At 36.1% G+C, this 44,153-nt stretch carries 54 protein-coding genes and 1 tRNA gene; 44 read left to right on the forward strand and 11 right to left on the reverse strand.

Annotation, left to right across the window (positions count from 1 at the left end):
- Window positions 1–163: 163 nt before the first annotated feature.
- From QWT87_RS17515 to QWT87_RS17530, 4 genes are read right to left on the reverse strand one after another with little or no spacing between them, the layout of a single operon-like run.
- The gene (locus QWT87_RS17515) at window positions 164–802 is read right to left on the reverse strand and encodes a response regulator transcription factor (protein WP_288460277.1); all 639 of its coding nucleotides are present in this window, start codon (window positions 800–802) and stop codon (window positions 164–166) included.
- Window positions 799–1,584, reverse strand: a complete 786-nt coding sequence (locus QWT87_RS17520; RefSeq protein WP_302717615.1) for a sensor histidine kinase — start codon at window positions 1,582–1,584, stop codon at window positions 799–801. Before QWT87_RS17520 ends, QWT87_RS17515 begins: the two co-directional genes overlap by 4 nt.
- Window positions 1,563–2,210 (reverse strand): hypothetical protein, encoded by a 648-nt coding sequence (locus tag QWT87_RS17525; RefSeq protein WP_076395134.1) that lies wholly within the window; start codon window positions 2,208–2,210, stop codon window positions 1,563–1,565. Before QWT87_RS17525 ends, QWT87_RS17520 begins: the two co-directional genes overlap by 22 nt.
- Before the next feature lie 30 nt (window positions 2,211–2,240).
- Window positions 2,241–2,795 carry a hypothetical protein gene (locus QWT87_RS17530; protein WP_302717617.1) on the reverse strand — a complete coding sequence of 185 codons (555 nt, stop codon included), beginning with the start codon at window positions 2,793–2,795 and terminating at the stop codon, window positions 2,241–2,243.
- 192 nt (window positions 2,796–2,987) lie between these two features.
- Between QWT87_RS17530 and QWT87_RS17535 the strand changes: the two genes are divergently transcribed.
- Complete coding sequence (locus QWT87_RS17535; RefSeq protein ID WP_302717619.1) at window positions 2,988–3,689, forward strand: FKBP-type peptidyl-prolyl cis-trans isomerase; 702 nt, start codon at window positions 2,988–2,990, stop codon at window positions 3,687–3,689.
- A 121-nt stretch (window positions 3,690–3,810) separates the two neighbouring features.
- On the opposite strand, the gene clpB is transcribed toward QWT87_RS17535, so the two are convergent.
- Window positions 3,811–6,417, reverse strand: coding sequence for an ATP-dependent chaperone ClpB (gene clpB / locus QWT87_RS17540; protein ID WP_302717621.1), 2,607 nt, complete (start codon window positions 6,415–6,417; stop codon window positions 3,811–3,813).
- Window positions 6,418–7,013: 596 nt separating this feature from the next.
- Here clpB and QWT87_RS17545 point away from each other — a divergent pair.
- The 22 genes from QWT87_RS17545 (at window position 7,014) to QWT87_RS17650 (ending at window position 24,783) form a co-directional block, all read left to right on the forward strand.
- Window positions 7,014–7,592 (forward strand): TetR/AcrR family transcriptional regulator, encoded by a 579-nt coding sequence (locus tag QWT87_RS17545; RefSeq protein WP_235132944.1) that lies wholly within the window; start codon window positions 7,014–7,016, stop codon window positions 7,590–7,592.
- A gap of 423 nt (window positions 7,593–8,015) precedes the next feature.
- A complete protein-coding gene (locus QWT87_RS17550) occupies window positions 8,016–9,332 on the forward strand; it encodes a phenylacetate--CoA ligase family protein (RefSeq protein ID WP_302717624.1) in 1,317 nt (438 codons plus the stop codon).
- Entirely contained in the window at window positions 9,333–10,418 is a 1,086-nt protein-coding gene (locus QWT87_RS17555; RefSeq protein ID WP_116095969.1) for a 2Fe-2S iron-sulfur cluster-binding protein, read from the forward strand. It begins immediately after the preceding gene.
- A gap of 114 nt (window positions 10,419–10,532) precedes the next feature.
- Window positions 10,533–11,471 carry a 1,2-phenylacetyl-CoA epoxidase subunit PaaA gene (gene paaA, locus QWT87_RS17560; protein WP_108409168.1) on the forward strand — a complete coding sequence of 313 codons (939 nt, stop codon included), beginning with the start codon at window positions 10,533–10,535 and terminating at the stop codon, window positions 11,469–11,471.
- Between the two features lie 123 nt (window positions 11,472–11,594).
- Window positions 11,595–11,876 (forward strand): 1,2-phenylacetyl-CoA epoxidase subunit PaaB, encoded by a 282-nt coding sequence (gene paaB, locus QWT87_RS17565; protein ID WP_002981782.1) that lies wholly within the window; start codon window positions 11,595–11,597, stop codon window positions 11,874–11,876.
- Between the two features lie 30 nt (window positions 11,877–11,906).
- On the forward strand, window positions 11,907–12,695 hold the full coding sequence (gene paaC, locus QWT87_RS17570) for a 1,2-phenylacetyl-CoA epoxidase subunit PaaC (protein WP_302717644.1): 789 nt from the start codon (window positions 11,907–11,909) through the stop codon (window positions 12,693–12,695).
- A gap of 175 nt (window positions 12,696–12,870) precedes the next feature.
- Window positions 12,871–13,116, forward strand: coding sequence for a hypothetical protein (locus tag QWT87_RS17575; protein WP_302717646.1), 246 nt, complete (start codon window positions 12,871–12,873; stop codon window positions 13,114–13,116).
- A 190-nt stretch (window positions 13,117–13,306) separates the two neighbouring features.
- Window positions 13,307–13,744 carry a 1,2-phenylacetyl-CoA epoxidase subunit PaaD gene (gene paaD / locus QWT87_RS17580; protein ID WP_076395266.1) on the forward strand — a complete coding sequence of 146 codons (438 nt, stop codon included), beginning with the start codon at window positions 13,307–13,309 and terminating at the stop codon, window positions 13,742–13,744.
- Window positions 13,745–13,838: 94 nt separating this feature from the next.
- On the forward strand, window positions 13,839–14,639 hold the full coding sequence (locus QWT87_RS17585) for an enoyl-CoA hydratase-related protein (RefSeq protein ID WP_108410385.1): 801 nt from the start codon (window positions 13,839–13,841) through the stop codon (window positions 14,637–14,639).
- Window positions 14,640–14,674: 35 nt separating this feature from the next.
- Complete coding sequence (locus QWT87_RS17590; RefSeq protein WP_087707816.1) at window positions 14,675–15,028, forward strand: four helix bundle protein; 354 nt, start codon at window positions 14,675–14,677, stop codon at window positions 15,026–15,028.
- A 40-nt stretch (window positions 15,029–15,068) separates the two neighbouring features.
- On the forward strand, window positions 15,069–16,199 hold the full coding sequence (locus tag QWT87_RS17595; protein WP_302717653.1) for a 3-hydroxyacyl-CoA dehydrogenase NAD-binding domain-containing protein: 1,131 nt from the start codon (window positions 15,069–15,071) through the stop codon (window positions 16,197–16,199).
- Between the two features lies 1 nt (window position 16,200).
- On the forward strand, window positions 16,201–16,665 hold the full coding sequence (locus tag QWT87_RS17600) for a hypothetical protein (RefSeq protein ID WP_302717655.1): 465 nt from the start codon (window positions 16,201–16,203) through the stop codon (window positions 16,663–16,665).
- A gap of 11 nt (window positions 16,666–16,676) precedes the next feature.
- Window positions 16,677–16,904, forward strand: a complete 228-nt coding sequence (locus QWT87_RS17605) for a hypothetical protein (RefSeq protein WP_235132936.1) — start codon at window positions 16,677–16,679, stop codon at window positions 16,902–16,904.
- Between the two features lie 12 nt (window positions 16,905–16,916).
- Window positions 16,917–17,225, forward strand: a complete 309-nt coding sequence (locus tag QWT87_RS17610) for a hypothetical protein (protein ID WP_302717657.1) — start codon at window positions 16,917–16,919, stop codon at window positions 17,223–17,225.
- 260 nt (window positions 17,226–17,485) lie between these two features.
- A complete protein-coding gene (locus QWT87_RS17615; RefSeq protein ID WP_302717659.1) occupies window positions 17,486–17,899 on the forward strand; it encodes a PaaI family thioesterase in 414 nt (137 codons plus the stop codon).
- Window positions 17,900–17,906: 7 nt separating this feature from the next.
- Complete coding sequence (locus QWT87_RS17620; protein ID WP_302717660.1) at window positions 17,907–18,215, forward strand: hypothetical protein; 309 nt, start codon at window positions 17,907–17,909, stop codon at window positions 18,213–18,215.
- Between the two features lie 106 nt (window positions 18,216–18,321).
- Window positions 18,322–19,527 carry a 3-oxoadipyl-CoA thiolase gene (gene pcaF / locus QWT87_RS17625; protein WP_302717662.1) on the forward strand — a complete coding sequence of 402 codons (1,206 nt, stop codon included), beginning with the start codon at window positions 18,322–18,324 and terminating at the stop codon, window positions 19,525–19,527.
- Window positions 19,528–19,635: 108 nt separating this feature from the next.
- Window positions 19,636–20,229 carry an acyltransferase gene (locus QWT87_RS17630; RefSeq protein ID WP_302717664.1) on the forward strand — a complete coding sequence of 198 codons (594 nt, stop codon included), beginning with the start codon at window positions 19,636–19,638 and terminating at the stop codon, window positions 20,227–20,229.
- A 95-nt stretch (window positions 20,230–20,324) separates the two neighbouring features.
- Complete coding sequence (gene paaZ, locus QWT87_RS17635; RefSeq protein ID WP_302717666.1) at window positions 20,325–22,820, forward strand: phenylacetic acid degradation bifunctional protein PaaZ; 2,496 nt, start codon at window positions 20,325–20,327, stop codon at window positions 22,818–22,820.
- 159 nt (window positions 22,821–22,979) lie between these two features.
- Entirely contained in the window at window positions 22,980–23,141 is a 162-nt protein-coding gene (locus tag QWT87_RS17640) for a bacteriocin-like protein (protein ID WP_302717668.1), read from the forward strand.
- Between the two features lie 181 nt (window positions 23,142–23,322).
- Complete coding sequence (locus QWT87_RS17645) at window positions 23,323–24,057, forward strand: DUF4241 domain-containing protein (protein WP_302717670.1); 735 nt, start codon at window positions 23,323–23,325, stop codon at window positions 24,055–24,057.
- A gap of 39 nt (window positions 24,058–24,096) precedes the next feature.
- Window positions 24,097–24,783, forward strand: a complete 687-nt coding sequence (locus tag QWT87_RS17650) for an SMUG2 DNA glycosylase family protein (RefSeq protein ID WP_302717671.1) — start codon at window positions 24,097–24,099, stop codon at window positions 24,781–24,783.
- 191 nt (window positions 24,784–24,974) lie between these two features.
- Here the strand turns inward: QWT87_RS17650 and QWT87_RS17655 are convergent, their stop codons facing one another.
- From QWT87_RS17655 to QWT87_RS17665, 3 genes are read right to left on the reverse strand one after another with little or no spacing between them, the layout of a single operon-like run.
- Window positions 24,975–25,802, reverse strand: coding sequence for a T9SS type A sorting domain-containing protein (locus QWT87_RS17655; protein ID WP_302717673.1), 828 nt, complete (start codon window positions 25,800–25,802; stop codon window positions 24,975–24,977).
- Between the two features lie 24 nt (window positions 25,803–25,826).
- Entirely contained in the window at window positions 25,827–26,372 is a 546-nt protein-coding gene (locus QWT87_RS17660; protein ID WP_288460250.1) for a phage tail protein, read from the reverse strand.
- A gap of 37 nt (window positions 26,373–26,409) precedes the next feature.
- Window positions 26,410–26,955, reverse strand: coding sequence for a phage tail protein (locus QWT87_RS17665; RefSeq protein ID WP_087707788.1), 546 nt, complete (start codon window positions 26,953–26,955; stop codon window positions 26,410–26,412).
- 269 nt (window positions 26,956–27,224) lie between these two features.
- Here QWT87_RS17665 and QWT87_RS17670 point away from each other — a divergent pair, with 269 nt between their 5' ends.
- The 14 genes from QWT87_RS17670 (at window position 27,225) to QWT87_RS17735 (ending at window position 36,268) form a co-directional block, all read left to right on the forward strand.
- Window positions 27,225–27,989: an enoyl-CoA hydratase/isomerase family protein gene (locus tag QWT87_RS17670; RefSeq protein ID WP_302717674.1), complete on the forward strand. Its 765-nt coding sequence runs from the start codon at window positions 27,225–27,227 to the stop codon at window positions 27,987–27,989.
- A 168-nt stretch (window positions 27,990–28,157) separates the two neighbouring features.
- Complete coding sequence (locus QWT87_RS17675; protein ID WP_302717676.1) at window positions 28,158–29,396, forward strand: cation:proton antiporter; 1,239 nt, start codon at window positions 28,158–28,160, stop codon at window positions 29,394–29,396.
- Between the two features lie 66 nt (window positions 29,397–29,462).
- Entirely contained in the window at window positions 29,463–30,080 is a 618-nt protein-coding gene (locus QWT87_RS17680) for a hypothetical protein (RefSeq protein WP_302717677.1), read from the forward strand.
- Between the two features lie 172 nt (window positions 30,081–30,252).
- Window positions 30,253–30,621 (forward strand): hypothetical protein, encoded by a 369-nt coding sequence (locus QWT87_RS17685; protein ID WP_302717679.1) that lies wholly within the window; start codon window positions 30,253–30,255, stop codon window positions 30,619–30,621.
- Window positions 30,618–30,908, forward strand: coding sequence for a winged helix-turn-helix domain-containing protein (locus tag QWT87_RS17690; protein WP_076395182.1), 291 nt, complete (start codon window positions 30,618–30,620; stop codon window positions 30,906–30,908). The genes QWT87_RS17685 and QWT87_RS17690 overlap by 4 nt, the downstream gene beginning before the upstream one ends.
- Before the next feature lie 66 nt (window positions 30,909–30,974).
- Entirely contained in the window at window positions 30,975–31,265 is a 291-nt protein-coding gene (locus tag QWT87_RS17695; RefSeq protein ID WP_302717682.1) for a hypothetical protein, read from the forward strand.
- A gap of 23 nt (window positions 31,266–31,288) precedes the next feature.
- Window positions 31,289–32,128: a metallophosphoesterase gene (locus tag QWT87_RS17700; RefSeq protein WP_302717684.1), complete on the forward strand. Its 840-nt coding sequence runs from the start codon at window positions 31,289–31,291 to the stop codon at window positions 32,126–32,128.
- Window positions 32,129–32,503: a hypothetical protein gene (locus tag QWT87_RS17705; RefSeq protein ID WP_116095993.1), complete on the forward strand. Its 375-nt coding sequence runs from the start codon at window positions 32,129–32,131 to the stop codon at window positions 32,501–32,503. It abuts the gene before it with no gap.
- Window positions 32,504–32,514: 11 nt separating this feature from the next.
- A complete protein-coding gene (locus QWT87_RS17710; RefSeq protein ID WP_302717686.1) occupies window positions 32,515–32,829 on the forward strand; it encodes a hypothetical protein in 315 nt (104 codons plus the stop codon).
- Window positions 32,830–32,832: 3 nt separating this feature from the next.
- A complete protein-coding gene (locus QWT87_RS17715) occupies window positions 32,833–33,318 on the forward strand; it encodes a Coq4 family protein (protein ID WP_302717688.1) in 486 nt (161 codons plus the stop codon).
- A gap of 2 nt (window positions 33,319–33,320) precedes the next feature.
- Window positions 33,321–33,611, forward strand: a complete 291-nt coding sequence (locus tag QWT87_RS17720; RefSeq protein WP_302717690.1) for a hypothetical protein — start codon at window positions 33,321–33,323, stop codon at window positions 33,609–33,611.
- Window positions 33,612–33,619: 8 nt separating this feature from the next.
- A complete protein-coding gene (locus tag QWT87_RS17725; protein ID WP_302717692.1) occupies window positions 33,620–34,996 on the forward strand; it encodes a DUF4153 domain-containing protein in 1,377 nt (458 codons plus the stop codon).
- Between the two features lie 167 nt (window positions 34,997–35,163).
- Window positions 35,164–35,703 (forward strand): hypothetical protein, encoded by a 540-nt coding sequence (locus QWT87_RS17730; protein WP_302717695.1) that lies wholly within the window; start codon window positions 35,164–35,166, stop codon window positions 35,701–35,703.
- A 52-nt stretch (window positions 35,704–35,755) separates the two neighbouring features.
- Window positions 35,756–36,268: a hypothetical protein gene (locus QWT87_RS17735; protein WP_302717696.1), complete on the forward strand. Its 513-nt coding sequence runs from the start codon at window positions 35,756–35,758 to the stop codon at window positions 36,266–36,268.
- A gap of 78 nt (window positions 36,269–36,346) precedes the next feature.
- Here the strand turns inward: QWT87_RS17735 and QWT87_RS17740 are convergent, their stop codons facing one another.
- The 3 genes from QWT87_RS17740 to QWT87_RS17750 are packed head-to-tail and all read right to left on the reverse strand — an operon-like array spanning window position 36,347 to window position 37,965.
- On the reverse strand, window positions 36,347–37,030 hold the full coding sequence (locus QWT87_RS17740; protein WP_273074768.1) for an FKBP-type peptidyl-prolyl cis-trans isomerase: 684 nt from the start codon (window positions 37,028–37,030) through the stop codon (window positions 36,347–36,349).
- Window positions 37,031–37,059: 29 nt separating this feature from the next.
- Window positions 37,060–37,509, reverse strand: a complete 450-nt coding sequence (dtd, locus tag QWT87_RS17745; RefSeq protein WP_108410163.1) for a D-aminoacyl-tRNA deacylase — start codon at window positions 37,507–37,509, stop codon at window positions 37,060–37,062.
- A 3-nt stretch (window positions 37,510–37,512) separates the two neighbouring features.
- The gene (locus tag QWT87_RS17750) at window positions 37,513–37,965 is read right to left on the reverse strand and encodes a hypothetical protein (protein WP_268052679.1); all 453 of its coding nucleotides are present in this window, start codon (window positions 37,963–37,965) and stop codon (window positions 37,513–37,515) included.
- 109 nt (window positions 37,966–38,074) lie between these two features.
- Here QWT87_RS17750 and greA point away from each other — a divergent pair, with 109 nt between their 5' ends.
- From greA to QWT87_RS17785, 7 genes are all read left to right on the forward strand, one after another.
- A complete protein-coding gene (gene greA, locus QWT87_RS17755; RefSeq protein WP_076395207.1) occupies window positions 38,075–38,545 on the forward strand; it encodes a transcription elongation factor GreA in 471 nt (156 codons plus the stop codon).
- A 54-nt stretch (window positions 38,546–38,599) separates the two neighbouring features.
- Window positions 38,600–38,989: an HIT family protein gene (locus QWT87_RS17760; protein WP_302717702.1), complete on the forward strand. Its 390-nt coding sequence runs from the start codon at window positions 38,600–38,602 to the stop codon at window positions 38,987–38,989.
- A gap of 73 nt (window positions 38,990–39,062) precedes the next feature.
- Complete coding sequence (gene clpX, locus QWT87_RS17765) at window positions 39,063–40,250, forward strand: ATP-dependent Clp protease ATP-binding subunit ClpX (protein ID WP_302717704.1); 1,188 nt, start codon at window positions 39,063–39,065, stop codon at window positions 40,248–40,250.
- Between the two features lie 77 nt (window positions 40,251–40,327).
- Window positions 40,328–42,355, forward strand: a complete 2,028-nt coding sequence (locus QWT87_RS17770; protein ID WP_302717706.1) for a T9SS type A sorting domain-containing protein — start codon at window positions 40,328–40,330, stop codon at window positions 42,353–42,355.
- A gap of 6 nt (window positions 42,356–42,361) precedes the next feature.
- Window positions 42,362–42,583: a signal peptidase gene (locus QWT87_RS17775; protein ID WP_302717708.1), complete on the forward strand. Its 222-nt coding sequence runs from the start codon at window positions 42,362–42,364 to the stop codon at window positions 42,581–42,583.
- Between the two features lie 61 nt (window positions 42,584–42,644).
- The gene (locus QWT87_RS17780; protein WP_302717710.1) at window positions 42,645–43,931 is read left to right on the forward strand and encodes a peroxiredoxin family protein; all 1,287 of its coding nucleotides are present in this window, start codon (window positions 42,645–42,647) and stop codon (window positions 43,929–43,931) included.
- Between the two features lie 44 nt (window positions 43,932–43,975).
- Window positions 43,976–44,049: transfer RNA gene (locus QWT87_RS17785), tRNA-Met, on the forward strand.
- Window positions 44,050–44,153: the final 104 nt, after the last annotated feature.

Here is a 44,153-nt window from a genome sequence, read left to right on the forward strand (position 1 = left end):
AATTATACTATTTGAAGTAATTATGCAAGTATTTCACCGTATAGTTGAATTATTTTATTATTCAATAAATAGTAATTTTCAATATATATTGCTGTATTTTTATTTAAACGGTGTTTTTGTTGATTATTTAAAACTATTATTGAGTAATGCTTGAATGTTGATTTTACCCCGCGAAACCATTTTTAATGGCGAAAACGGCAAGACCAACCCGCGTTTTAAGATCTAGTTTATCACAAAGTTGATCTCTGTAGCTTTCTACCGTTCTCGGGCTGCAGCACATTTTATCCGCAATTTCTTTATAGCTGAGTTCTGTAACGGTGTATTTTAGAAACTCTTTCTCGCGGTCGGAAATTTTCACATTATTGGCTGCATCTTCATTATTCATATTGGAAAAAATGATCTTGGAAGCCCATTCCGGATAAAAAAAACCGTCACTGTTGAGTTTCGTCAATGCATTCTCCAGTTCCTTTGGATGTGTATTTTTCAGTAAGTACCCTTTGGCGCCGTTCCGGATCATTTTAATAACGCTTTTATCGTCGCCCTGCATGCTTAAAGCCATTACTTTAATGTTCGGATGATGTTCCTTAAGCCAGAGTACCGTTTCAAAACCATCCATAATCGGCATGCTAATGTCAAGTAGGATGATATCCGGAATTTTGCTGTTATTTTCGAATTTCTGGATGAGGTCTTTTCCGTTTTCGGCAACGTAGATTACTTCAAACTCAGGAAAATTATCAATAATTCCTTCTAAAGCTTTTGCGATAAGTACATGATCGTCTACAATTACTATCGTTTTTTTCATGGCTGTCTTTTTAAAATAATGTTGAGCGTAGTTCCCAAATTTTTCTGACTTTCGAGGCAAAAATCTGCCCCGATAATTTCGGCTCTGTTTTTCATATTGGTGAGCCCGATTCCGTTGGATTTGATGCTGGACTGATCGAAACCAACCCCGTCATCTTTAATATTCAGTTCCCAAAGCAGTTCCTGAGACGTGTTCAGATTGATGAAAATATTTTTACAACCCGAATGTTTGATGCTGTTCTGAATAAATTCCTGAGTAATTCTCAATAATACGTTTTTATGCACAAAGCTGAGATCCAGCTGATTAAAATTATGCTGAAAATCGACATGGCATTTTTTAAACGCATTGGTGTTGTCTACTTCTTCCTGAATTAAAGTTACGATTTCCTTTTGATTAATATTGTCGTCCGTTAATGTTTTTGAAAGGCTCCTGAGATCGTGAAGCGACTGATTAATGATCTGCGAAACCTGCTCAATTCTTTCGCTTACCTCCGGAACTTTATTCTCATACAAAAGCTGCTGTGTGTAAAGGCTCACTAACGTTAATTTCTGCCCGATATTATCATGAAGTTCGCGCCCGATCTGCTGCATCGTTGCCTGCTGAATTTCTAGCTGCGTCGCTAACAATTCTTTCTGGTGAATTTCGTTTTTTATTTCAATCTCATTCAGGTATTCTTTCTTGCGCTGTTTGTATTTGCGGATATAAACCATCACTGCAGCCACAAACAATACAAAGAATATATTGAAAAGGATGATTGTTATTATGAGCTCTGTTTTCCCCATATGAATGAAATTGAGAATAATAAATACATGATGATTCCGGAAACTAAGAAATAATTAAAATACATATTCCATAATTCTGGATACTTGTTTAATAAACTGAAGAACGTCCAAAAAGGTAAAGTTCCGATATAAAATAAAGTGACCCCGAGATTAATGTAAAACATTTTGTTTTTACTGAAATGCAAAATATCCGAAGAGTTAATTTGCCTATAATATTCCATTATCACAAGAACCATCAGGATAAGGCAGCCAAACGTATAATTGAATGAAAAAATTATTTTTCCTGCTTTAAAAAAATATTCATTGGGAAGAAAGGAAAGCAGATAAATAACAGATAGCGTATAGAATAGTTTTGGTCTTTTTAATGATTTTGCTGCGTAAAGCCAATAGAAAAATAAAAACTCAACAGGAATAACAAAATAATTAAAAAACTTTGGCTTATTATATTCCATTAAATATCCGCCCCATTTCCCAAAAACTTCACATAAAAACATGAGTATTAAATAAATGGAAAAGTACTTCCAGTATTTATCTTTAGCATTCCTATAAAATATAATAGAAATAAGAGCAGCCAGCCCTTCCATCCAGATTAAAGATTCTTGTAGTACTTTTTGAAATTCACTCATTGTGCTTATTCGTGTAAATATAATTTTTTATTAAAAAGATTCGGTTACTTGTGTTGAAGGAGGGGACAGGGTACCATGATTCTGACATACCACCTCTCCCTCCAAACCGGAATTTCTTGCTGAAGCCATCGCCAAAAACTCTCCGCTTCCGCTTGCGCTTAAAGGATTGAAATCATAGCAGAGTTTATCTCCGTTTTCGTCTTCCTGTTTCATCGTAGGAACCAAAACTAAAGTGTGTCTCTGCGCATATTCTGTTCCGATCGGAGTTCCCGACATGATGTTCCAGTCCTGCTCTTTAGGATAAGCCGCATAATAAAAACGTATTCCCAAATCCTTATCTGTAACGCGGGAATCGTTTTTCAATGCTTCATTTTCAATATCCGAAATAAATTTTTTCAGCGTTGCCAAATCAAAATGAATGGAATGCGCATCGTCGAACCCTAAATTTTGGTTTACACACGCCAACTGATTTTTTCTGTAGTTCTCCACAAGAGTTCTTATTAAATCACAATGAAGCGTGTTGGGATTAGAAATTGATTCGGCTGATTCAAATTCTAAGTTGTCTAAATTTGGTCTTGTTTCCATAAAGCTAGTTTTAAAAGGTGAAAGGTTAGTTGGTATTGCAAATCTCGTAAAATTTTAAAGTAATACGACACGGTTTTTTCCTGATTATTTATGGGGTTTTTACGGATTGCAATTTTTAATTAAAATTATAAAGATTTTGGATAGATTTGCAGCGATTATTAAATTCATTAATCGTAAACAATAAATTATCAAATGAAAAGACAGACTATCGCATTACTTTGCATAGCAATATTTAGTGTTTCATGCGCTAAGAAAGATGGAAATGCAGCGGATGGCAAATACACGGATGATCAGAAAGCTTCTTATTACATAGGTCTGAGTATTGCCCAAAACATGAAACAGGAAGGCTTCAAAGTAGATGCCGATCTTTTGGCTCAGGCTATTAAAGAAGAAATGAATGGAGGAAAAAAGCTGATGCCGGCTGAAGAAATGGAAGCTTTTATGCAGGAGTTTATGCAGAAGCAACATGAAAAAAAGCAGGCTGCAGCAGGCGTACAGGCAGATGAAAATAAGAAAAAAGGTCTGGATTTTCTTGCCAAAAATAAAAGCAATCCTAAAGTGAAGACCACGGCTTCAGGTTTACAGTATGAGGTCTTGCAGGAAGGTGATGGTAAAACAAAACCAAAAGCCTCAGATGTTGTACAGGTAAAATATACCGGAAAGCTTCTGGATGGAACTGTTTTCGACTCTACAGACAAAAACGGAGGCGCACCAATGGACATTAATCTGGGCGCAGTAATCAAAGGATGGACAGAAGGTATCCAGTTGATGAGCAAAGGATCGAAATACAGATTTTACATTCCTTCAGAGCTGGCTTACGGAGATAATGGTGCCGGACCAATTCCTGCGGGAGCGACGATTATTTTTGATGTAGAATTGGTGGATATAAAATAGATTGTAACTTCGGCAACAATGGAATTTGCCTATTTCACATCTGATATATTACAAATAAAATTTCCGCAGATTTTTTGGTCTGCGGAAATTCTTCAAAAATAATATATATGAAAAAAACTACTTATAAATCGGTCGGTCTGAAAACCAAACCTGTCTCTTCAAAATAATCTAAAGTGATTCTGTCTCCATCATTTACCGTTCCAGCAAGAATCTCTCTTGATAATTTGTTTAATACTTCCTGCTGAATCACTCTTTTCAGCGGTCTTGCTCCGAATGCAGGATCATATCCTTTATTCATCAGATAATCTACTGCATCCTGAGTTGCCGTCATGATGATATTACGTTTCGAAAGCATTTCATTAAATCCTCTCAATTGATAGGTAACGATTTTTCCGATTTCCTTTTTTCTCAAAGGCTGGAACAATACAACCTCATCAATTCTGTTTAAAAATTCCGGACGTAACGTCTGTTTCAATAAATCAAAGACCTCATCTTTTGCCTCTTCCAGTGTTTCCGGACTAATGTTATCATCCTTGTCACGCAGAGCGGAGTCGAAGCGTTCCTGAATTAAATGCGAACCTAAATTCGAAGTCATAATAATGATCGAATTTTTAAAATTCACCACTCTTCCTTTGTTATCTGTTAACCTTCCGTCGTCTAAAACCTGTAACAACGTGTTGAAAACATCAGGATGCGCTTTTTCAATTTCATCTAAAAGCACTACTGAATAAGGTCTTCTTCGAACCGCTTCCGTCAATTGTCCACCTTCATCATAACCAACATATCCTGGAGGGGCACCAACCAATCTGGAAACCGAATGACGTTCCTGATATTCACTCATATCGATTCTCGTCATATTGTTTTCATCATCAAATAAAAACTCTGCTAAAGCTTTTGCCAGCTCAGTTTTTCCGACTCCGGTGGTTCCCAGGAATAAGAATGACCCGATTGGTTTTTTATCATCACTCAATCCCGCTCTGTTTCTTCGGATCGCATCTGCAACGGCGGTAATGGCTTCGTCCTGTCCAACCACTCTGTGATGAAGTTCGGTTTCCAGATTCAATAACTTTTCTCTTTCAGACTGAATCAGTTTCGTTACAGGAATTCCGGTCCATTTGGCAATCACTTCAGAGATATTTTCAGAAGTTACTTCTTCTTTAATTAACTCATTCTGATGATTTTGCATTTCGATTTCAAGCTTTTTCAGCTCTTCCTCTTTTTCACGCAGTTTTCCGTATTGGATTTCCGCTACTTTGGCGTAATCTCCAGCTCTCGAAGCTCTTTCTGCTTCCAGTTTCAGAGATTCTATATCTTTTTTAATCTGCGTTAAATCTTCAGATTTTTGCTTTTCCTTCAGCCATTTGGCGTTAATTTCATTTCTCTGTTCAGAAATCTTCGCAATATCTTCTTTTAAATGATCGATTTTCGTCTGGTTTCCTTCTCTTGAAATCGCAGCCAGTTCAATTTCCAGCTGCATTAATTTTCTGTCGAGAACATCCAGCTCTTCAGGTTTTGAATTGATTTCCATTCTCAATTTTGCAGAGGCTTCATCAATCAGATCAATCGCCTTATCCGGTAAAAACCGGTCTGAAATATATCGTTGGGACATTTCCACCGCCGCAATAATCGCTTCGTCTTTGATTCTTACTTTGTGGTGCGCTTCATATTTATCTTTAATTCCACGAAGAATAGAAATTGCCGATTCTGTATCCGGCTCTTCCACCATTACCTTCTGGAAACGTCTTTCTAAGGCTTTATCTTTTTCAAAATATTTTTGATATTCATTCAAAGTGGTTGCACCGATCGCTCTCAATTCTCCTCTTGCTAAAGCTGGTTTCAGAATATTGGCAGCATCCATTGCGCCTTCACCACCTCCGGCTCCGACCAAAGTGTGGATCTCGTCGATGAAAAGAATAATCTGTCCTTCAGATTTAATCACTTCATTCACTACAGATTTCAGACGCTCTTCAAACTCACCTTTGTATTTGGCACCCGCAATCAAGGCGCCCATATCCAATGAATACAATGTTTTATCCATCAGGTTTTCAGGAACATCACCGCTGATAATTCTGTGGGCGATTCCTTCTGCAATGGCGGTTTTACCAACTCCGGGTTCACCAATAAGGATCGGGTTGTTTTTGGTTCTTCTGGAAAGGATCTGCAACACTCTTCGGATTTCTTCATCACGACCGATTACGGGATCCAGTTTTCCTTCTGCCGCTAATTCGTTGAAGTTTTTAGCGTATTTATTTAAGGACTGATACGTTTCTTCTGAACTTGCAGAAGTGGCTTTCGAGCCTTTTCTTAATGCTTTAATTCCCCCTTCCAGAAGACTCTTGGTAACGCCCATATCTTTCAGCATTTTCGAAACTTCAGAATTAGTTTCCAGTAATGAAAGCCATAAATGCTCAATGGTTACATATTCGTCGCCCATTTTTTTAGCAATGTTGGGCGCATCAAGCAAAACTTTATTTGCCGATTGTGAAAGGTAAATATTGCCTCCCTGAACTTTAGGGAGCTTCTCTAAATTTTCGCGGTTTCGCTCTCTTACCAAAGTTGCATCTGCTTCAGATTTTTTTAGTAAGAAAGGCGATATATTTTCATCTATCTGAAAAATTCCTTCCAGTAAATGTTGAGGTTCGATCTGTTGGTTGCCAAATTCCATTGCCACCTGTTGTGCAGCCTGAATCGCTTCCTGAGATTTTACGGTATATTGATTTAAATTCATATTTTGTATATTTTTGATTCTTTAATTTTTAGTTTCCAATTTTAGATTTTAGACATCAGATTTCAGACCATAAGAGTCAAATAAATGTTAATTTTTTAATCAGATTTTCTAATTTCTGATGCCCTTAATCTTTATTTAATCATTTAATTCGGGTACATTATCGCAAAAAGTATTCTATTGTTGAATTTTTAAAAATATTGGACAAAATTTCCGAAATATTTATTTTTAATCTGTTTTGAAAAGACAAAATTTCCGATTCTAAGAGTTTAAGTAAAAATTATCGGAAGAACCGTCAGATTGGGTTGAATCTCAAAATACGTCTAACCTTATTTTTTGATTGAACCATTAAGATTTTAATTAAGAAGTTTAGAATATTTAAGAGCTGCTTCGCTTTCCAAAATAATGCTTATTAAAAATCTATTGATTTTTTCTTAATTAAACTTAACATCTTAAATCTTTTTAATGGTTTAAATAATTTTTCATTTCATCATTTTGAAAAAGTATTATGCAGTGTTTGGCTTTTAATTTTTAGTTTAAAAATCATCTTCTCAAAATCAAATATTAAAATCAAAATAATTACTTTTGCTTTTTTACAAATGGAGCTTAAAGAAAAACAGAAGAAAATTTTAGATGTTGCCGTGGAACTTTTCAAGGAGAAAGGCTACATGGGAAGCTCTGTGCGTGATTTGGCAACCAGGCTGAATATCAAAGCAGCTTCTTTATATGCGCATATCCGCTCAAAGGAAGAAATTCTGGAATGGATCTGTTTCGGCATTGCGCAGGAGTTTTTTGATGAACTTCAGCAAGTAAAAAATACCAATATTCCACCAAAGGAAAAGCTCAATCTTTTCATTGAAAAACATTTGTCGGTTGTTCTGAAAAACCGTGATGTCACGCATATCTATTCCAATGAATGGAAACATCTGGAAGAGAGATTACCAGAATTTATCGAATTAAGAAAAAATTATCAGCAGGAAGTTGAACAGTTGATTTCTGAAATTTATACCGCTGAAAACTGGGAATTGAGATCACCGGCTTTTACCACGAGATTTATTCTCCATACTTTAAACAACTCCTATTTTTGGTTTAAAAGAAATATAGAATCCGGTTCGGATATCACCGATGAAATAAGGGATAAAATTCTTTTCGGTTTACTGGGAAATCAAAAGAAATAAACCGTTTAACTGTCATTCTGACGAAGGAAGAATCTCAACAATTATTTTAAGATTATTTAAAATTGTTATTGTCATTCCGTAGAAATTTCGACAGCTACAACGAAAACTTCGCTTATATTCCACACTTTACTTTGTTCCGTTCTGAATAATAACAAACTTTTATACAGTAAGCTGTCATTTCGACGAAGGAGAAATCTATTAAACATTAAGTAAAAACAGATTTCTTCACTTCACTTCCGAACTGTGTTCATAGACTTTTTATCTATGTTTTAAATGACAAAACCCTTATTAAAATCATGCTTAAACTAAACCTCAATCTTTGCCTTAATTATTTAGAATCATTAAAAATCTGACGAAAATCATAAAAATTTTGTCACGTTCCAAAATCTTTTTAAATTTACACCTAACAAATGTTAGTTAGTTATGGATTTTGGTGTTGAATATCTTAAGCCCGATCAGTTGAGACAGCTTCAGTCTGAGCGGTTGGCGAAATTGGTAGACTATCTTGGAGAGAAGTCGGAGTTTTATAAAAGAAAATTTAAAGAATCAGGAATATCTCCACAGGAAATAAGGTCAATCGAAGATATTACCAAACTTCCGATAACCTACAAACAGGATTTGAGAGACAACTATCCGTTTGGTTTATTTACTGTTCCGAAGAATGAACTGCAGAGAATTCACTGTTCAAGCGGAACAACGGGAAAACCGACGGTAGTGGGATATACAAAAGAAGATGTTGATTTATTCAGTGAAGTCGTGGCGAGATCTTTGAACGCAGCAGGCGCGAAACCGGGAATGCAGTTGCATAATGCATATGGTTACGGAATTTTCACGGGCGGACTGGGACTGCATTACGGAGCGGAAAAACTGGGAATGAGCGTTCTTCCGATTTCGGGAGGAATGACGGCGAGACAGGTTGATCTGATTATGGATTTTCAACCCGAAGTAATCTGCTGTTCGCCATCTTACGCTTTAACCATTGCTGATGAATTTGCCAAAAGAGGAATCCCCGCAGAAGAAATCAGTTTAAAATATGCCGTTTTAGGCTCAGAGCCTTGGACGGAATTAATCAGACAGCATATTGAAGAAAGATTAGGCGTTCATGCAACCAATATTTACGGATTAAGCGAAATTATCGGACCCGGAGTTTCGATGGAAGATTTTGAGGAAAAAGGAGGTTCTTACATTTGGGAAGACCATTTTTACCCCGAAATTCTCGATCCGGTTACAAAGGAACCCGTTCCTTTCGGAGAAGAAGGCGTTTTGGTGATTACGACTTTAACGAAGAAAGCAATGCCGCTTTTGCGTTACTGGACAAATGATATCACAAGTCTTTACTATGACGAAAATGGTAAAAGAACGATGGTGAAAATGCGCCCGATTTTGGGAAGAGCCGATGATATGCTTATTATAAGAGGAGTAAATGTTTATCCAAGTCAGATTGAAGAAGCATTTTCTCATGTGGAAGGCGTAGTTCCGAACTATTATTTAACTCCTGTTGAGAAGGAGCAAATGTGCGTTGCACTGGATATTGATGTTGAGATTGGTGATGAATTGATCGCCTCGAAAAATTTAAGTCAAAATACCGACGATTATGCTATTTTTGTCGGAAGCTTTGGAAAAAGTATAGAAAACGAAATAAAAAAAAGGGTAGGAATTACCACAAAAGTGAAAATTCATGCTCAGGACAGTCTTCCGAAATGCGAAGGTGGAAAAATTAACAGAATACTTAAAAAATAAATGAATTCATTTTATAAACTTAAAACGGTAAAAGTTCAGAAAGATACCAACGATGCAGTAAATGTAGCGGTTGAAATCCCTGAAGAACTGAAAGATAAATTCAGATTCAAACAGGGGCAGTATCTTAATTTCCGAATGATGATCAACGGAAATGAAGAAAGACGTTCTTACTCTATCTGCAATGCGCCGAGTGAAAAAAGCAACACGCTGGAAGTTTTAGTGAAATTATTGGAAGGCGGAAAAGTTTCCGGTTATTTCAACGAGCATCTTCACATGGATGAAATTCTTGAGGTAATGCCTCCCATGGGCGGTTTTAACACGTCTTATCATCCGACAAACGTAAAAACATACATTGGTTTGGCGGCAGGAAGCGGAATTTCTCCGGTTTTATCAAATATTAAAGAAAGTCTTTATCAGGAGCCGAATTCCAACGCGTACCTGTTCTACAGCAATAGAAGCATGAATCACGTGATGAAAAAGGCTGAGATCGATAAATTGACAGAGCAGTTTAACGGAAGATTGAAAGTAGTTTATCTCGTAAGCCGTGAAAAGCATGAAGACCCGATTTTTGAAGGAAGAATTTCCCCTGAAAAACTGGAACATTTATTTGAAAGATATGCAGATATTGATGTAAAAGAAGCCACGTATTTCATTTGCGGACCTTCGGAAATGATCAAAGGAATTGCAGATTATTTAAAGAAAGATAAAAAAGTACCGGCAATTCAGGTTCTATTTGAATATTTCACCGCTCCTGACGAAGAAAATACGGAGGAAATGAGCGACGAATTCAAAGCCATTGCCAACATCGAAAGTATGGTGACGGTAATTATTGACGATGATGAATATTCTTTCCATTTGAATTCAAAAAAAGAGAGTATCTTAGATAAAGCATTGAAAGACAATCTTCCCGTGCCTTTTGCGTGTAAAGGAGGAGTTTGTTGTACGTGTAAAGCCGAAGTTTTGGAAGGCGAAGTCTTCATGGAAAAAAACTACGCGCTTACCGAAGAAGAAGTAGCCCGAGGTTACGTTCTTACCTGCCAGTGTCACCCGACAACCAATGTGGTGATGCTTAATTATGATGTTTAAGACAATTTGAAAAATGAGCCAATGTGCCAATTTGAAAATGCTATGATTGTGTTTTAATTTCAAATTGCCTAATTCTCAAATTTTCAGATTAATTAATTTTCAAATTAAAAAATTATGGATTTAGAAAAATTTGTACAGTACGTACACGACGAAAATAAAGTAGAACCAAAAGATGTAATGCCCGATGATTACAGAAAATTATTGGTTCGTCAGATTTCACAGCACGCCCATTCTGAAATCGTAGGAATGTTGCCGGAAGCCAACTGGATTTCCAGAGCACCTTCTTTGAGAAGAAAAATGGCACTTCTGGCGAAAGTTCAGGACGAAGCAGGTCACGGTTTATACCTTTATTCTGCGACAGAAACTTTAGGTGATGGAACCATCAGAGCCGACAGAGACGCAACGTATGAAGATATGCTTTCAGGAAAAGCGAAATATTCAAGTATCTTCAACTATCCGACTTTAAGCTGGGCAGATATCGGTGCCATCGGTTGGTTGGTTGATGGTGCAGCAATCATGAATCAGGTCATGTTGATGGGGAATTCTTATGGTCCTTACTCAAGAGCGATGGTGAAAATCTGTAAAGAAGAATCTTTTCATCAAAGACAGGGTTATGAAATTTTAATGGCTCTTTGCCGTGGTACAAAACAGCAAAAAGAAATGGCTCAGGCTTCATTAAACCGTTTCTGGTGGCCGGCTTTAATGATGTTTGGTCCAAATGATGACAGTTCGCCAAACTCTAAAATCTCGATGAATTACAGAGTGAAAAGAGAAAGCAACGACAGTCTTCGTCAGAGATTCATTGATGTTACTGTTGCTCAGGCTGAATTCTTAGGACTAACCATTCCGGATAAAGATCTGAAATGGAATGAAGAAAGACAGCACTACGATTTCGGAGAGCTTCCATGGGATGAATTTATGGAAATCTTAAAAGGAAATGGTCCTGCCAACAAAAAGCGTATCGAAACGAAGAGAAAAGCGCAAAGAGAAAATTCCTGGGTAAAAGAAGCGGCAGCAGCTTTTGCAGAAAAACAACAAAAAGAGGTAATATAATTTGAAAATGTGCTAATTTGAGAATTTGAAAATGACCTTAGCGGTTTTATTTATGATCAAATTTTCAATTACGACACTTAATCAATTTTCAAATTAACGAATTTTCAAATTTTCAAATTAATTATGGCAAATTTAGATATGTGGGAAGTGTTTATTCAGACTAAACCGGGATTGTCCCACAAACACGTTGGAATTGTACAGGCTCCAACAGCAGAAATGGCTTTGCAGAACGCAAGAGACGTTTATACAAGAAGAAAAGAAGGAACTTCTGTTTGGGTAGTTCCAAGTAAATACATCGTAACTTCGGAAGGAGTGGATAAAGAAGCATTCTTCGATCCGGCTGATGACAAATTATACCGTCACCCAACCTTCTACGAGATCCCGAACGATGTAAAAAATATGTAAAACAGCAATTGGCTGTTAGCTGCTTGCAATTTGCCAAAAGCTAGACGCCAAAAGCCAAAAGCTAAAACAATGAACCCATTATATAATTATTTATTAAAATTGGCAGACGACAGTTTCATTATGGGACAGCGTTTGTCTGCGTGGTGCGGTGAAGGTCCTTATCTGGAGGAAGATATTGCATTAACGAATATTGCGCTGGATGAACTTGGTCAGGCGAACAACTTTTACGTTTACGCTTCAAGACTTTTAGACGACGGAAAATCTGAAGATGATATCGCCTTTTTAAGATATGAACACGAATATGTGAATGCACACTGGACAGAACTTCCGAACGAAGATTATGCCCAGACCATTTTAAAAGTGTATGTTTTTGCAGTATATCAGAAACTGATGTATGAAGCATTGTCCAATTCAGCAAATGAAGAATTGGCGGCAATTGCTCAAAAATCTTTGAAAGAAGTAAAATACCATTACACGCACGCTGCTTCCTGGATGAAAATTTTCGCTCAGGGAACAGAAGAAAGTAAGAGCCGTCTGGTAAAAGCCATTGAAAATATCTGGGAATACACCAAAGGTTTATTTGCAAAAACAGAAGGAGAAGATGATTTGGTAGCTTTAAATATTGCTCCGAATACAGATGCTCTTTATGAAGAATTTGTAATGATCACCCAAAAAGATTTTGCAGATTTTCAGTTAGAATATCCTACAAATCCTTTCATGCAGCCAAAATCCAGAACAGGGTATCACACAGAATATTTTGGATATATCCTTTGTGAATTGCAGTATATGCAGAGAGCATATCCGGGTTGTACGTGGTAAAAATACAAACCTCACAGGTTTTTAAAACCTGTGAGGTTTAAAAATAACAAACGACCATAACAATTTTGCAGTTTACTTATTATTTATAGCATTTGCAGAGAGAAAAACCTTTCCAAGCTTAAAAACCGTAATTGGTTAAAAAATCATAACGTAGTTGCGCTAAAAATTTTCAAAATTGAAAGGTAAATATTTTAATAAATTAATTTTAGGATTAATTATTTTAATTCCAATATTTTGTTTAGGAATTTTTAATTCAAATGTCAATATGCAATATGAAACAAATAATCCCGGTGATTGCATTTCACAAATTTCAGGGAAAAATTTATGTCAGGATATAGAACAGGGAAAAATATTAATTATAATTGATATAATCATCCTTATTCTTTTAATGATGTTTAGAAAGAAAATAATTAAAGCTTGAAAATCTTTTAGGCATGTTAGAGTTGATTAAAGTAAGATTTAAGCTGCTGTTGAAATTACCCTTTTTGGGTTTGCTGAGAGAGGAGCTTTTCGAACTTAAAAGCATTTAGTATTTTAAAAAAAACTAACGCGCTTTGCGCTAAAAATTTAAGATAAAAAGAAGATTGAAAAATCCTTTAGAAATATTAGAAATGGTTCCCGATCCGGAAATTCCGGTAATTAATATCGTGGAATTGGGTATTGTAAGAGAGGCGAAAATTACTGGCGAAAATTCCTGCGAAGTAACGATTACGCCTACTTATTCTGCCTGTCCCGCCATGTTTACCATTGAGGAAGACATCATCAAAATAATGAAGGAAAACGGATGGGAAGCGAAAGTGGTGACCAAAATGTTTCCGATCTGGACGACAGATTGGTTAACGGATGAAGCGAGAGAAAAACTTCGGGTGTACGGAATTACCCCTCCCGAAAAAGGAGCCGACGAGCATCACATCGGGAAACCGAAAAAATGTCCGCGTTGTGGTTCCATGAACTCAAAACAGATCAGCAGATTCGGATCTACCTTATGTAAGGCTTCGTATCAGTGTTTAGACTGTTTAGAACCTTTTGATTATTTTAAATGTCACTAAACAATTTGAAAATGTGCTAATTTGAAAATGAGTAAATTAGTGGTGAACTAAAATTTTCAAATTGTCTAATTTTCAAATTAAAAAATTATAAACTATGTATACACAACTCGATATTGAGTCGCATTTCGACGGAAAACTTAAAATTGCTTATCTTAATCAGCCGGATACCATGAACGCGCTTACAAAGCCGTCTTTATCAGATCTGAAAGATTTTGTAAAAGAATGCAGTGAAGATCCTGCAGTAAGATGCGTGGCAATTTCCGGAAGAGGAAGAGCTTTTTGTTCCGGTCAGAATCTTGATGATGCTTTTGTTCAGGGCAATGAACATCATGACAACGATATCATCAGAAAAATTGTAACAGATTATTACAATCCTTTGGTAATGGAAATTACCCACTGCAAAAAACCGGTTGTAGCGTTGGTAAATGGTCCTGCAGTTGGAGCCGGAGCGATGTTGGCGTTGATCTGCGATTTTGTTCTGGCAAATGAAAAAGCTTACTTTGCTCAGGCTTTCTCCAATATCGGATTGATTCCAGATACGGGTGGAACTTATTTTCTTCCAAAATTATTGGGAAGACAATTGGCTAATTATTTAGCATTTACCGGAAAAAAATTATCAGCGGAAGAATCTAAATCATACGGTTTGGTTGCTGAAGTTTTCACTGAAGAAGAATTCAGTTCAAAATCACTGGAAATTTTAGAAAGAGTATCCAATATGCCTACAGTTGGCTTGAAATTGACCAAAAAAGCATTTGCACATTCTTATGACAATACGCTGAAGCAGCAGTTGGAATTAGAAGGCGATCTTCAACAGAAAGCCGCAGAAACAGAAGACTTTAAAGAAGGAGTAAGTGCCTTTTTACAGAAAAGAAAACCTGAGTATAAAGGAAAATAATTAATTTGAAAATGAGTTAATCTGAGAATTTGAAAATGAGAAATGATAAAGAGAATATTATTGTAAATAAGACTTTTGATTTTGCTTTAGACATCATTGAATTTTCAGAAGGTTTGTACGAAACTAAAAGATTTCCATTAGCAAATCAGATTTTCAAATCTGGAACTTCGATTGGGGCTAATGTTAGAGAAGCTCAGAATGCAGAAAGCAAAGCAGATTTTATCCATAAATTGAAAATTGCCGCTAAAGAAGCTGATGAAACAGAATATTGGCTTTTACTGTGTTTAAAGTCTCCACATTTGCAATCGCCCAATGAAAAATTAATTTCAGATTTAAAAGAAATTTTATTAATTCTATCTAAAATTATTTCAAGTTCGAAGCTTAAATAATTTTCAAATTAACTCATTTCCAAATTTTCAAAATAAAAATATGAATGTAGGAATTATCGGTGCCGGAACCATGGGAATCGGCATTGCACAGGTAGCCGCAACGAACGGATGCAAAGTCTGGATTTATGACGCCAACGCAAAACAAGTAGAAACGGCAACCGTAGGTTTGGAAAAAACACTGACTAAACTGGTTGATAAACAGAAAATTTCATCAGAGAAAATGACTGAAATTTTAGCCAATATTTCCATTGCTACAGAATTAAAAGACTTCAAAGATTGTGAATTGATCATTGAAGCCATCATCGAAAATAAAGAAATAAAAACCAAAGTTTTCACAGAATTAGAGAAATACGTTTCAGAAAGCTGTGTGATTGGTTCCAATACATCTTCCATTTCCATCACCTCTCTTGGTGCGGAACTACAGAAACCGGAGCGTTTCATCGGAATTCACTTCTTCAATCCGGCTCCTTTGATGCCTTTAGTTGAGGTTATTCCATCCTTGTTAACCGAAAAATCTTTAGCGGAAAAAATCTACAGTCTGATGAAAGATTGGGGAAAAACTCCGGTTATTGCCAAAGATATTCCCGGATTTATCGTCAACAGAATTGCCCGTCCTTACTATGGAGAAGGGTTGAGAATCGTTGAGGAAAACATCGCGACGGTAGAACAGGTTGATGATGCTATGAAGACTTTAGGTAACTTTAAAATGGGACCTTTCGAGTTAATGGATTTAATTGGAGTTGACGTAAATTTCTCGGTAACCAAAACCGTTTATAACGAATATTTCTACGATCCGAAATACAAACCGTCTCTTCTACAGCAAAGAATGTCGGAAGCCAAACTTCACGGCAGAAAAACGGGAAAAGGGTTTTACGATTATTCGGAAGGAGCCGTTAAACCGGAACCTGTGAAAGATGATGTACTTTATCAGCAAATATTCATGAGAATTATTTCCATGCTGATTAACGAAGCCGTAGAAGCAAAAAGATTAGGCGTGGCGAATGGCGAAGATATCGAACTCGCAATGCAGAAAGGCGTTAATTATCCCAAAGGTTTATTGGCATGGGGAAAAGAAATAGGATATGCTGAAATCTCCGAAACTTTGCAGAATCTTTACGAAGAATATCAGGAAGAAAGATACAGACAAAGTCCGTTGCTGAGAAAATTATAAGATGAAGTTTTTTCCGGAAAAATCTGAAGAATTAAAATCTTCAAAAATAATTGAAGAAGTGTTATTGAATATCAAAAATAATACTGAGATCAGTTCTTTGACAATGAGAAGGTCTGATAAATATTTCAAGGGAAATATAGATAAGAATTATTTCAAAATCATCAGTTCAGAAAAGCCCTTAGGAATTTTCTGTGTTTTTGATGGAAGATTGGTTCGGAAAGAAAGTGAAACAATAATAATATTGGATGCAAAATTTCATAATACATTTAAAATATTGATTTGTATATGGAGTTTGGTTCCCTTTTTTCTGATTATTATAAATTTTTTAGAACTTGGAGTAAAGGCTTTTTCCCTATTTATACCACTTTTGATGACATTTGGATTTTTATATTTTATAATTAATTTTCTCTTTAAAAAATCTTATGAAAATGGGATTAAAGATTTGAAAAGAATAATCAATCAATAAAATTGATTTTTATGAGTAGGTCAAAAAGAAAAACTCCGATTATTGGAATAACAACTGCTGAAACAGAAAAGGAAAATAAACTAGAAGCCAATAGAAAGCTTAGAAGATTGAATAGAATGAAAATTCATAAGGGAGATTTTGAATTTTTTCAGCTAAGAGAAATATCAGATGTCTGGTGTTTTGATAAAGATGGTAAACAATATTTAAAAAATCCTGACAGAAAGGATTTGATGAAATAAGTAATATTTAGGATGGATATAGAATCATTCAGAGCTGAACTTGAAACAAGGCTTATCATTGAAAAAGAATACATCATTCAGGAACTTTCCTCGATACATGATTATCAGGAAAAGCTCGGATTATTGGGGAAATTCAATGAAAAATATAAAGAACTGATTAAAAGATTAGCAAATGAATTTGGAATTGATTTAAATGAACATTTTCAAGCAGAAGATCCATCAATTTTAGAAAATCTTTCATACAGTCAAATCATTCTTGGAAAAACCATGGCGGTTTACGACAAGCTAGCTGATGAATTATATGAAGAAATAACACATTAATCTGAAATTTAAGCCATGTTTAAAAGAATTTTTACAAAAAAGAACTTTTTACGCTCATTCATGAATGCAATTATTTTTGTGGTTGGCTTTTCTCTCATCAAATTTCTTTTTTATTATTTGGGATGGGACGATGAAAAAAGCATCAATATATATGGTTTTATAGTTTATTTCATTTTTATGTTTTTAGCTTTTTTCATTTTGGACGGCAGAGAATACACATGGAAAGATGTGATTAGATTTAAAAATTTAAATAAGAGTAAATGAATCCGAGACAGGTTGCAGAATATATGTTCGATCAGGATTATTTTTCCCAATGGATGAATATCAAACTGATTGAAGTCAAAGAAAATTATTGTTTAATAGAAATGCCCATTAAAAAAGAAATGATTAACGGGCTGAAAACGGTTCACGGAGGCGTTACATTCGCTTTTGCAGATTCTGCACTGGCTTTTTCGTCCAACAATTCCGGTGATGCTGCTGTTGCATTGAATTGCATCATCACTTTTACCAAAGCCGGAAAAGAAGGGGATACTTTCAGAGCAGAAAGTATTTTGGTCAATGAAACAAGAAAAACCGCTGTTTACGATATTAAAATTACCAATCAAAACGAAGAATTGGTGGCGAAATTTGTCGGAACAGTGTATAAAATCGGAAAAAAGGTTATTGACCTTTAAAAAGAAATTGGATAAAAATATAATTTTAGAAAAGTTTTCAAGTACTTTTTTCATTGAAGGAGAAAAGATGAAAAACTATTTTATAATCAATAATCTTGAAAATTTCGATGAAGTTTTAACAGAATTTGAAGACATGCGCAAAAAAGCTTTCGATATTATTTGGGAAAAATCAGAGCATACAAAACTTACAAGTAAAGAAGTTGAAAACTTATCTGAAAAATATTTAAAAGAAAACTATCCTTGGATTAATATCAAGGGAATAAAAGCCGTAAATAATTATTTGATATGGTTAAGTTGGCACGAAGGAATTATATAAATCAACTCAGAAAAAATAAACTTGATGTTTGAAGGTGGAATATTAAAACTTTCATAGTTTTTCCATTTTCAAATTCTCAAATTAACACATTTTCAAATTAAATAAAATGAACAACGTATACATCATAGATTACATCAGAACACCCATTTCAAAATTAAGTGGTGGTCTTTCAGAAGTAAGAGCCGACGATTTGGCTGCCATTGTTATTAAAGAAATTGTAGCAAGAAACCCTGAAATTCCTGTTGAGGAAATTGAGGACGTTATTTTCGGATGCGCCAATCAGGCAGGAGAAGATAATAGAAACGTTGCCAGAATGGGACTTTTATTGGCAGGACTTCCGTATAAAATCGGAGGGGAAACGGTGAATAGATTGTGTGCTTCAGGAATGTCTGCGGTGGCAAATGCTTTCCGTTCAATTGCTGCAGGAGAAGGTGAAATTTATATCGCAGGTGGAGTAGAGCATATGACACGTTCTCCTTATGTAATGTCGAAGCCAAGCACAGCTTTCGGTAGAGACAGCCAGATGTTTGACACCACTTTCGGATGGAGATTTGTAAATCCGAAAATGAAAGAAATGTACGGGATTGATGCAATGGGTGAAACGGCTGAAAATTTAGCGGATATGCATAACATCAGCCGTGAAGATCAGGACAAATTTGCCCTTTGGTCACAGCAGAAAGCTACCAAAGCTCAGGAAAGCGGAAGACTGGCGGAAGAAATCGTAAAAGTTGAAATTCCACAGAAAAAAGGTGAATCGAAAATCTTTGATACAGACGAATTTATTAAGCCGACTTCTTCAATAGAAGGATTAGGAAAACTTCGTCCGGCTTTCAGAAAAGAAGGAACGGTAACCGCAGGAAATGCATCCGGAATGAATGACGGAGCAGCAGCTTTAATCTTAGCAAGCGAAGAAGCTGTAAAAAAATATGGGTTGAAACCAAAAGCGAAAATCTTAGGATCTTCCGTTGCCGGAGTTGAGCCAAGAATTATGGGAATCGGACCTGTAGAAGCCACTCAAAAACTATTAAAAAGACTGAATCTTTCATTAGATGATATGGATATCATCGAATTGAATGAAGCATTCGCCGCTCAGGCTTTAGCCGTAACAAGAACCTTAGGTTTAAAAGATGACGATTCAAGAGTAAATCCAAACGGAGGCGCCATAGCAATCGGTCATCCACTTGGAGTTTCCGGAGCAAGAATCGTTGGTTCTGCAGCTATGGAACTTCAAAAGCAGAATAAAAAATATGCTTTGTGTACCCTTTGTATCGGTGTCGGACAAGGTTATGCGATGGTCATTGAACGGGTTTAATTTGAAAATGAGCTAATTTGAGAATTTGAAAATACTATTCACAGCGTTTTAATTTTCAAATTGGCACATTGTCAAATTTCCAAATTGATTTATTTTCAAATTAAATTTATGAATATCTACTCATATCACGGAATTCGGCCGATAATAAAACCCTCCGCGTACGTTCATCCGCAAGCGGTGATCATCGGAAATGTAGAAATCGGCGAAGAAGTTTATGTTGGTCCCAATGCAGTGATTCGTGGCGACTGGGGTAAAATTATTGTGAAAGACGGTGCCAATGTTCAGGAAAACTGTACCCTTCACGTTTTTCCGGGAATTGAAACCATACTTGAAGAGTCTGCACACATTGGTCATGGAGCAATTATTCACTCCGGACATATCGGAAAAAATTGTCTGGTCGGAATGAATTCAGTCGTGATGGACAAAGCGGTCATAGGAGATGAATGTATCATCGGTGCTTTAGCTTTTGTTCCGGCAAACTTCAGATGTGAACCTAGAAAATTAATTGTCGGAAGTCCCGCAAAAATCATCCGCGATGTTTCCGATGAAATGATCAAATGGAAAACAGAAGGAACAAAATTATATCAGGAATTGGCAAGAGAAGGAAAAGATGCGATTCTGCCTTGCGAACCTTTTACAGAATATGTTCAGCAGATTCCTACGAAGGTTGTTGATTACAGCATTTGGGATGATGTGAAGTAAAATTAAATAATTTGAAAATGTGCTAATTTGAAAATTTTATCATAGGAAACTAATTTTCAAATTGACTCATTCTCAAATTTTCAAATTAGATAAATATGGAAAAATTAAAAAACTATATCTACGGCGAGTGGATCGAAGGAAACGGAAACGGAATTCCTTTATATAACGCTGTTAATGGAGAGCAGGTTGCTGTTTCCGACACAGAAGGTCTGAATTTTGAGCAGGCTTTGGATTACGGAAGAACAGTAGGCTACAAAAACCTTTCATCCATGACGTTCTACGATCGTGGTGAAATGTTGAAAAAAGTAGCGCTTTACCTTTTAGAAAGAAAGAAAAAATATTACGAATTATCATATAAGACAGGAGCAACTCATGTAGATTCATGGGTAGATATTGAAGGAGGCTTCGGTACATTCTTTACGTATTCAGGATTGGCAAAAAGAATGCTTCCGAACACCCCGTTTTGGGTAGATGGAGATACTCAGAAAATTTCAGCAAACGGAACTTTTTTGGGAACTCACATTTTAACGCCGAGTGAAGGGGTTTCAGTACAAATTAATGCTTACAACTTTCCGGTTTGGGGAATGCTGGAAAAGTTATCCACATCTTTATTGGCAGGTGTTCCGTCAATAGTAAAACCGTCTCCGTTTGGTTCTTATTTAACGAATGCTGTTTTTCAGGATATGATTGAAAGCGGAATCCTTCCTGAAGGAGCGGTTCAGCTGGTTTGTGGCGATCCGGGAAATATTCTGGATTATGTTCAGGATGGAGATTCTGTGCTGTTTACAGGTTCTGCAACGACAGGGAGAAAATTAAAATCTCTGCCTTCGATTGCAGGAAATGCCGTTCGTTTCAATATGGAAGCAGATTCTCTGAACTGTTCAATTCTTGGATTGGATGCAAAACCGGAAACTCCGGAGTTTGATTTATTCATCAAAGAAGTTCGTAACGAAATGACGACGAAAGCCGGACAAAAATGTACAGCAATCCGTAGAATTATTGTTCCCGAAAACTTAATTGGTGACGTTCAGAATGCTTTGTCTAAAGCTTTAGATCAGACAAAAATCGGAAATCCGTTGAGCAGGGAAACCAGAATGGGATCTTTGGTCGGAAAACAACAGTATGATGAGGTTTTAAGAAAAGTTGATTTGCTTAAAGCTGAAACCGAGTTAATTTACGACGGAAAGCACGAATTGGTAGATGCCGATTATGAAAACGGAGCTTTCATGAGTCCGAAATTGTTCTTAAATGATAAACCATTCGAAAAAAATATTTCTCACGATGTCGAAGCTTTTGGTCCGGTTTCTACAATAATGCCTTACAAAGATGCGGAGGAAGCGGCGGCATTGGCAAAAAGAGGAAAAGGAAGTTTGGTGGGCTCCATCGTTTCTCATGATAATAATTTTGTTGCCGAAACGTCCTGGAAAATGGCCTCACAGCACGGAAGAATTTTTGTGTTGAACAGAGACAGTGCGAAAGAAAGTACAGGTCACGGTTCTCCGCTTCCGACTTTGATGCATGGCGGTCCCGGAAGAGCAGGAGGCGGTGAAGAAATGGGCGGACTGAACGGTCTTCATTTTTTCCTTCAGAAAACGGCAATTCAGGGTTCTCCGGATGTTTTAACCGCAATTACCAAAATTTATCAGCAAGGAGCCGAGAAAAAATATTCAGACAAACATCCGTTCCAGAAATATTTTGAAGAAGTTGAGGTGGGAGATTCTCTGGAAACGGCAGGAAGAACGGTTACCGATGCAGATATCGTAAATTTCTCTAATGTTTCTTGGGATCATTTCTACGCACACACGGATGCAACGAGCTTAACAGGAACTATATTTGATAAAACCGTTGCTCATGGCTATTTCATTCTTTCAGCAGCGGCAGGATTATTTGTTTCAGGGAAAAAAGGACCGGTGATTGCGAATTACGGACTTGAAAACTGTTCGTTCTTTAAACCTGTTTATGCAGGAGATACGATTACGGTGTATTTAACGGCGAAAGAAAAAATCAACAGAGGGGTAAAAGGAAGAAATATTCCTTCCGGCGTTGTGAAATGGTTAGTTGAGGTCGTAAATCAGAGAGATGAAATCGTTTGTGTGGCAACTATTTTAACGTTGGTGGCAAAACAGTCTCCTTTTATCGATTTAAACTTAAAAAATATTCAGAAAATGCTGAATGGATTAACAGATTCTACTCAACCAAGCTGGGGTAAAATGTCTCCTCAGCAAATGATTGAACATTTGGAGCACGGGGTTTTGGTAAGTCTTGGCGAACCGGAAGCTGATAAGTGCTTCACTCCTGAAGAACAGTTGGAAAAATGGCAGGATTCTTTGTATAACCACAGAAAAATGCCGAAGGATTTCCCTGCGCCGTTTTTAGCGGATGATGAAAAACTATTGGAGTTAAGACATAAAAATCTTGAAGCAGCAAAACAGTCTTTCATTGATAATTTAAAAAGATTTGTGATCTATTACAAAGAAAATCCACAGGCAGAACACCTGAATTTTGTCTTTGGAAAATTAAATAAAGAAATGTGGGAACTGATGCACAAAAAACATTTTACGCATCATTTTGAACAGTTTGGATTGATTTAAATTCAGAAGATAATATAAAGCAGCATTCTTTAATGAATTGCTGCTTTTTAATTGTATAACTATTTGATTAAATTGTTTTTAAATGATTTTATTGCTAACTTTAGGATGCGAAATCCGAAAAGCATAAAGAGTAGGAACAATCATTAAAACTAAATCATTATGAAAAACTTAAAAAAACTCTCAAGACCAGAGTTGAGAGCCATTGAAGGATCTGGTCCTAACTGGTCTTGTACACCAACTTCGTGTCCTAAAGGAAGCTGCTGTATTCCCGGAATCTGGCCGACTACTCCAAGAGCGTGCGTTATTTGTGCAGATTCTTAGTCGTACAAATAAATTTCATGTATCATTTTAATTAGCCTGTTTCGGTTAAAATAATTCTAAACTCCCTTTCAACTTATGTTGAAAGGGTTTTTTATAATCTTATGTTAAAAACTTCATGATATTTGATACCCTTATTTTTATTCCTTATTTTCAGGCTTAATTATATCATAAAACAAAAGAAATGAACGAAAACTGGCTACAGAAATATGAAGAAGTAAAAGATGTTCTCATATGCCCGACGGATTTGGAAACCTATTTTACGTCTGATGAAATTGCAGGACAGCCATTGGAAACGATGGAGATCGGAAATGTTTCTCTTCCTTCCGGTAAAATAGTGGTGAGAGATCCTCTTGTTGATCTGAACGGAAATCAATCTCCGTATTTTATTCAGGCTCCGAAAGGTGATTTTCCTGTAACCATTGCCGTGGTAAAGTCAGAAGACTGGGGTGACAGATATGCTGTTGTTAAAGTGGAATTTACTAAAGAAAAACCCATTGTTTACAGGGAAGCCTTGGTTGGAATTGAAGAATTGGAAGGCGTTACTGAAGATGATTATTTCGGTTTTGGCGTGGATGCGGGTTTAGGCTGTATTACGGATAAAGAAGTGCTTCCTTTTGTGGATAAATTTGTGGACGAAACTGATCTTGACAATTTTTACGATGATTATTTCGCCGCACTTTTCGAGCAAAGCTATAAAGACCATCCGAAAAATCAAAGAGATGCCGGAGACTGGATCAACTGGAAAGTTCCGGATACCAATTATCATATTCCTATGTTTGCAAGTGGTTTTGGAGACGGTACTTATCCTGTATATTTTGCTTATGATAACAATAACAGTATTTGCGGATTATACATCCAGTTTATAGATATTGAATTAGCCTTAAGCGAAGATGGAGATGAGGATGATGTAGATTAAAAAAGATCAGCCGGATAATTTTTTTCTGAAAAACTAAATATGACGAAAACTTTTGCTGAGGAAGTAGTAGAATTTAATCGAAACTTAAAATATTACGGAAATCTTCCCGATGATTTTCAGGTGTTAAATCCTTATCTCGACAATCCCGAAACCATAATTGTCATGGAAAGGTTTTATAAGAAATATTACAATGATTCCAACAAAAGAAAATTTCTGATAGGGATTAATCCCAGTCGTCACGGAGCAGGCGTTACAGGAGTTCCTTTTACAGATACCAAACGTCTGGAAAGCGTGTGCGGAATTAAAATGGAATCTGCTCATACGCATGAAGTTTCCTCAGTATTTATGTATGATGTGATTGAACAGTATGGCGGAGCAGAAAATTTTTATCAGGATGTTTATATTAATTCTCCGTTTCCTTTAGCAATCGTCAGGAAATCGAAAGGTAGCTGGATCAACGCCAATTATTATGATGATAAAGAACTTTTTAAAGATGTAAAAGATTTTATGATTGATTGTTTAAAGAAACATATCACCCTGAATCTCGACATTTCGGAAGTCTTTGTTTTGGGTAAAAAAAATGCAGATTTTATTTCAAAATTAAATAAAGAAGCCAATTTATTCGAAAAAATGACGGTTTTGGAACATCCGAGATACATTCAGCAGTATAAATCCAAAGAGAAACAATTGTATATCGATAAATATATTCTCACACTGAAAAATTAAAACTCTCTGAATTTTTCAGAGAGTTTTTAGAACGGTGATATTAAATATCGCCAGAACGAGGGAAAACATGATAATCCCCCCGATTGCTCAGGGGACATCATCACAATATTATGCTTTAAAATCTTTCACGGTACAATCACCTATCTTAATGAATTTCATGGTTATTAGTTTTTACCTTAACGATAAGCGTATTATTTTTTGATAATTTTATAAGACTCTTTAGAAGACTTTATCATGTAAACACCTTTTGGAAGATCAGAAATATCAGATTCGTTTGTTCCTTTTTGTGTTTCAATTGTTTTTACCAATTGTCCGCTTTGGCTGTACACCTCAAACTTACTGTTTTCCTCAGTTTTAATGGTAAGTGGACCGCTTGTTGGATTAGGAAAAATCCCTGAATCTTTTTTCGATGATCTTACTTCATTGGCAGCTAATACAAGTCCGGTATCTTTTACCCATGTAAATGCATCTAATCCCATATACTGATAACCACCTCCTGCGGTAATTTGTAGCTGATCGATAACGATATTGCTATAATTCTGTCCGTTAAGATTAGTCATGTCTATTAAAGTATATCCATTCGTTGTAGCAATAGAGTTAACAAACCCTGTAGTTTTTGTCTGAGTAAATTTTGTAACTCCGGATAATTTACCTGTAATAGTTAATGTCCCAGTTACATTCTGTGCAGTATTTGCTGCGCCTAAATAAACCCAGAATCTGTTTACTTTAAATAAATTAGATGTTGTCTTAATACTAAAAGAAGTTCCGGCAGATTGGTTACCCGCTCCGGAGTTATCTATATATCTGTTGTCAATTGCGGTACCACTCCATCCAGTCCCCGGATAAGAAGCCTGAATATCGTAGGTATTTACATGCGACAGAATATTGAATATTACTCCATTATCAGTAAAGCTTGCGCTTGCATTAGATTCTGTCTCAAATTGTTCCGTACTGGTCTGTCCAAAAGAAAAGACCGAAATAAAAAGAACAGATAAGGTAAAAAGTATAGTACTTTTCATGATTTTAAATTTTTAGGTTGTTAATTATTGTCTTGATGGATATATACCATTTACGCAGATAATATAATTAAGACCAAGGTAAGGTGGCATATTGTTAACAGGCACATTTTGCCCTGTAAACGTTACTGAAGCTCCATTAATTTGTGTATTAGGAGCCGCATCTGTAAAACTTGGAACAGGTTGAAAATCTCTTCCTGCATATGTTCCTGAAACAGCAATCGAAGAATTACCCGAAGGAGTTGCCGTTGTTGCATTCGAAGAAGAAACTCTTAGCTGGCTGATCATTGATGGAAGATTTGAGCTAAGAAGAGTATTAGTTGGTGTTCCTGCTGCTTCTCCCAAAGCAATATTTTTTCCTGTGTTTGAAGTTCCAGCCCCAATAGGTGTTCTTCCGTTAAGGTTAGGCAAAGCGAATGTTGTTCTTCCGTCTCCGCCATAAGTTGTTCCCAGGATAGAGAAAAGTGCCTGATTTTGGCTGATACTTAGTATTGCACCGTTGCATAGCATATATCCTCTTGGTGCAAAATCACCTGCAAATAATTTGATGGTTCCTATTAATTCTTCGTCCATGATTATTGTATTAATTTGTTAGTACTTAAAAAAAAAATTAAGGTCTTGAAGGATAAATTCCCTCTACACAAATGATGTAGTTAATTCCTAAATATGGAGGCATATTATTAACCGGTAGATTCTGTCCTGTAAAAACAACAGATTGTGGATATAATACCGTGTTTGGTGCTGCATCTACAAAGCTTGGAACAGCCGTAAAATCTCTTCCTGCCTGTATACCGCTTACTGCGATCGATGTATTTGCAGTAGGCACAGAAGTTGTCGCATTAGATGATGAAACCTTTAGCTGGCTCGCAAAACTCGGTAAATTAGAAGAAAGTAAAGTATTTTGTATTGTTCCTCCTACCTCTCCTAGAGTATAAGATCTTCCGGTATTTGAATTCCCCTGACCGATCGGAGTACGTCCGTTAAGATTTGGCAGGGCAAAAGTTCTGATACCATCACCACCGTAAGTTGTTCCTAAAAGTGAGAATAAAGCACTGTACTGTGCAATGCTTAGTAAAGCACCGTTGCAGAACATATAGCCTCTAGGTGCAAAATTGCCTGCGAATACTTTAACTACGCCCATTAATTCGTCGTCCATGATAATATAATTTTCAGTTTTTTTAATTCCTACTCTGTTTATGGCTTTTCGGATGCCGCCAGAAAATCTTTAAAAACTTATGTCGTATTGATATGTCAAAGTAACGGCAATAGCATGATGCATGGTAGAGTAGAAAATACCAAATTGAAGATTCCGTATTTCTACGTAATGAGAATTGTAATGAACACCGGGAGTATAAAAACTTAAATAAAATCTTCCTCAAAATCCCTGTATTTAGTATTTTTGTGTAAATCCAATTAAAACTAAAAATGAACGAATTTGTAGTATCAGAACTGAAGAACAATATTGCCGAAATTACATTCGGAACTCCGAAAAGCAACTCGCTTCCAGGAGCTATTCTTGAAAAACTGGCACAGACCATTCTTGATGAAGGTGCAAAAGAAGAAGTAAAAGCCATTCTTGTAAAAAGTGAAGGTGAAAAAGCTTTCTGTGCGGGAGCAAGTTTCGATGAACTTCTGGAAATTGAAGAGCTGGAAAAATCAACAAAATTTTTCGGAGGCTTTGCCAAAGTGCTGAATGCGATGAGAAACTGCGGAAAAATAGTCGTGGTAAGAGTTCAGGGGAAAACAACCGGCGGTGGAGTGGGAATTGCCTGTGGAGCAGATTATTGTTTCGCTACCAAAGATTCAGCTTTGGCATTAACGGAAATAAATTTAGGAATAGGACCATTTGTAATAGGACCTTATGTAGAAAGAAAAATCGGAAAATCCCAGTTTTCAGCCATGGCAATTGATGCAGACTTCAGATCGGCAGAATGGGCAGAACAGCACAATATTTATCATTCGGTTTCAGAAACCATTGAAGATATGGATGTCAAGCTTGAAAAATTCCTTCAGACACTGGCTTCAAGAAGCAGCGATGCTTTAGCTTTAATTAAAAAGGTTTCGTGGGAAGGAACAGATCATTTTAACGAACTGATGCCTGCAAGAATTCATATGAGTGCAAGTCTGATTCTGGAAGATTCTGCGAAGAAAAATATCGAAGCCATCAAAGAAAGATTAAGAGCGAAGTAACTGCTGTTATTTTTATGATACAACCGTCAATTTTTGGCGGTTTTTTTTATTTTAATCTGATTTAAAAAAATAAAATTTATTATCTTGTAGATTCAAAATGGTTATAAATATATCATGATAGCTTAAGTCTAAAAATAGCAGATATCATGATGATCAAAAACTAATACAATGGGATCTTACGAAATCTTTATTTTGCTGATTTGTCTTTCAGCAGCATTTGCTTTTATTAATCAGAAATTTTTAAGACTGCCTTTTGTCATTGGTTTGTTTTTTCTTTCTACTGTGCTTTCCGTAGTTGTACTAAGCTCACAGTTATGGATGGATATAGATGTTCAGAAAATTAAACATTATCTAGAGAATTCAGGGCTGGATAAGCTTATTATAGATGTTTTTCTGGGCTTTTTGCTTTTTGCTGGAGCATTGCATACCAACTGGGGAAACCTGCGTTCGCAGATCAAATCCATTACAAGTTTTGCTTTGGGAGGAGTTATTATTTCCACAGGAATTATAGCTGTTGTGTTTTACTTTGCTGCAGGACTTTTAGGATTAGAAATAGATCTGGTATATTGTCTTCTATTTGGTGCATTGATCTCTCCTACCGATCCTATAGCCGTACTTGGTATTTTGAAACAGGCAGGAGTTCCCAAAAAGACAGAATCTGTAATTGTTGGAGAAAGTTTATTTAATGATGGAGTAGGTGTGGTTCTTTTTATTGCTTTACTGGATACTTTGCGGGTAGGAAGTTTCAGCTTTGGTCATTTTGGAGTGCTTTTTATTCAGGAAGCTGTTGGAGGAATATTGGTAGGATTGGTTTATGGTTACTTTCTGCATTTGCTTTTAAAAGCAGTAGATCATTATGAAACCGAAATATTAATCACACTGGCATTTGTGATGGGTGGTTATTATATTGCAAATTATTTTCATATTTCGGGTGCCTTATCTATGGTTGTAATGGGATTAATGGTAGGGAATTTCCGTACCAGTGTTTCTATGAGCGATACAACACAGGAATACGTAAATAAATTCTGGGAACTGGTAGACGTGGTTTTAAATGCTTTATTATTCATCATTATAGCTTTTGTATTAATTGAAGTAGACTTTAAGACAGAATATGTAATTCTCGGTTTGTTATCTGTTATTATTGTACTTTTTACGAGAGCATTTCTGGTATATCTTCCGCTGAGTATTTTTCCTAAATTTTTTAATCTCAACAGAAGCGATGCCCGTATTATTTCATGGGGAGGATTACGTGGCGGACTTTCACTTGCTCTGGTAATCTCTCTTCCCGGTAGTTCTGCAAAAGAAGTATTGCTTGTAGCAACTTACTTTACCGTATTATTCAGTATCCTCATTCAGGGCTTAACGATAGGTAAGGTGGCTGCGTGGAGCAAAAAATCTGATAATTAAAATTTCCCAAAAAAATATTTTGCAGATTCAAAATAAATAATAACTTTGTAATTCAAAGTTCTTTTTATGGAATCAAAAAACTATCACGAAGACTTATCACACATTCGCTCCATGATGGAGCGTTCTTCCAGATTTATTTCTTTGAGCGGGTTGTCCGGAGTTGTTGCGGGATTAGCGGCAATTATAGGAGCAGTGTATGTCTATTTTGTTTTTCAGAGAGAGGGAATTGATTATTTTGATGGGGAAAGAAATATTTTTGGACCATCATTAGTGAAAGAACTTGTCATCATCGGCATTGTTATTTTAGGGGTTGCATTGCTCAGTGGTTATATTTTCACAGCCAATAAAAGCAAAAAGAAAGGTTTGAAGATCTGGGACGCAACAACTAAAAGACTTTTGGTTACCTTTGCAGTTCCTTTGATGACGGGAGGCTTCTTTTGTCTGGCACTTCTTTATCATCATCTTTTTGTATTTATTGCTCCGGCAACACTGCTGTTCTACGGACTGGCTCTGGTAAGTGCGGAACGATATACCTTAACGGATATAAAATATTTAGGCTATTGTCAGATTGTTTTAGGATTAATTTCCTTATTCTTTTTAGGATGGGGACTGGTTTTCTGGACAATAGGATTTGGTGCTTTGCATATCGTCTATGGATTGATAATGCATAAGAAATACAAATAGAATTGTGAAAAAATGGGGGATATTTTTAATCATTATTTTTGCAGTTGTGTTCTGCAAAGCTTATTTATTCCGGATATTTTTTTCATATGACATAATTAAAGAAAGAACGGTTTTAGATATTGCCAACGAGAAACTGAAAAATCGGTTAAAGGAAACTGAAAAAATTACAACTATGGAAGATCTTCTTCAGAATTCTTTGAAAGAAACAGCTTCTACCCTGAATTTTTCATTTGATAAATGTGATCATGAAACAGATAAATTAGTAGAAACCAAAAAAGCAAACTGTATCGGTTATTCGGCATTTTTAGCTTCTGTTATTCAATTCAAATTGAAACAGAGCGGACTGCAAAATGATTGGAAGGTTCATCATAACGTCGGAGAAATTTATTTAATGAATGAAAATATCAACAGACATTTTAATTCTGAATTTTTCAGAGATCATGATTTTGTAACCGTTGAAAATGTAAAGACAAAGGAAACAATCGGTGTTGATGCAACAGTGTATGATTATTTCAGAATAGAAAGGATAAAATTAAAATGATAAATATAAATCAACTCAACAAAGAATTCGAAAGCCGTGTAAGATTGGGCATTATGTCCGTTCTCATGGTAAACGACTGGGTTGATTTCTCAGAAATGAAAAGCCTGCTGGAAATTACGGACGGAAATCTTGCCAGTCACAGCAACGCGCTGGAAAAAGCAGCATATATAGAAGTGAAGAAAGAATTTGTAGGCAAGAAACCCAAAACATCATATCGGGTAACCCAAAGTGGAAGAGAAGCCTTTACAGAACATCTTAATGCTTTGGAAAAATTACTCGGAAAATAAGAGTTAAATTTTTTTATTTTAAAACTTTGAAACACAAAGTACTTTTAATATTTTAAAATGTAAATTATGACTTTAGAAAAACAAAAAACAATCATCATTTTCGCAGTTTCTGCATTATTGATGCTTACGGCATTTTTTGCCAATCTTTTTGCAGAAGGCTGGAACTGGTCTCCTGCTGATTTTATTATTGCCGGAACTTTACTTTTCGGAACTGCATTTTTCATCAATCTTGTCATCCGTTCGAAAAAATCTTTACGGTATAAACTGCTGATCTGCTTTGCGATTTTATTAGCTCTGGCTTTAGTCTGGATCGAATTGGCAGTCGGGCTTTTCGAAACTCCTTTCGCGGGAAGCTAACATTGTAAAAAACTAAAACATAAATGAACAGGAAAACATTTTTAAAAAAGATCTTTCAGCTTTCTGTAGTAGGAGCATTTCCTCTTCTCTATTCATGGCAGATCGAACCGTTTTGGCTTGAGTTTGTAGAACGGAAACTTCCGGTTAAAAATTTACCCAAAAATCTTGAAGGAAAAATCCTGATGCAGATTTCTGATCTCCATGTTGGAACCCGCTTCGACTGGAATTTCATTATCGATTCTTTTCAGAAAGCTAAAAAATACAATCCCGACTTCGTGGTGTACACAGGAGATTTTGTTAATCATGGAGGAGCTAAAGAAACGGAAGACCTTAAAAAAGTGATGGAACATGTTGTGTTGGGAAATCTGGCAACATTTGGAATTCTGGGAAATCACGATTACGGAAAAGACTGGCAGGATCTTCAGTCGTCCGACAATATCTGCAATATTCTGCAAGGCTTCGGAATCACAATGCTGAATAATGCGCAACAGGAAAGCAACGGACTGAATTTTATCGGTTTTGAAGATTTATGGTCGCCCAATTTTGCACCGCAGAAAGTGATGAAAGATTATGATCCTTCCAAAGCGAATATTATTCTCTGTCACAATCCCGATGCCTGTGATAAAGATATCTGGAATGGTTATCAGGGTTGGATTCTGAGCGGACATACGCATGGAGGACAATGCAGAATTCCCGGAGTCATTACGCCTCTGCTTCCCGTGAAAAACAGAAAGTATATTTCCGGAGAAGTTGATCTTGAAGATGGAAGAATGCTTTATATCAACCGTGCTTTGGGACATTCTTTTCAGGTTCGCTTTATGGTGCGTCCGGAAATTACGGTTTTTACTTTAAGACAAGGATAAATGACAAAACTGGGACTAAAAATTTTTGTATTGGGAATATTGGTGATCATAATTTTCACCATAGATTATCCTTTAAGAGAAAAAACACTGTATGGTAAATACGTCAATACAAATTACGAAAATCCGATTTGCTGTGTTGAAGCTCCTCATGAACCGGATACTTTGATCTTATTCCGTGACGGACATTTTGAAAGCGGATTTTATGGGAAAGGTCGGTTTGAGGTTAGTAACGGGCTTGTTTCCAGAATTATATTGCATTATATAAGTGATGGAGAACCGGCATTAGGTAATACTTATTTTTCGAATAAACTTTTTGAAAAGCCAAAAATTATTCTGAATGCAGACATGAATCATGTCTATACTAAAATCGATTAAAATTATAAACTATGAATGAAAAAACAATCATAACAATCGGAAAAACTCTGTTTTGGCTTTCATTTATTTTAGGAAGCATCTCTTTGTTCGGGTATGCTCTTACTAAAAATGATTTACTTGCTGAAGGTGGAATTTTGGTTTTGGAATATGGATTTGTAGTTAATATGATTGTTCTTGTTACTCTATTAATCTACGGAATTGTTCATAAGAGTAAACTCAATGCCTGTCTTAAATCTTCAGGAATTATGCTGATTAATATTCCCATAGCAATAATTTATATCATTATTGGAGTTCAGCTTGTTTCAATTAATTTTTTAAACTCATAAACTATGAAAAAAATACGCGTCAAATTTCTTCTATTCGTCTATAATAAAACCCAGAAACTGTACAGAACCTATTTCAAGAAAAAGAAAAGGCAGTGGCAGTTTACAGAAAAACAACTGCTGGAGTTTCAGGAAGCTTCTCTGGGCAGAAAACTGGGAGAATTTTATAAAAAACATGGTTTCACGATGATTCCCAAAATGGAAAATCACGATGTTCATCATCTTATTACAGGATGCGGAACCAATTTTGAGGACGAAATCGCCATGCAGTTTCTCCTGTTAGGAAACGGAAAACTCAACGCCCATCTTTTGGCAGCGATTGTTTTGGGAAGCCTCATTTTACCGGAATATTACAAACTCTACATCAATGCCTACAAAAAAGGACAAAATATGCGTCCGTTTTACCAGTGGGATTTTGAAGCTTTGCTCTGGCAGAATTTTGAGCATCTGAAAGATTTCATTCAACAGAAGAATACCGCTGTTTTATATTAATTATGGAAAGGGTAAAATTTAGTCCCGTCGGAAAAAGTCTGTTTCTGATTTCGTGGCTGCTTGGAACCATCATCTTATTGCTATTCTGGATCTCCGAATCTTGGTTTTTTGTATGGCTCGGATTTTATTATGTCGTTATTGCCATTGTTGTCAACATGATTGTTTTCTGCTCCGAACTGATTACTTTTTTAACAGATATTTCAGATAAAAAATCTCACGGAAACTCCGCTTTGCTGATTTTGTTGAATATTCCGATCGCCGTTCTTTACTTTTTTATTTTCACCAACATTTAAACTAACCTATGAAAACACATCACTATATATTTCTTACGACCCTGCTTTTTGTTATTGTATTTTATGATCAGAATGTCGGTCTCAATCTCGGAATTATCGGAATTATTTATGCCGTGCTTACTTTCTTCAGAACACCTGAAAGAAACCGAACCAAAACGTTTATTTTTCTTTTTGCAACGAGCATTATTTCGAGTGCTGCGTTTGCGTGGTACGGAGATTTTCCGTCCTTTCTGGCGGTTGTCAGTTCACTGTTATTGTTAGGATACAGATCCCGAAACCGCAGGATGAAAATCCTTTTGCTGGTTCCGGTTTTTGTGACGAACTGCTTTACAGAGTTTTTCAGAATCCTGAATTTCGATGCATGGCTTCCCAAAAGAAACGTTTCCGGTTTGTGGCAGAAAACACTGGCTTTTGTAATAATTCCTTTAATTCTGATCTCCGTTTTCTTCGGAATTTATTCTGCAGGAAGCGATCATTTTGCCAATTTATTCACTAATGTGGAGCTGGATATTAATTTCTGGCAGCTTTTTGCTATGATTGTTTTAGGCTTTTTTATCGCATTCAATTACTGGAATTTCGCCGTTGAACGTTTTATTTACAAAAGCAACAGATTGCTGGATAACAATTTCGGGGAGAAAGATAAAATTCAGAAAGCCACCTATTCTTTTCTTGATCTGGATGCAGAAAGAATGAGCGGCGTAATTTCTTTATTTGCGCTGAATATTCTGCTCGTCTTTTTCATCATCACCTACAACTATGAACAGTTTTACGAGTCAGTAAAAAGTCCTGTAAAACTCTCCGAAGAAACACATGAAAGAGTAAATGCAGTCATTCTGTCGATCATCATGTCGATTCTGGTGATCATGTTTTACTTTAAATCGAATTTCAATTTTGATTCCAAAGCCGGATTGATGAAAATTTTAGCCAAAGTCTGGATTTTCCTGAATGCCATTCTCGTTATTTCTGCCATGGTGAAAAACTCAGAATACATCATCAATTATGGGTTTACCTACAAAAGACTGGGTGTTTATGCATTTTTGATATTGGCTTTAATTGGTTTGTTCACCACTTTTATTAAAATTCAGAAGCAAAAAAGAAATGCTTTCCTTTTCAATACGATGGCTTGGTATATTTACGGAGTAATCCTTGTTTGCAGCTACATTAATTGGGGCGGCATCATCACTTTTAAAAATATGAAACGTAAAGACTTTGCTTTAAACTACCATAAAACTCAAATTAATTTCAGTGAGAAGCAATTGCTGAATTATGCCGAAGAACATCACAACGATGCCTTAAAATCTGAAATTCTGAATTTAGAAAGAGTGAAATTCCAGAAAAATGAAACATTTCTTTCTCAGGTTTTGTATTACCAGAATTTAAAGTAAGAAGATCTTCGGTCAAACCTCACAGGTTTCAAAAACCTGTGAGGTTTTTTCTATTATTCACAAATTTGCCATCAAAAAAGGCATCTAAAATTAGCAATGGAACAATTTTGGCATCTCCATAAACTTTAAAATCAAGGCGGTTTATACCGCACTTAAAAATTATTATTATGAAAAAATCCTTATTGCTCATCCCGTTACTTATTGTTTCATGTCAAAAAGAATCTGCTCCGGCAGAAACTCAGAAAAATGATTCAGTAATCGTAAGCGAACAATCTGATACTGCTCCTAAAATGGATTCCGCAGCCGTAAAGATGAAGGATTCCGTAATCAACAATGCACCGAAAACAAAAGAAGTTCTTAAAACAGGAGTGATGAGAACCGTAAAGGATGGTAAAATTACCAGAACGGTAGATGCAGAGCAGTTTCCGATTACTTTAGGAGAAGAATTTACAAAAGACGGACAGGAATTTATTCTTAAAATTATCAATTTCGACCAATCTAAAATAAAGGCTAAAATTTCCACCAATGAAAAGGATTTCAACATCCGCTTTAACCAGATCAAACTTCCCAACGGAGATTATGACGGACCTTTCGGAAGAGAAATTACTTATGATGTAAAAGATAAGGGTGAAGTTTGGCTGATCATCGGTAAAAGCAATATGGCTTCCGGAAATACCAAAGGCAGTTTTACCGTAAGTGTAGAATAATTTTTATCATTTTGGTACAGTTTCTGCAAAGACAATGTTAAAATTTATCATTATGAAAAATATATTTTTGACGGCGACAGTAGCTTCAGTAGCTCTTGTAAGTTGTGGAACGGTGCAGTCGTTGGTTCAGAATACATTTCCTTATACAGCCAATGTGTTAGTTTCCACAGGAGTTCCCGCTGATAAAGAAGTTTCTTCCACTTCCACCGCTTCTAATGTTCAGACTTGGTTTGGAGGAAATAACAATGCAAAAATTAAAGACGTAAGAATATCGGATGCAAAAGTTTCTGTTGTTTCTCCTACAGGAGGAAGCCTGAATGCTTTTAAATCGATAAAAGTATACATTTCATCGAGCGGAACAGGAGAAAGACTGGTTGCTTCGAGAACTAATATTTCTACCGATGCTTCAAGTTTGAATCTTGATCTTGCAACCTCAGGATTTTTGGATGAGGTAGTAAAAAGTACGGGGGTTACCGTAAGAACGGTTTATGAACTGAAGAACCAGACAAGTTCTGACATGAACCTTAGAATCGCACTAAATTTCAGCAGCGTTCCTGCAAATTAGTTTTTTTATAAAAGTTTATTTTAAAAAAACGTCTTTCAGATTTCTGAAAGACGTTTTTGCTGTTTTTTATAGAAAAGATTATTTAAAATCTACCAGTTCCACATCAAAAATAAGGGTTGCTCCCGGAGGAATTACGCCACCTGCTCCGTTGTCTCCGTATGCAAGATCAGCCGGAATGTAAAATCTGTATTTTGCACCTTTCGACATCAGTTGGATTCCTTCTGTCCAGCCTTTGATAACGCTTGAAAGATTTAATTCGATCGGTTGTCCTCCGTTTTTATCCGTAGAATCGAAAACCGTTCCGTCCATTAATTTTCCGGTGTATTTTACGTTTGCAGTACTTGAAGCAGTTGGTTTTGCTTTACCATCGCCTTCTTTAAGAACTTCATATTGTAAACCGCTTGCTGTGGTTTTTATGTTCTTGTTCAGTTTATTTTTAGCTAAAAACTCAGCACCTTTCTTTTTGTTTTCCTCTGCTTTTACTTTTGCTTCAGCCTGTTTTTTTTCGTTCTGCTTCTGCATAAAGCCCTGTAAAAAAGTTCCCATTTCTTCTTTCGGGAATAAACTTGGCTTATCTCCGAATGCATCTTTAAAACCTTGTGCCAATAATTCAGGATCTGCCGGAAAGCCCTGCTTCTTCATGTTTTCAGCAATATCTAAACCGATGTAGTAAGAAGCTTTCTGCTCGTCTGTATAAGATTTCTGAGCGAATGCAAGATTTACTCCTGTTAAAAGAACTAAGGTAAATAACGTTTTTTTCATTGTAGAATGTAAATATATTTTCTGCGAATTTAAGCTTTTGTAACGGAATCCATCACAATAGTTACCGGACCGTCATTAATTAACGAAACTTTCATGTCTGCTCCGAAAATTCCGCTCTCGGTTTTCAGTCCGGATTTTGAAATTTCTTCTTTAAAATAATCAAACAAAGGAATGGCTTTATCCGGCTTTGCGGCTTTAATGAAAGAAGGGCGGTTTCCTTTTTTGTAATCGGCAATCAACGTAAACTGACTGATGCATAATATCTCTCCCTGAATATCCTGAACAGAAAGATTCAGTTTGCCATCTTCATCCCCAAAAATCCTGAGGTTTAAGATTTTCTGTACAAGCCAGTCTGCATCGCTTTTTTCATCATTTTCATCAATTCCTACCAGAAGCATTAGTCCGTTTCCGATTTCCCCAACAATTTTCCCATCCACTTTTACGCTGGATTCTGAAACTCTTTGTATGACAACTTTCATTTCCTAATAATAAATATTTAAAATTTTCCCAGCCGGATCATAATTGTAAAGATACGTTTTCGGCTGTACATTGGCTACAGCAGTGGGTTGTCCGGTTAATAAAATCCATTGGGCATTGTCTTTCGGGCAGACAATTCTGATGTTGTCCTGAACTTCTAGGGTCGTATTGTTATCGGGACAGATGTGAGGCGCGTTTCTGTCGTAGGCTTTAAAAGAATTGTCGGATGCTCTTACTACGATTAGCCCCTTCGTTCCGGATTGCTGCTCATTGATGTAAACCCAGCCACCAACCTGATTCAGTGCGTAGTAAGCAGGAAGGTTCAGATTTAGCGTAACGTTGATCGGGTTGTTTGGAAAGCAACTTACGGTATCTTCACGGCTTCCGCAGGAATGTATAGATAAATTACTGAAAATCAATAATGTGATGATAGATAATATTGAAAAAGTTTTTTTCATTTCAATTTAAATTTTTATATATTTGTAAAAATTAAACGATTATTACACGAAAACATTGTCCGGCAAATGTCGGATTATTTTTTTATACTAAAACTAAATTTTGAAAATTATGGCAAGCTATGTTACAAAGGAGGGATTAGAGAAAATGAAAGCTGAGCTGGAACAGTTGGAAACTGTAGAGAGACCAAAAATTACTCAGCAGATCGCAGAAGCAAGAGACAAAGGAGATTTGTCGGAAAATGCAGAATATGATGCGGCAAAAGAAGCTCAGGGAATGCTTGAAATGAGGATTTCTAAGCTGAAAGATGTGATCTCCACTTCAAAAATCATAGACGAAAGTCAGCTCGATACTTCAAAAGTTTCAATTCTTACCACAGTAAGACTTAAAAATAATGCAACCAATCAGGAGCAGGTATTTACTTTGGTTCCGGATAACGAGAGCGACCTGAAATCTGGAAAGATCTCAGTAAACACGCCGATTGCAAAAGGACTGCTTGGAAAAGCGGTAGGAGAAACGGCAGATATTACTTTACCAAACGGAAACAAACTGTCTTTTGAAGTATTGGACATTACCCTGTAATGAAAGAAAAAGAACTGAAGTTTAATTTCTAATCAAAAACATTTTTAAGTAAAAATGAGCACAATATTCACAAAAATCATCAATGGCGAGATCCCCTCATATAAAATTGCCGAGGATGAAAACTTTATTGCATTTCTGGATGCAATGCCTTTAGTAAAAGGACACACGTTGGTTGTTCCCAAAAAAGAAGTTGATTTAATTTTTGATCTGGACAGCGAAGAATATAAAAATCTTTGGGGTTTTTCTCAGGAAGTTGCCCAAAAAATTAAAAAAGCAATACCTTGTGTGAGAGTTGGTGTGGCTGTTGTAGGATTAGAAGTTCCTCATGCTCATATTCATCTCATTCCGCTTAATACAGTGGAAGATATGAATTTTAAAAATGAGCGACTAAAACTTACGGGTGAAGAATATAGCGAAATTCAGAACTCAATAATTAATTCTTAAAAATAAAGGAACTCGTAAAGCAGATTTTTACGAGTTTCTTTAATCTATACCTTATATATTTAGATATAAAAAAATGAATTCAAACCAATGTTCTTTCTGCGGAAGAAAGAGAAATGAAGTGCAGATGCTGATTTCAGGTCAAAACGGCTTTATTTGCGAAAATTGTATTGAGCAGGCTCATGCAATCGTGAAAGACAGCAGTTCAAAATCAGGTTATGCTCCGGCAGAAAATATAAACGAACTTAAGAAACCGAAAGAAATTAAAGAATTTCTCGATCAGTACGTAATCGGGCAGGATCAGGCAAAAAAACAATTGTCGATTGCTGTGTACAATCACTACAAGAGATTACTTCACGCTCAGGACGAAAACAGGGAAGTAGAGCTGGAAAAATCAAACATCATCATGATCGGTGAAACAGGAACAGGAAAAACACTTTTGGCAAAAACCATCGCCAGAGAACTGAATGTTCCATTCTGTATCGTGGATGCTACGATTTTGACGGAGGCAGGTTATGTAGGTGAAGATGTGGAAAGTATCCTTTCAAGACTTTTAATGGTTGCCGATTATGACGTGGAAAAAGCGGAAAAAGGAATCGTTTTTATTGATGAAATTGATAAAATCGCCAGAAAATCAGATAATCCGAGTATCACAAGAGACGTTTCCGGAGAAGGAGTTCAGCAGGGATTACTGAAACTTTTGGAAGGCAGTATTGTAAATGTTCCGCCACAGGGAGGAAGAAAGCATCCGGATCAGAAATATATTCAGGTGAATACACAAAATATTCTGTTCATTGCAGGAGGAGCTTTCGACGGGATCAAAGAAATCATTGAAAGAAGAATGAACAAGCAGGCAATTGGTTTCAGTTCGGAAAAAATTAACAAAACGGATGAAGACGAATACATATTAACCAATATTAATGCAATTGATCTTCGTTCTTTCGGTCTTATTCCTGAACTTTTGGGAAGATTCCCGATCATTACCTATCTTGATAGGCTTACCAAAGAAACGATGGTAAGAATTATGAAAGAACCTAAAAATTCAATAGTAAATCAGTTTATCGAACTTTTTAAAATGGACGGAACAAATCTGAAGTTTACGGATGGAGCCATTGAAAAAATTGTTGAAGAAACTATTGAAAAAGGTTTAGGAGCAAGAGGTTTGAGAGGAACCACAGAAAAGGTGCTTGAGGATTATATGTTTTCTATAGGTGAAGAACAGGAGATCATATTAACAGAGGATAATATTTTTGTTAATAAATAAAATATTTTTGTTTTTTAGTAAAAAAAACATAACTTTGCATTTGAGATATTGTATTAACACACAAATATTTATATACAATGAGAAAAAGTTTATTTGCTATTGGTTTATTGGCAGCTACTTATTCTGTTCAGGCGCAGAATGTTCTAGTACACGTAGATGATGCTGCTACTACGTATGTAAGTGAAGGTACTTTGGTATATAGTGGAGGGGGATTCCAGACCAGAGGAGCTGGTATCGTAGATGTTCATGGGAACATTATGGTAGATGCTTCTTCAGCGGACGCTTTCAAAACAATTACTACTGGTGGTGCTAACAAAACAGATGGTGGAAACATCGTCTTAAGACTTAATACACCAGGAAGTTACGATGCTTCTACTTACGGTCAGCTTTACATTAATGGAATTTCTGCGGCAAATCTTACCGGTGTGGTGAGTAAAGAGTACAGAACGGCTAAAAATGGTAACGGAAACTATTTCCAGCAAATGGCATTACCTTTTGCAGGAAAAGCGTACAGTACCTTATCAACAGAGTTGAACAAGTCTTTCGGTACTACAAGAACCCTTAACAATCCGGGATTTGTTAACAATGATTTGATCTTATCATGGAATAACGCAAATGCCGTTTCAGATCATGTTACGAATCTTGCCAACACAACTCCTAATTTTCCGGCATACTACATGTTGGGCTCGAGATCAAACAATCTTGATTTAAGTACTCCACCATCAACTTTACCCACTATTGCACCTACTGCTACAGGTAGTGTTTATACATTAAGCGGTGCTCCGGTACGTTCTGAAGATCTTACAGCCGTGAGTTTGCAGAATGCAGGAAATGTTTCTTTTGGAACGAACGGTCTTGGGTATAATACTTATGGAGAGCAATATGCAACTTATCTTCAGGATCAGTTCTCTAATACAACAGGGAAATTCGTAGGAAACTTCGGTAAAAATATTTATCAGTTTGGAAATCCTTACTTTACTAATCTTGATTTATCAAGAATTGGATATGTTGAAAACACTGGAGTAACGGATGGAAATGCTGTGTCTAATATTTGGGGAGTAAAATATACAACGGGAACAGTCGTTAGTTATGCTGGAGGAAGCAACGGAGGTGGTGGAACATACACTACCGGAGCTCAGGTTCAGACATATACTACAGGAGGAGTTCCTGTTGGAGATACAGGTTTACTTATCAAACCAATGCAGACTTTCGTGTTGAAATTGAGAGACAACACAGCACAGACATTGAATTTTTCTACTCTTAGAAGATTCAACAGTACTGTAAGAGCTGCAAATGTAGATTATAATGTAAATGCTGCTAAATCTTCAGCGAACACAACCTTCGGACAAAAAGGAACTACCAATACTGTAAAACAGCTTGGAGTAATTGCTCTGGATGTTAATGGAAATGAAGTTGGAAGAACTTATTATGTGGTAAATCCAAACTTTACAACAGGACATCAGACATCGTCTGCAACAACGGTTCAGGCTTCTGCTACAGGAGGAGATGTTATCGGTACTTTTGAAGAAGCTCCAGGTGGAGGTTATGATAATAACAATCTTAACTATTGGTTATATATTAATGAAGCTAACGAAGTTAATTTCTTAGGGAAGAATGTTAAGCTCGTTAATTATAATACCAATGTAGTTAAATCTTATAAATTTGAAGTTAAAGAAAACGGTGAATTGGTAAATAACGGAGTACATCAGTTATCTTCAGGAATCGGATTCTATTATAAGGCTGCTAACGGAAGTTTGCAGCAGGCAATTCAGGGAGGTACCACTTCAGCAATCGCTACTGAAGCGGATCTGTACTATGGAGAGCCATCCGGTATCGTATTAGCAACAAATGATACTAAATCGCCATCAAGAACATTGGTTGTTTACAATCCTGCAATTGATAACTATATCGTTAGATTTGATCCTAATTGGAAAAAAGCAGACATCGAAGTTTATGATATGAGTGGTAAATTAGTAATCTCTAAAAAAGCTGTTGAGACTTCTAGAGACTTCGTAATTGAATTGGATAAAAATATCAAAAATTCTTACGTAGTAAAAGTTGTTTCAGACAAAGGAGATATTGTTAACACAAAAATCTTAAAATAATTGAATATGAAAACTATTAATAAACTGGTCTCTACTTTTTTTCTTTTTGCAATATTATGGGTGAGCGCACAGGCACCGCCAAACCCTGGTGACGGGGGAACCGGAGGATCTGGTTCCGGAGGTACTGTAGTATCCTCACCGATAGACATGTATGTGTATGCATTAGGAATTATTGCTGTATTGTTTATTGCATTTTTTACTAAAAGATATACAACGAAGAAAGCATAAAATTTTATTAAAATAATATTAAACTCTCTGATTACTCGGAGAGTTTTTTTATTTTTACGCTATGAAAAAAATTTTTACAATATCAGCTTTAGCAGCTGCATTTTCATTACAGGCTCAGTTTACAGTCTCCATTCAGGCCCCTGCCGATTTTAAAGACCAAGACGCAATTTTATATACTCTAAACGGTTCTAAAGATATTATTGTAACGAAAGAACAAAGTAAAGATAATACATGGACTTTCAAATATCCCAAGAATTATATGGGAATGATGAAAGTTTATTTTCCCAACTCCAATAACACGTTCAACTTTATTTCTGAAAATAAAAACGTAAGTGTTAAGCTTGAAACGCAGGCTAATAAAATAAAAGATATTGTTTATCTTGATGAAGCTAATGATATCATGAGTAAGCTTCAGGAAGGCTCACAGAAGAAGGAACTTATTCTGCCTGCTTTAGCTCAGATCAAAGAATATTATAAAGATAATACAGAGTTTGGAAAGGCATTAAAGACTGAGATCAACAGACTTTCCGGGAATGCTTCAGGAATAGATCAGGCACAGCATCCGTTTATTTATTTTTATAATACCAACTACAGTAAATTTTTGTCTGGCGATGCTTCAAAAAAAATAAATCAGGAAGAAATCATCAATTTTATTGATAAGTCTAACCATATGTTAGAAACATCATCATTATTAAGACCTATTTTAGTAAGCTACCTGAATTCAGGTGGTAATACTAAAGTTACAGCCTCAGTGGATAAACTTTTAGACAGACTGAAAGTAGAAACTCCAAGAGGACAAACAGTACTTTCCGAATTGATCGATATTTTTGATGTATACGATATGCAGGATTTCAAAGATAAATATCTTAATCTTGCCAAAAATCTGAAGTGTACAATTACCGACAGACTTGCATCCACATTAAAATCTAATGCCAACGTTGAAATGGGAGCTGTTTTCCCTAATTATAAGTTTAATTCACCAGTTAATACTACTGCTAAATCTTTACAGGATATTAAGGCCGATAAAAAGGTAGTTATTTTCTGGTCTTCCACATGTTCTCACTGTGAGAGTGAACTTCCTCAATTATTGGCTAAATATAGCGATTTGAAGGCTAAAAATGTTCAGATTGTTGGTTTATCTTTAGATGTGGATAAAGATTCTTATTCTAAGAAGATTGCAGCATTTCCATGGGTAAATGATTCTGAACTGAAAGGTTGGAACAGTACTTATGTAGATACATACAATGTTCATGCAACTCCTACGTATTTTATTTTGGATGCTAACAATAAGATAATCAGCAAACCAGAACATGTTGGTGATGTTTTGGAATATTTTAAGTTAAAATAAATTTGGAGGGAGTAAATATTTTTGTATATTTGCACCACCAAAACGGCGAGGTAGCTCAGTTGGTTAGAGCGCAGGATTCATAACCCTGAGGTCACGGGTTCAATTCCCGTCTTCGCTACAATTAATAAGCTGATTTTCAGTGTTTTAACTCTCTTTTTCAAGAGAGTTTTTTTGTGCCCTAATTCTAGGTACAACATAGGTACAACATTTTGCGGTTTTAAA

The organism is Chryseobacterium urinae (assembly GCF_030518295.1).
GTDB lineage: Bacteria > Bacteroidota > Bacteroidia > Flavobacteriales > Weeksellaceae > Chryseobacterium > Chryseobacterium mucoviscidosis.

What these genes read in the sequence shown, in the direction of transcription:
- QWT87_RS17515 (WP_288460277.1), bottom strand. Translation starts at nt 802, where the DNA reads ATGAAAAAAACGATAGTAATTGTAGACGATCATGTACTTATCGCAAAA.
- QWT87_RS17520 (WP_302717615.1), bottom strand. Translation starts at nt 1,584, where the DNA reads ATGGGGAAAACAGAGCTCATAATAACAATCATCCTTTTCAATATATTC.
- QWT87_RS17525 (WP_076395134.1), bottom strand. Translation starts at nt 2,210, where the DNA reads ATGAGTGAATTTCAAAAAGTACTACAAGAATCTTTAATCTGGATGGAA.
- QWT87_RS17530 (WP_302717617.1), bottom strand. Translation starts at nt 2,795, where the DNA reads ATGGAAACAAGACCAAATTTAGACAACTTAGAATTTGAATCAGCCGAA.
- QWT87_RS17535 (WP_302717619.1), top strand. Translation starts at nt 2,988, where the DNA reads ATGAAAAGACAGACTATCGCATTACTTTGCATAGCAATATTTAGTGTT.
- clpB (WP_302717621.1), bottom strand. Translation starts at nt 6,417, where the DNA reads ATGAATTTAAATCAATATACCGTAAAATCTCAGGAAGCGATTCAGGCT.
- QWT87_RS17545 (WP_235132944.1), top strand. Translation starts at nt 7,014, where the DNA reads ATGGAGCTTAAAGAAAAACAGAAGAAAATTTTAGATGTTGCCGTGGAA.
- QWT87_RS17550 (WP_302717624.1), top strand. Translation starts at nt 8,016, where the DNA reads ATGGATTTTGGTGTTGAATATCTTAAGCCCGATCAGTTGAGACAGCTT.
- QWT87_RS17555 (WP_116095969.1), top strand. Translation starts at nt 9,333, where the DNA reads ATGAATTCATTTTATAAACTTAAAACGGTAAAAGTTCAGAAAGATACC.
- paaA (WP_108409168.1), top strand. Translation starts at nt 10,533, where the DNA reads ATGGATTTAGAAAAATTTGTACAGTACGTACACGACGAAAATAAAGTA.
- paaB (WP_002981782.1), top strand. Translation starts at nt 11,595, where the DNA reads ATGGCAAATTTAGATATGTGGGAAGTGTTTATTCAGACTAAACCGGGA.
- paaD (WP_076395266.1), top strand. Translation starts at nt 13,307, where the DNA reads ATGGTTCCCGATCCGGAAATTCCGGTAATTAATATCGTGGAATTGGGT.
- QWT87_RS17585 (WP_108410385.1), top strand. Translation starts at nt 13,839, where the DNA reads ATGTATACACAACTCGATATTGAGTCGCATTTCGACGGAAAACTTAAA.
- QWT87_RS17590 (WP_087707816.1), top strand. Translation starts at nt 14,675, where the DNA reads ATGAGAAATGATAAAGAGAATATTATTGTAAATAAGACTTTTGATTTT.
- QWT87_RS17595 (WP_302717653.1), top strand. Translation starts at nt 15,069, where the DNA reads ATGAATGTAGGAATTATCGGTGCCGGAACCATGGGAATCGGCATTGCA.
- QWT87_RS17600 (WP_302717655.1), top strand. Translation starts at nt 16,201, where the DNA reads ATGAAGTTTTTTCCGGAAAAATCTGAAGAATTAAAATCTTCAAAAATA.
- QWT87_RS17605 (WP_235132936.1), top strand. Translation starts at nt 16,677, where the DNA reads ATGAGTAGGTCAAAAAGAAAAACTCCGATTATTGGAATAACAACTGCT.
- QWT87_RS17610 (WP_302717657.1), top strand. Translation starts at nt 16,917, where the DNA reads ATGGATATAGAATCATTCAGAGCTGAACTTGAAACAAGGCTTATCATT.
- QWT87_RS17615 (WP_302717659.1), top strand. Translation starts at nt 17,486, where the DNA reads ATGAATCCGAGACAGGTTGCAGAATATATGTTCGATCAGGATTATTTT.
- pcaF (WP_302717662.1), top strand. Translation starts at nt 18,322, where the DNA reads ATGAACAACGTATACATCATAGATTACATCAGAACACCCATTTCAAAA.
- QWT87_RS17630 (WP_302717664.1), top strand. Translation starts at nt 19,636, where the DNA reads ATGAATATCTACTCATATCACGGAATTCGGCCGATAATAAAACCCTCC.
- paaZ (WP_302717666.1), top strand. Translation starts at nt 20,325, where the DNA reads ATGGAAAAATTAAAAAACTATATCTACGGCGAGTGGATCGAAGGAAAC.
- QWT87_RS17640 (WP_302717668.1), top strand. Translation starts at nt 22,980, where the DNA reads ATGAAAAACTTAAAAAAACTCTCAAGACCAGAGTTGAGAGCCATTGAA.
- QWT87_RS17645 (WP_302717670.1), top strand. Translation starts at nt 23,323, where the DNA reads ATGAACGAAAACTGGCTACAGAAATATGAAGAAGTAAAAGATGTTCTC.
- QWT87_RS17650 (WP_302717671.1), top strand. Translation starts at nt 24,097, where the DNA reads ATGACGAAAACTTTTGCTGAGGAAGTAGTAGAATTTAATCGAAACTTA.
- QWT87_RS17655 (WP_302717673.1), bottom strand. Translation starts at nt 25,802, where the DNA reads ATGAAAAGTACTATACTTTTTACCTTATCTGTTCTTTTTATTTCGGTC.
- QWT87_RS17660 (WP_288460250.1), bottom strand. Translation starts at nt 26,372, where the DNA reads ATGGACGAAGAATTAATAGGAACCATCAAATTATTTGCAGGTGATTTT.
- QWT87_RS17665 (WP_087707788.1), bottom strand. Translation starts at nt 26,955, where the DNA reads ATGGACGACGAATTAATGGGCGTAGTTAAAGTATTCGCAGGCAATTTT.
- QWT87_RS17670 (WP_302717674.1), top strand. Translation starts at nt 27,225, where the DNA reads ATGAACGAATTTGTAGTATCAGAACTGAAGAACAATATTGCCGAAATT.
- QWT87_RS17675 (WP_302717676.1), top strand. Translation starts at nt 28,158, where the DNA reads ATGGGATCTTACGAAATCTTTATTTTGCTGATTTGTCTTTCAGCAGCA.
- QWT87_RS17680 (WP_302717677.1), top strand. Translation starts at nt 29,463, where the DNA reads ATGGAATCAAAAAACTATCACGAAGACTTATCACACATTCGCTCCATG.
- QWT87_RS17685 (WP_302717679.1), top strand. Translation starts at nt 30,253, where the DNA reads ATGGAAGATCTTCTTCAGAATTCTTTGAAAGAAACAGCTTCTACCCTG.
- QWT87_RS17690 (WP_076395182.1), top strand. Translation starts at nt 30,618, where the DNA reads ATGATAAATATAAATCAACTCAACAAAGAATTCGAAAGCCGTGTAAGA.
- QWT87_RS17695 (WP_302717682.1), top strand. Translation starts at nt 30,975, where the DNA reads ATGACTTTAGAAAAACAAAAAACAATCATCATTTTCGCAGTTTCTGCA.
- QWT87_RS17700 (WP_302717684.1), top strand. Translation starts at nt 31,289, where the DNA reads ATGAACAGGAAAACATTTTTAAAAAAGATCTTTCAGCTTTCTGTAGTA.
- QWT87_RS17705 (WP_116095993.1), top strand. Translation starts at nt 32,129, where the DNA reads ATGACAAAACTGGGACTAAAAATTTTTGTATTGGGAATATTGGTGATC.
- QWT87_RS17710 (WP_302717686.1), top strand. Translation starts at nt 32,515, where the DNA reads ATGAATGAAAAAACAATCATAACAATCGGAAAAACTCTGTTTTGGCTT.
- QWT87_RS17715 (WP_302717688.1), top strand. Translation starts at nt 32,833, where the DNA reads ATGAAAAAAATACGCGTCAAATTTCTTCTATTCGTCTATAATAAAACC.
- QWT87_RS17720 (WP_302717690.1), top strand. Translation starts at nt 33,321, where the DNA reads ATGGAAAGGGTAAAATTTAGTCCCGTCGGAAAAAGTCTGTTTCTGATT.
- QWT87_RS17725 (WP_302717692.1), top strand. Translation starts at nt 33,620, where the DNA reads ATGAAAACACATCACTATATATTTCTTACGACCCTGCTTTTTGTTATT.
- QWT87_RS17730 (WP_302717695.1), top strand. Translation starts at nt 35,164, where the DNA reads ATGAAAAAATCCTTATTGCTCATCCCGTTACTTATTGTTTCATGTCAA.
- QWT87_RS17735 (WP_302717696.1), top strand. Translation starts at nt 35,756, where the DNA reads ATGAAAAATATATTTTTGACGGCGACAGTAGCTTCAGTAGCTCTTGTA.
- QWT87_RS17740 (WP_273074768.1), bottom strand. Translation starts at nt 37,030, where the DNA reads ATGAAAAAAACGTTATTTACCTTAGTTCTTTTAACAGGAGTAAATCTT.
- dtd (WP_108410163.1), bottom strand. Translation starts at nt 37,509, where the DNA reads ATGAAAGTTGTCATACAAAGAGTTTCAGAATCCAGCGTAAAAGTGGAT.
- QWT87_RS17750 (WP_268052679.1), bottom strand. Translation starts at nt 37,965, where the DNA reads ATGAAAAAAACTTTTTCAATATTATCTATCATCACATTATTGATTTTC.
- greA (WP_076395207.1), top strand. Translation starts at nt 38,075, where the DNA reads ATGGCAAGCTATGTTACAAAGGAGGGATTAGAGAAAATGAAAGCTGAG.
- QWT87_RS17760 (WP_302717702.1), top strand. Translation starts at nt 38,600, where the DNA reads ATGAGCACAATATTCACAAAAATCATCAATGGCGAGATCCCCTCATAT.
- clpX (WP_302717704.1), top strand. Translation starts at nt 39,063, where the DNA reads ATGAATTCAAACCAATGTTCTTTCTGCGGAAGAAAGAGAAATGAAGTG.
- QWT87_RS17770 (WP_302717706.1), top strand. Translation starts at nt 40,328, where the DNA reads ATGAGAAAAAGTTTATTTGCTATTGGTTTATTGGCAGCTACTTATTCT.
- QWT87_RS17775 (WP_302717708.1), top strand. Translation starts at nt 42,362, where the DNA reads ATGAAAACTATTAATAAACTGGTCTCTACTTTTTTTCTTTTTGCAATA.
- QWT87_RS17780 (WP_302717710.1), top strand. Translation starts at nt 42,645, where the DNA reads ATGAAAAAAATTTTTACAATATCAGCTTTAGCAGCTGCATTTTCATTA.